54 protein-coding genes (2 of these 54 only partly in view) are annotated in these 55,028 nt (G+C 67.1%); 20 read left to right on the top strand and 34 right to left on the bottom strand.

Annotated elements, in window-relative coordinates:
• The 3 genes in view from J2W23_RS24045 to J2W23_RS24035 are tightly spaced (at most 4 nt apart) and all read right to left on the bottom strand, a layout consistent with a single transcriptional unit that may run on beyond the window.
• Positions 1-440 carry the beginning of a branched-chain amino acid ABC transporter permease gene (locus J2W23_RS24045; protein ID WP_307650524.1) on the bottom strand. The gene continues 496 nt to the left of window position 1, outside the view, so only the first 440 of its 936 coding nucleotides appear in the window; its start codon is at positions 438-440; its stop codon lies beyond the left edge, outside the window.
• A complete protein-coding gene (locus tag J2W23_RS24040) occupies positions 437-1,315 on the bottom strand; it encodes a branched-chain amino acid ABC transporter permease (RefSeq protein ID WP_176660447.1) in 879 nt (292 codons plus the stop codon). The genes J2W23_RS24045 and J2W23_RS24040 overlap by 4 nt, the downstream gene beginning before the upstream one ends.
• A gap of 4 nt (positions 1,316-1,319) precedes the next feature.
• On the bottom strand, positions 1,320-2,510 hold the full coding sequence (locus J2W23_RS24035; protein WP_307650523.1) for an amino acid ABC transporter substrate-binding protein: 1,191 nt from the start codon (positions 2,508-2,510) through the stop codon (positions 1,320-1,322).
• Between the two features lie 185 nt (positions 2,511-2,695).
• Here J2W23_RS24035 and J2W23_RS24030 point away from each other — a divergent pair, with 185 nt between their 5' ends.
• Positions 2,696-3,652: an AraC-like ligand-binding domain-containing protein gene (locus tag J2W23_RS24030; protein ID WP_307650522.1), complete on the top strand. Its 957-nt coding sequence runs from the start codon at positions 2,696-2,698 to the stop codon at positions 3,650-3,652.
• Here the strand turns inward: J2W23_RS24030 and J2W23_RS24025 are convergent.
• Positions 3,627-4,556, bottom strand: coding sequence for a class I SAM-dependent methyltransferase (locus tag J2W23_RS24025; protein ID WP_307650521.1), 930 nt, complete (start codon positions 4,554-4,556; stop codon positions 3,627-3,629). The two genes, J2W23_RS24030 and J2W23_RS24025, sit on opposite strands and share 26 nt — an antisense overlap.
• Before the next feature lie 97 nt (positions 4,557-4,653).
• Here J2W23_RS24025 and J2W23_RS24020 point away from each other — a divergent pair, with 97 nt between their 5' ends.
• Positions 4,654-5,280 carry a flavin reductase family protein gene (locus J2W23_RS24020; RefSeq protein WP_307650520.1) on the top strand — a complete coding sequence of 209 codons (627 nt, stop codon included), beginning with the start codon at positions 4,654-4,656 and terminating at the stop codon, positions 5,278-5,280.
• Here the strand turns inward: J2W23_RS24020 and J2W23_RS24015 are convergent.
• The 15 genes from J2W23_RS24015 to J2W23_RS23945 form a co-directional block, all read right to left on the bottom strand.
• Complete coding sequence (locus tag J2W23_RS24015; protein WP_307650519.1) at positions 5,261-5,821, bottom strand: methyltransferase family protein; 561 nt, start codon at positions 5,819-5,821, stop codon at positions 5,261-5,263. The genes J2W23_RS24020 and J2W23_RS24015 overlap by 20 nt on opposite strands.
• A 30-nt stretch (positions 5,822-5,851) precedes the next feature.
• Positions 5,852-6,610, bottom strand: coding sequence for an SDR family NAD(P)-dependent oxidoreductase (locus J2W23_RS24010; RefSeq protein ID WP_307650518.1), 759 nt, complete (start codon positions 6,608-6,610; stop codon positions 5,852-5,854).
• Positions 6,610-8,661 (bottom strand): phenylacetic acid degradation bifunctional protein PaaZ, encoded by a 2,052-nt coding sequence (gene paaZ / locus J2W23_RS24005; RefSeq protein WP_307650517.1) that lies wholly within the window; start codon positions 8,659-8,661, stop codon positions 6,610-6,612. Before paaZ ends, J2W23_RS24010 begins: the two co-directional genes overlap by 1 nt.
• Positions 8,662-8,684: 23 nt before the next feature.
• Positions 8,685-9,434: an ABC transporter ATP-binding protein gene (locus tag J2W23_RS24000; RefSeq protein ID WP_307650516.1), complete on the bottom strand. Its 750-nt coding sequence runs from the start codon at positions 9,432-9,434 to the stop codon at positions 8,685-8,687.
• Positions 9,431-11,341, bottom strand: a complete 1,911-nt coding sequence (locus J2W23_RS23995) for a branched-chain amino acid ABC transporter ATP-binding protein/permease (RefSeq protein WP_176660455.1) — start codon at positions 11,339-11,341, stop codon at positions 9,431-9,433. The genes J2W23_RS24000 and J2W23_RS23995 overlap by 4 nt, the downstream gene beginning before the upstream one ends.
• The gene (locus J2W23_RS23990; RefSeq protein ID WP_307650515.1) at positions 11,338-12,366 is read right to left on the bottom strand and encodes a branched-chain amino acid ABC transporter permease; all 1,029 of its coding nucleotides are present in this window, start codon (positions 12,364-12,366) and stop codon (positions 11,338-11,340) included. The genes J2W23_RS23995 and J2W23_RS23990 overlap by 4 nt, the downstream gene beginning before the upstream one ends.
• A 227-nt stretch (positions 12,367-12,593) precedes the next feature.
• A complete protein-coding gene (locus tag J2W23_RS23985) occupies positions 12,594-13,742 on the bottom strand; it encodes an ABC transporter substrate-binding protein (RefSeq protein WP_176660457.1) in 1,149 nt (382 codons plus the stop codon).
• Positions 13,743-13,785: 43 nt separating this feature from the next.
• The gene (paaE, locus tag J2W23_RS23980; protein ID WP_176660458.1) at positions 13,786-14,871 is read right to left on the bottom strand and encodes a 1,2-phenylacetyl-CoA epoxidase subunit PaaE; all 1,086 of its coding nucleotides are present in this window, start codon (positions 14,869-14,871) and stop codon (positions 13,786-13,788) included.
• Positions 14,872-14,879: 8 nt separating this feature from the next.
• Complete coding sequence (gene paaD / locus J2W23_RS23975; protein ID WP_307650514.1) at positions 14,880-15,407, bottom strand: 1,2-phenylacetyl-CoA epoxidase subunit PaaD; 528 nt, start codon at positions 15,405-15,407, stop codon at positions 14,880-14,882.
• Entirely contained in the window at positions 15,404-16,183 is a 780-nt protein-coding gene (gene paaC, locus J2W23_RS23970) for a 1,2-phenylacetyl-CoA epoxidase subunit PaaC (protein ID WP_307650513.1), read from the bottom strand. The genes paaD and paaC overlap by 4 nt, the downstream gene beginning before the upstream one ends.
• A 14-nt stretch (positions 16,184-16,197) precedes the next feature.
• Entirely contained in the window at positions 16,198-16,497 is a 300-nt protein-coding gene (gene paaB / locus J2W23_RS23965; protein ID WP_013539788.1) for a 1,2-phenylacetyl-CoA epoxidase subunit PaaB, read from the bottom strand.
• Positions 16,494-17,507, bottom strand: a complete 1,014-nt coding sequence (gene paaA, locus J2W23_RS23960) for a 1,2-phenylacetyl-CoA epoxidase subunit PaaA (protein WP_307650512.1) — start codon at positions 17,505-17,507, stop codon at positions 16,494-16,496. The genes paaB and paaA overlap by 4 nt, the downstream gene beginning before the upstream one ends.
• Before the next feature lie 35 nt (positions 17,508-17,542).
• Positions 17,543-18,853: a phenylacetate--CoA ligase PaaK gene (gene paaK / locus J2W23_RS23955; protein ID WP_307650511.1), complete on the bottom strand. Its 1,311-nt coding sequence runs from the start codon at positions 18,851-18,853 to the stop codon at positions 17,543-17,545.
• A gap of 19 nt (positions 18,854-18,872) precedes the next feature.
• Positions 18,873-19,316: a hydroxyphenylacetyl-CoA thioesterase PaaI gene (gene paaI, locus J2W23_RS23950; RefSeq protein ID WP_307650510.1), complete on the bottom strand. Its 444-nt coding sequence runs from the start codon at positions 19,314-19,316 to the stop codon at positions 18,873-18,875.
• A gap of 3 nt (positions 19,317-19,319) precedes the next feature.
• Entirely contained in the window at positions 19,320-20,123 is an 804-nt protein-coding gene (locus J2W23_RS23945) for an enoyl-CoA hydratase-related protein (RefSeq protein WP_307650509.1), read from the bottom strand.
• A gap of 148 nt (positions 20,124-20,271) precedes the next feature.
• Here J2W23_RS23945 and J2W23_RS23940 point away from each other — a divergent pair, with 148 nt between their 5' ends.
• Both J2W23_RS23940 and J2W23_RS23935 read left to right on the top strand, forming a co-directional pair.
• Positions 20,272-20,874, top strand: coding sequence for a phenylacetic acid degradation protein PaaY (locus J2W23_RS23940; RefSeq protein WP_176660464.1), 603 nt, complete (start codon positions 20,272-20,274; stop codon positions 20,872-20,874).
• 83 nt (positions 20,875-20,957) lie between these two features.
• Positions 20,958-21,608 carry a TetR/AcrR family transcriptional regulator gene (locus J2W23_RS23935; protein ID WP_176660465.1) on the top strand — a complete coding sequence of 217 codons (651 nt, stop codon included), beginning with the start codon at positions 20,958-20,960 and terminating at the stop codon, positions 21,606-21,608.
• Here J2W23_RS23935 and J2W23_RS23930 read toward each other — a convergent pair.
• The 4 genes from J2W23_RS23930 to J2W23_RS23915 are packed head-to-tail and all read right to left on the bottom strand — an operon-like array spanning position 21,592 to position 25,662.
• A complete protein-coding gene (locus tag J2W23_RS23930; RefSeq protein ID WP_013539797.1) occupies positions 21,592-22,629 on the bottom strand; it encodes a VWA domain-containing protein in 1,038 nt (345 codons plus the stop codon). The two genes, J2W23_RS23935 and J2W23_RS23930, sit on opposite strands and share 17 nt — an antisense overlap.
• Positions 22,626-23,624 carry a DUF58 domain-containing protein gene (locus J2W23_RS23925; RefSeq protein ID WP_176660467.1) on the bottom strand — a complete coding sequence of 333 codons (999 nt, stop codon included), beginning with the start codon at positions 23,622-23,624 and terminating at the stop codon, positions 22,626-22,628. The genes J2W23_RS23930 and J2W23_RS23925 overlap by 4 nt, the downstream gene beginning before the upstream one ends.
• A complete protein-coding gene (locus J2W23_RS23920; protein WP_176660468.1) occupies positions 23,605-24,630 on the bottom strand; it encodes an AAA family ATPase in 1,026 nt (341 codons plus the stop codon). The genes J2W23_RS23925 and J2W23_RS23920 overlap by 20 nt, the downstream gene beginning before the upstream one ends.
• A gap of 24 nt (positions 24,631-24,654) precedes the next feature.
• Positions 24,655-25,662, bottom strand: a complete 1,008-nt coding sequence (locus J2W23_RS23915) for a S1C family serine protease (RefSeq protein WP_307650508.1) — start codon at positions 25,660-25,662, stop codon at positions 24,655-24,657.
• 88 nt (positions 25,663-25,750) lie between these two features.
• Here J2W23_RS23915 and J2W23_RS23910 point away from each other — a divergent pair, with 88 nt between their 5' ends.
• From J2W23_RS23910 to J2W23_RS23880, 7 genes are all read left to right on the top strand, one after another.
• Positions 25,751-26,611, top strand: a complete 861-nt coding sequence (locus J2W23_RS23910; protein WP_307650507.1) for a TatD family hydrolase — start codon at positions 25,751-25,753, stop codon at positions 26,609-26,611.
• A gap of 130 nt (positions 26,612-26,741) precedes the next feature.
• Positions 26,742-27,203 carry a hypothetical protein gene (locus tag J2W23_RS23905; protein WP_176660471.1) on the top strand — a complete coding sequence of 154 codons (462 nt, stop codon included), beginning with the start codon at positions 26,742-26,744 and terminating at the stop codon, positions 27,201-27,203.
• Between the two features lie 82 nt (positions 27,204-27,285).
• A complete protein-coding gene (locus J2W23_RS23900; RefSeq protein ID WP_307650506.1) occupies positions 27,286-27,813 on the top strand; it encodes a DNA-deoxyinosine glycosylase in 528 nt (175 codons plus the stop codon).
• Positions 27,814-27,817: 4 nt separating this feature from the next.
• Positions 27,818-28,600 (top strand): spermidine synthase, encoded by a 783-nt coding sequence (locus J2W23_RS23895; RefSeq protein WP_307650505.1) that lies wholly within the window; start codon positions 27,818-27,820, stop codon positions 28,598-28,600.
• Complete coding sequence (locus tag J2W23_RS23890) at positions 28,597-30,393, top strand: GspE/PulE family protein (RefSeq protein WP_176660474.1); 1,797 nt, start codon at positions 28,597-28,599, stop codon at positions 30,391-30,393. Before J2W23_RS23895 ends, J2W23_RS23890 begins: the two co-directional genes overlap by 4 nt.
• A gap of 108 nt (positions 30,394-30,501) precedes the next feature.
• The gene (locus tag J2W23_RS23885; RefSeq protein WP_042578771.1) at positions 30,502-30,990 is read left to right on the top strand and encodes a tripartite tricarboxylate transporter TctB family protein; all 489 of its coding nucleotides are present in this window, start codon (positions 30,502-30,504) and stop codon (positions 30,988-30,990) included.
• 16 nt (positions 30,991-31,006) lie between these two features.
• Positions 31,007-32,518 (top strand): tripartite tricarboxylate transporter permease, encoded by a 1,512-nt coding sequence (locus J2W23_RS23880; protein WP_176660475.1) that lies wholly within the window; start codon positions 31,007-31,009, stop codon positions 32,516-32,518.
• Positions 32,519-32,663: 145 nt separating this feature from the next.
• On the opposite strand, the gene J2W23_RS23875 is transcribed toward J2W23_RS23880, so the two are convergent.
• Positions 32,664-33,590 carry a LysR family transcriptional regulator gene (locus tag J2W23_RS23875; protein ID WP_176660476.1) on the bottom strand — a complete coding sequence of 309 codons (927 nt, stop codon included), beginning with the start codon at positions 33,588-33,590 and terminating at the stop codon, positions 32,664-32,666.
• A 98-nt stretch (positions 33,591-33,688) separates the two neighbouring features.
• Here J2W23_RS23875 and J2W23_RS23870 point away from each other — a divergent pair, with 98 nt between their 5' ends.
• The 5 genes from J2W23_RS23870 (at position 33,689) to J2W23_RS23850 (ending at position 40,001) form a co-directional block, all read left to right on the top strand.
• Positions 33,689-34,666, top strand: a complete 978-nt coding sequence (locus J2W23_RS23870; protein WP_307650504.1) for a Bug family tripartite tricarboxylate transporter substrate binding protein — start codon at positions 33,689-33,691, stop codon at positions 34,664-34,666.
• A gap of 129 nt (positions 34,667-34,795) precedes the next feature.
• Complete coding sequence (locus J2W23_RS23865; protein WP_307650503.1) at positions 34,796-36,409, top strand: gamma-glutamyltransferase family protein; 1,614 nt, start codon at positions 34,796-34,798, stop codon at positions 36,407-36,409.
• Positions 36,410-36,430: 21 nt separating this feature from the next.
• Positions 36,431-37,396: a DMT family transporter gene (locus tag J2W23_RS23860; RefSeq protein WP_176660478.1), complete on the top strand. Its 966-nt coding sequence runs from the start codon at positions 36,431-36,433 to the stop codon at positions 37,394-37,396.
• 11 nt (positions 37,397-37,407) lie between these two features.
• Positions 37,408-38,202, top strand: a complete 795-nt coding sequence (locus J2W23_RS23855) for an SDR family oxidoreductase (protein WP_176660479.1) — start codon at positions 37,408-37,410, stop codon at positions 38,200-38,202.
• A gap of 29 nt (positions 38,203-38,231) precedes the next feature.
• Entirely contained in the window at positions 38,232-40,001 is a 1,770-nt protein-coding gene (locus tag J2W23_RS23850; RefSeq protein WP_307650502.1) for a DUF5672 family protein, read from the top strand.
• On the opposite strand, the gene J2W23_RS23845 is transcribed toward J2W23_RS23850, so the two are convergent.
• The gene (locus tag J2W23_RS23845) at positions 39,998-40,900 is read right to left on the bottom strand and encodes a DMT family transporter (RefSeq protein WP_176660481.1); all 903 of its coding nucleotides are present in this window, start codon (positions 40,898-40,900) and stop codon (positions 39,998-40,000) included. The two genes, J2W23_RS23850 and J2W23_RS23845, sit on opposite strands and share 4 nt — an antisense overlap.
• Positions 40,901-40,970: 70 nt before the next feature.
• Here J2W23_RS23845 and J2W23_RS23840 point away from each other — a divergent pair, with 70 nt between their 5' ends.
• The 4 genes from J2W23_RS23840 to J2W23_RS23825 all read left to right on the top strand — a co-directional run bounded on the left by J2W23_RS23840 (position 40,971) and on the right by J2W23_RS23825 (position 44,782).
• A complete protein-coding gene (locus tag J2W23_RS23840) occupies positions 40,971-42,038 on the top strand; it encodes a hypothetical protein (RefSeq protein WP_307650501.1) in 1,068 nt (355 codons plus the stop codon).
• A gap of 58 nt (positions 42,039-42,096) precedes the next feature.
• Complete coding sequence (locus J2W23_RS23835; RefSeq protein WP_176660483.1) at positions 42,097-43,080, top strand: quinone oxidoreductase family protein; 984 nt, start codon at positions 42,097-42,099, stop codon at positions 43,078-43,080.
• 118 nt (positions 43,081-43,198) lie between these two features.
• Entirely contained in the window at positions 43,199-43,597 is a 399-nt protein-coding gene (locus J2W23_RS23830) for a response regulator (protein WP_176660484.1), read from the top strand.
• 189 nt (positions 43,598-43,786) lie between these two features.
• On the top strand, positions 43,787-44,782 hold the full coding sequence (locus J2W23_RS23825) for a bile acid:sodium symporter family protein (protein ID WP_307650500.1): 996 nt from the start codon (positions 43,787-43,789) through the stop codon (positions 44,780-44,782).
• A 483-nt stretch (positions 44,783-45,265) separates the two neighbouring features.
• Here J2W23_RS23825 and J2W23_RS23820 read toward each other — a convergent pair whose 3' ends face one another.
• The 9 genes from J2W23_RS23820 to ileS form a co-directional block, all read right to left on the bottom strand.
• On the bottom strand, positions 45,266-46,924 hold the full coding sequence (locus J2W23_RS23820; protein ID WP_176660486.1) for a Na/Pi cotransporter family protein: 1,659 nt from the start codon (positions 46,922-46,924) through the stop codon (positions 45,266-45,268).
• 63 nt (positions 46,925-46,987) lie between these two features.
• On the bottom strand, positions 46,988-47,848 hold the full coding sequence (locus J2W23_RS23815) for a phosphodiesterase (RefSeq protein WP_307650499.1): 861 nt from the start codon (positions 47,846-47,848) through the stop codon (positions 46,988-46,990).
• Positions 47,845-48,906 carry an ABC transporter ATP-binding protein gene (locus J2W23_RS23810; RefSeq protein WP_307650498.1) on the bottom strand — a complete coding sequence of 354 codons (1,062 nt, stop codon included), beginning with the start codon at positions 48,904-48,906 and terminating at the stop codon, positions 47,845-47,847. The genes J2W23_RS23815 and J2W23_RS23810 overlap by 4 nt, the downstream gene beginning before the upstream one ends.
• Positions 48,896-49,696: an ABC transporter permease gene (locus J2W23_RS23805; protein WP_307650497.1), complete on the bottom strand. Its 801-nt coding sequence runs from the start codon at positions 49,694-49,696 to the stop codon at positions 48,896-48,898. The genes J2W23_RS23810 and J2W23_RS23805 overlap by 11 nt, the downstream gene beginning before the upstream one ends.
• Positions 49,697-49,709: 13 nt before the next feature.
• Entirely contained in the window at positions 49,710-50,531 is an 822-nt protein-coding gene (locus tag J2W23_RS23800) for an ABC transporter permease (protein WP_307650496.1), read from the bottom strand.
• A 21-nt stretch (positions 50,532-50,552) separates the two neighbouring features.
• Positions 50,553-51,566 (bottom strand): ABC transporter substrate-binding protein, encoded by a 1,014-nt coding sequence (locus J2W23_RS23795; protein WP_176660491.1) that lies wholly within the window; start codon positions 51,564-51,566, stop codon positions 50,553-50,555.
• A gap of 49 nt (positions 51,567-51,615) precedes the next feature.
• Entirely contained in the window at positions 51,616-52,626 is a 1,011-nt protein-coding gene (locus J2W23_RS23790; protein ID WP_176660492.1) for a LacI family DNA-binding transcriptional regulator, read from the bottom strand.
• 159 nt (positions 52,627-52,785) lie between these two features.
• The gene (lspA, locus tag J2W23_RS23785) at positions 52,786-53,304 is read right to left on the bottom strand and encodes a signal peptidase II (RefSeq protein ID WP_307650495.1); all 519 of its coding nucleotides are present in this window, start codon (positions 53,302-53,304) and stop codon (positions 52,786-52,788) included.
• Positions 53,304-55,028 carry the 3' portion of an isoleucine--tRNA ligase gene (ileS, locus tag J2W23_RS23780; RefSeq protein WP_307650494.1) on the bottom strand. The gene runs 1,125 nt beyond the window's last position, so the window shows 1,725 of its 2,850 coding nt (coding positions 1,126-2,850); the start codon falls outside the window, past its right edge; the stop codon is at positions 53,304-53,306. Before ileS ends, lspA begins: the two co-directional genes overlap by 1 nt.

Below are 55,028 nucleotides of genomic sequence, written 5' to 3'. Positions count from 1 at the left end.
GACGGCACCACGGTGAGCACGCGGCCCACCGTGCCCGAGACCTGCTTCTCCACGAAGGTGACCGCATGGCGGATCAGCTCCGTCATGCCGAAGGTCAGCACCGCGAAGTAGGTGCCGCGCAGGTGCAGCACCGCCGCGCCCATCAGCACCGCCACCGCGCTCGCGATGGCCGCGCCGGAGAGGATGACCAGCGGCCACGGCAGCACTTCGAGCAGCGTGGCACTCGCATACGCGCCGAGCCCGAAGAAGGCCGAGGTTGCCAGCGACAGGTATCGAGTGGCGCCGCAGAACAACGACCAGCTCGTGGCCAGCGCGATGTACATCAGGCAGCCGAGCGCCACCGAGGCGATGAACTCGGACGCGATCCACGGCACCGCCGCGGCCAGCACGAGGCCCGCCGCGAGCACCCACCAGGGCTTGTTTTGAAGGAGGGAAATCATTTGCGGGAGAACAGTCCGTTGGGCCGCCAGATCAGCACGCCGATGAACACGGCATACGACAGCAGCATCTTGAGCGAGGGGCTCGTGTAGTGCATGCCCAGCGCTTCCACCACGCCCAGCAGCAGGCCGCCGACGAGGCTGCCCGCGATGCTGCCGAAGCCGCCGAGGGTGATGACGATCAGCGCCGTCACGGTGTAGGGCTCGCCCATCGAGGGCGAGATTTCGTAAGTCATCGACAGGAGCGCGCCCGCCACACCCGAGAGGCCAAGGCCGATGCCGAACATCAGCGGGTGCAGCCGCTTCGTGTTGATGCCCACGAGCTGCGCGCCGGTGGGCGACTGCATCAGCGCGCGCACCGCCTTGCCCAGCAGCGTGAGCTTGAGCAGCGCGATGAGCGCGATGCTCAACGCCAGCGCCACGCCGAACAGCACCAGCTTGTTGGCGGTGAAGCGCATCTCGCCCAACTGCACCGGTTCGGCCAGGTAGTCGTAGCCGCGCAGATCACCGCCCCAGACGAGGAGCGCCGTGTTCTGAACGAGGAACATCAGCCCGAATCCCACCATCAGGCTGCGCGCCTCGAACACGTCGACGTTCGGTGCGCGCGCCGCCACCTGCCGGAAGCACAGCCAGTGCACCGCCATGCCCAGCGCCATCAGCACCGCGAACGCCACCGGCATGAAGACCAGCGGCGAGATGCCCAGCGCCGTGTGCGCCCACCATGTCAGGAAGGCGCCGAGCATCAGGAACTCGCCGTGCGAGATGTTCATGATGCGCATCAGCCCGTACTGCAGGTTCAGCCCGATGGCGACCAGCGCATAGATGCCGCCCGTGATCAATCCGCCGGCCAGGAGCTCGGCCCATCCAGAGAACGACACGCTGTTATTTCCAGGCCGGCTTCGGCATCAGTTGCGCGGTGGCGCGGTCCTTGGGCCACACCACTTCGAAGTCGCTGCCTTGCCATTGCGAGACGGTGCCGGGGATCGACGCGTTCTCGCTGCCCTCGAAGCGGATCGGCCCGAGGATGGTCTTGAACTCGTTCTTCGCGATCTGCTCGCGCAGCGCCTTGCGGTCGAGGCCCGCTTTTTCCACCGCCTGCTGCAGGATCTGCAGGCCCGCCCACGCATGGCCGCTGGCCCAGCGGTCGGGCTCCTTGCCGAACTTCTTCGTGTGCGCGTCGAAATACGCCTTGGCCTCGGGGCTGGTCTTGCCGTTCCACGACCCCATGCCGATCACGCCCTCGGTGTTGGCGGCCATCACGTTCTTGTAGAGCTGGAAGGCGGTGCCCACCGAGGCGTAGAAGTACTTCGGGTTGAAGCCCACCTCGCGCGCCTGCCGGCTCGCGAGGATGGTGTCCGGGGGGTAGGTGATGCCGATGAAGGCGTCGGGGTTCAGGTCCTTCATCGTGCGCAGCACGGGCGCGAGGTCTTTCACGCCGAGCGGGTAGCTCTTGCGGTCGAGCACCTGGATCTGGGTCTTCTTCAGCGCGTTGTTGAGCGCGGCGAAGTTTTCCAGCCCGAACAGGTCGTCCATGTAGACGATGGCGATGGTCTTCACGTTGTTCGCCACCAGCATGTCGACCAGCGCGCCCATCATTTTGTCGGGCTGCTGCAAGAGCGAGAAGAAGAACGGCAGGCGCATGTCGATGAGCTTGCGCGAGAGCGCGGTGGGCGCGAGCAGCGGATAGCCGAAGCGGTTGGCCAGCGGCGCGACCGCGAAGTTGGCGCCCGATCCCCACGGCGGCAGCACGAGGTCGACCTTGTCGCTGCCCATCAGCTTCTCGAAGGTGCGCACGCAGGTCTCGGTTTCGCTGCGGTCGTCGTAGCCGATCAGTTCGATGGGCCGCCTGGCGCCCTTCACCGAGAGCCCGCCCGCGGCGTTGACCTGCTCGGCCCACAGCAGGTAGTTGGGCTCCTGGCTCACCTGCGCGCCGGCCGCCCATGGCCCGGTGCGTGCGATGGCATAGCCGATGCGGACGGGCCCGTTCTGCGCGAACAGGCGCGGGGCGACGGCGGCCGTTCCGAGGGCGGTGGCGGTCCCCTGGATCCAGCGGCGGCGGGTGGCGTGCAGCATGATGAAAGTCTCCTCCGGGCGTCGGTGTGCGCCCGCTGCCGGAATCGTAGGAAAGGGGGCCTCCGGGCGCTGTGCCCGCCGCGCACAAAGCACTTGACCCAGCGTGCAGCCGGCTAGTGGTTAACCCGCAAGGCCGGAGGTCCGTCCGGCGCTTCACAATGCGCTGCCATCTGTCGCCGCCGCCCATGACCGAGTCCCTGCTGCTGTCCACCGACCCGATCCCGCCGAAGGAGCGCGGGCCGCAGTGGTGCGAGTGGGTGTGGCGGCATTTCGGCGGCCTCGGCTCCGACCTGTACGGCGACAGCGATTTCGACGGCCACATCGCGGCCTCGCATGCGGGCGACGTGATCCTCACGCGGCTCGAGGCGAATCGCCACCGCGTGCTGCGCACCCCGCAGATGGCGCGCCTGAGCGATGCGCCCTACCTGAAGATCGTCGCGCCCTGGCAGGGCTCGGCCGAGGTCACGCAGCGTGGCCGCGCCGCCGCGGTGCGTTCGGGCGGATGGACGCTCTACGACACCACGCTCGACTACCACGTGGAGAACCCCGAGCGCAGCGACCACCTGATCGTGATGTTGCCGAAGGACCAGGTCGCCTCGCCCACGTTGCCGCTCGCCGACCTCGTGGCGCGCCGCATCGGCGGCGACAGCGGCATCTCGCGCGTGGCGCTGGAGACCATGCGCAACACGTACCTCGAGCTGCCCTTCATGAGCGAGGCGGCGGCGCGCGGCGCGGGCGAGTTGCTGATCCAGCTGGTGCGGCTGTCGTTGATGGAGCTCGCGGGACAGAGCACGCCGCGCACCCAGCGCGAGGCGCTGAAAGACCGCATCCAGCATTACGTGGCGCAGAACCTGCACGACCCGTCGCTTTCGATCGACGGCATGGCGCAGGCCCTGCGCTGCAGCAAGCGCCTGCTGCACAGCGCCTTCGCGGGCGACGATGACACGCTGACCGGCTACATCCTCCACCAGCGGCTCGCGGCCAGCATTCGCGGGCTGCTCGATCCGGCGAACGCGGCGCGCTCCATCACCGACATCGCGCTGGCCTCGGGCTTCAGCAACCTCTCGCACTTCAGCCGCGTGTTCCGCGACCACACGGGCGGAAGCCCGAGCGAGTTCAGGCGGCAGGCGGCGCAGCGCTGACGACGCGGGCGTGCGCCATGTAGCCTGCGTTGCCCTTCCGAAGGCCGTTCGCGTCCACAGGGTCGTAGCGGACCACGGCCTGCTCGCGGTCGAGGTTCTCGATCAGTTGAAGGCCGGTTTGCAGCAGCACCGGCGCCAGCGTCGCGGGATCGAAGCCCGAGAGAAAAGGCTCCCCGACGGAAGACACGCTGCTGCGCAGCTTGTCGAATGCCTCGTTGCCGGGATTTTCGGGGCGGAACACCGCTTCGTCGACGTACGTGAAGACCAGTTCGCTGCCGGCCGGCGCCGAGGAAGCGATGGCGCGCAGCGTCGCGAGATTGGCCTCGCGCGTCAGGTACACCGTGACGCCGAGCCACGAGAAGAAGGTGGGTTGCGCCGGCTGGAAGGGCGAACGCGCCAGGGCCGATTGCAGCGTTTCCTCGGACAGGTCCGCCGCCACGAAATGCACCCTCTCGGGCTCGGCGATGCCGCAGTGCTGCAGGCACTCGCGCTTGAGCTGCTGCGTCGCGGGATGGTCCACCTCGAAGATCTGCAGCCCTTCGGCCCAGGCGGGGCGGCGGCACAGGAAGCTGTCGAAGCCCGCGCCGACGAGCACGTACTGCGTGATGCCGCGCCCGACCGCGGCCTGGAGCATGTCCTCGGTGTAGCGGCTGCGCAGGATGACGCCGGCATAGGCCGGGTTCGCGCGCATCGCCGCGTCCAGCACCCGGCCCGGATCGGCCCCGGCGCGCAGTGCGGGGTCCAGCCGCGCCATGGCCGATGCGCGCATGTCGGCCTGCACGGACTGCGGCACGAGGCGATCGCCCCACGGGTCGTGCAGCAGCGGCGCGGGGTCGCTGCGCGTGTGGATGGCCCGCATCAGCGAGGTGGCGAGGGCGGTACGGCTGGCTTTCGAGGGGTCCATGAAGGGCTGCTCCGGGGTGGAGGATGACGAAGGGCGGGCTTTGTGCGACGCTTCTGCCGCTTCGGCCTCGGTTCCTGCTTCATTTTCCGACGACTTCATGAACGCCTCTTCGTCTTCGCATCGCCGCCCCGTCCCTCTGGCCAAGGCCTACCGCCTGCTCAACCACGGCCCCACCGTCCTCGTGAGTGCCGCGCACGGCGGGCAGCGCAACATCATGGCGGCCGCATGGGCGATGCCGCTGGACTTCGATCCGCCCAAGGTGGCCGTGGTGCTCGACAAGAGCACCTGGACGCGCGTGCTGCTCGAAGGCGCGGGCACCTTCGCGCTGCAGGTGCCGGTGCGCGCGCAGCTCGACCTGACCGAAGCGCTGGGCAACAGCTCGGGCCGCGAGATCGTCGAGACCTCGGGGCGCGACAAGTTCGCGGCCTACGGCCTCGAGACCTTCGCCGGCACCGCGACCGATGCGCCATTGCTCGAAGGCTGCGCGGCCTGGCTCGAATGCCGGCTGCTGCCCGAGCCGCCGATCCAGCAGCGCTACGACCTCTTCCTCGGCGAGGTGATTGCCGCGCAGGCCGATGCACGCGTGTTCGAGAACGGGCGCTGGAACTTCACCGGCCACGACGAACTGCGCACGCTGCACCACGTGGCGGGCGGGCATTTCATCGTCGATGGCGAGGCGGTGGATGCGCGGCCGCTAAGGCCGGCTACAGCACGAAAGGAATGAAGCGCCGCGTGCCACGCATGTAGTCGCGGTAGGTGTCGCCGAAATGCGCGATGCATTCCTTCTCGTCGCGCAGCGCCGTCAGCACCAGCAGCAGCGTGGCCGCCAGCACCAGCGCCAGCGTGAGCCAGGTGAACTGCTTGAGGAAGGCGCCCCAGGCCAGCAGCATCAGCGCGGTGTACATCGGGTGGCGGATGTAGCGGAAGGCGCCCGAGGTCACGAGGGAGGAGGTCTTTTCGAAACCGTAGAGGGCAGGGTCGTCGTTGCGCGCCTCGGTGGGCTTGCCCTGCGCCTTGAGCAGCCGCACCGCGTGGATCGGCAGCCAGATCGACAGCGCCAGGAACACGCAGGAGAGCAGTTGGGTGAACGAGAGCGGGTCGACATGCCACACCGGCAGGTTCACCACGATCAGCACCAGCATGCATTCCCACGCGAAGAAGCGGTAGAAGCCGTGCGAGCCGGGCTGGCTCAGCGGCCCGCGCGAGACATAGAGCAGCGCGGCGGTGCCGGCGACGAGAAGGAAGATCTGGAACCAGAAGAGCATGGCGGCCGAATCTACACGGGCCGCCCGTCTTCAGCCAGAGATAGAAAACCCGCCGTCGACCGGAATGGCCGTGCCCGTCACGTAGTCGGATGCGGGGCTCGCGAGAAACACCGCGGTGCCGGCGATGTCGGCCGGCTGGCCCCAGCGGCCGGCGGCGGCGCGGGCCACCACGCGGTCGTACAGGCCCGGAATCTGGCTGCGCGCGCCGTCGGTGAGTTCGGTCTCGAACCAGCCGGGCAGGATCGCGTTGACCTGGATGTTGTCGGCCGCCCACGAGAGCGCGGTCGACTTGGTGAGCTGCACGATGCCCGCCTTGCTCGCGGCATAGGCCGGCGCGTAGGGCGCACCGAAGATCGACATCATCGAGCCGATGTTGATGATCTTGCCGCCGCCCGCCTTCTTGAGGTGCGGGTGCGCGGCGCGGCTGCAGAGGAAGGCGCTCGTGAGGTTGGTGCCCAGCACCTTGTTCCACTCGTCCAGCGAGAGCTGGTCGACGGGCTTGCGCACCGTGGTGCCGGCGTTGTTCACGAGGATGTCGAGCCGGCCGCAGCGCGCGGCCGCGTCATCGAAGGCTTTCTGCACCGAGGCTTCGTCGCTCACATCGACTTCGAGCGCGAAGCTGTCGCTGCCCAATGCCTTCAGCGCCTGGACCGCGGCCGCCGACTTCTCGGCATTGCGCGCCGCGACGATGACGCGCGCGCCCGCCTTCGCGAGGCCTTGCGCCATGCCGAGGCCAATGCCGCCATTGCCGCCGGTGACGAGCGCGACTTTTCCCGTGAGATCGAACATCAGGTGGTTTCCGGTTTCTTGGAGACGAGGGTCAGGATATCGTAGCTGGCGACCACGTCGCCATCCTGGTTCGTCACCTCCACGTCCCACGCCACCACGCCCTGGCCCTGGCCGCTTGCGTCCTTCTTGTTGCGATCGATCTTGCGCTTGCAGGTCAGGCGCGCGCGGATGGTGTCGCCGATGCCCACGGGCTTGACGAAACGCAGCGTGTCCAGGCCGTAGTTGGCGAGCACCGGGCCGGGTGCGGGCGAGACGAACAGGCCCGCGGCCGCCGACAGCACGAAGTAGCCGTGCGCGATGCGCCTGCCGAAGGGCGACTCCTTCGCCGCGACCTCGTCGAAGTGCATGTAGAAATAGTCGCCCGAGATGCCGCCGAAGGCCACGATGTCGGCCTCGCCGACGGTGCGGCGGTGGGTGAGCAGCGAGTCGCCGATGCGCAGGTCCTCGAAATAGCTGCGGAAGGGATGCACCTCGCTCTCGCGCACGGCCGCGCCGCGCACGTGCTCGCCGGTGATCGCGGCCAGCATCGTGGGCGAGCCCTGCACCGCGGCGCGCTGCAGGTAGTGCTTCACGGCGCGCAGGCCGCCGAGCTCTTCGCCGCCGCCCGCGCGGCCGGGGCCGCCGTGCTTGAGTTGCGGCAGCGGCGAGCCGTGGCCGGTCGATTCTGTGGCGGCTTCGCGGTCGAGCACCAGGAGGCGCCCGTGCCATGCGGCAGCGACCGGAATGGCCTTGGCTGCGACGGCCGGATCGCGCGTGACCAGCGTGCCGACGAGGCTGCCGCGGCCGCGTGCGGCCAGGGCCAGCGCTTCGTCGATGCCGTCATAGGGCATGAGCGTGCTGACGGGGCCGAAGGCCTCGACGTCGTGCGCCGCATCGTGTTCGAGGGGCTTGCGGCTCAGGAGCAGCGTGGGCGCGAAGAAGGCGCCTTCGCTCACGCCGTCGCCCACGGGCGAGAAGCCGTCGCGCTCGCCGTAGACCAGCTCGGCGCCCTGCAGCAGCGTGGCCACGCGCTCGGCCACGTCGGCCTGTTGCGCATGCGAGGCGAGGGCGCCCATGCGCACCTCTTCGTGCGACGGATCGCCGATGACGGTCTTGGCCAGCCGCGCGCGCAGGCGCTCGGCCACCGCATCGAGGTGCTGGCGCGGCACGATCGCGCGGCGGATGGCCGTGCACTTCTGGCCGGCCTTGGTCGTCATCTCGCGTGCCACTTCCTTCACGAAGAGATCGAACTCCTCGTCGTCGGGCGTCACGTCGGGCGCGAGGATCGCGCAGTTGAGCGAGTCGGCCTCGGCGTTGAACGGGATCGACTGGCGCACGATGTTCGGATGCACGCGCAGCTTGGCGGCGGTGTCGGCCGAGCCGGTGAAGGTGACCACGTCCGGCCCTTCGAGGCGGTCGAGCAGGTCGCCCGTGCCGCCGATCACCAGTTGCAGGCTGCCCTCGGGGAGGATGCCCGACTGCACGATGAGCCGCACCGCCGCCTCGGTGAGGTAGCTGGTGGCCGAAGCCGGCTTGCCGATGCACGGCATGCCCGCGAGAAAGCTGGGCGCGAACTTCTCGAGCAGGCCCCACACCGGAAAGTTGAAGGCGTTGATGTGCACCGCCACGCCGCCGCGCGGCACCAGGATGTGCGTGCCCGCGAAGCCGCCCTTCTTGCCGAGCGGGAAGGCCGGGCCTTCGTGCACCAGGTTGCCCGAGGGCAGCTCGTTGGAGCCGATGCCGGCGTAGGCGCTCAGCGTGCCGGCGCCGCCCTCGATGTCGATCCAGCTGTCGGCGCGCGTGGCGCCCGTGTGGGCCGAGACGGCGTAGAGCGTTTCCTTGTTCGCTGCGAGGTACTTGGCCAGCGCCTTCAGGCGCTCGGCGCGCTGCTGGAAGTCGAGCTTCATGAGCGCGGGGATGCCGGTGCGGCGTGCGTACTGCAGCGCTTCGGCGAAGTCGATGGCCTCGGCGTGCGTGCTGGCCACGGGCTTGCCGTTGACGGCGCTGCGCAGTTGCTGCGCGCCCTCTTTGCCGATCCAGCGGCCGGCGATGTAGCTTTGAAGGGTGGTCATGAAAGTCCTTGAGCGTCTGGGGTTCAGGCGACGGCGGGTTCCGCGTTGCGGTTGCCGATGCCCAGGTAGGTGTCGATGATTCGTTGGTCGTGCAGCAGTTCGCGTGCGTTGCCTTCGAGCGCCACGGCGCCCATCTCCAGCACATAGGCGCGGTCGGCCACCTGCAGCGCGGCACGCGCGTTCTGCTCCACCAGCAGCACGGAGACGCCGTGGCTTCGCAGTTGCGAGACCACGCGCAGCACTTCGCGCACGACCAGCGGCGCGAGGCCCAGCGAGGGTTCGTCGAGCATCAGGAGGCGCGGCCGGGCCATCAGCGCACGGCCGATGGCGAGCATCTGGCGTTCGCCGCCCGAGAGCGTCGAGGCCATCTGGGGCTTGCGCTCGCGCAGGCGCGGGAATATCTCGAACACTTCCTCCATGCGCGCGCGCTGGTCGCGCTTGCCCTTGCGCCACTGGTAGAAGCCGCCGAGCAGCAGGTTGTCTTCGACCGACATCTCGCCGAACAGCTCGCGCCGCTCAGGCACGAGCGCCACGCCGCGCGCGACCATGGTCTCGACGCCGGGGCGCGCGATGCGTTCGCCCGCGAGCGTGAGTGCGCCGGTGGAAGGCAGCAGGCCCATCGCCGCGCACAAGAGCGTGGTCTTGCCTGCGCCGTTGGGGCCGATGACGGTGACGATCTCGCCTTCGTTCACATGCAGGCGCACGCTGTGCACCGCTTCGACGGTGCGGTAGGCGACGCAGAAGTCCTGGAGTTGGAGGAGGGGAGCGGTCATCGTGCGTCTTCCAGCAGTTCGTCGTCGGCGCCGCCCAGATAGGCTTCCAGGACGCGCGGGTTGGCCTGCACCTCGGCCGGTGTGCCGGTGGCGATGACGGTGCCGAACTCGAGCACCGTGATGCGGTCGGCGAGGTTCATCACGAATTCCATGTCGTGTTCCACCACGAGGATGCCCAGGCCCTCGGCGCGCAGCTGGCTCAGCAGGACGGAGAGGGCGCGCTTTTCCAGGTGGCGCAGGCCTGCGGCGGGTTCGTCGAGCAGCAGCACCGAAGGCTGGCCGGCGAGGGCGCGCGCGATTTCCACCACGCGCTGCTGGCCGAGCGAGAGCGATGCGGCCGGCGTGTCGGCGTGCGCGCCGAGACCGCAGCGTTCGATCTGGCGGCGGGCCTCGGCCATCAGCGCGGCTTCTTCGGCGCGGTCCAGCCGCAGCATCGCGGCGAGCCAGCCGCGCCTGGCACGCAGGTGAGCGCCGAGCGCGACGTTCTCGACCACGCTGCGCTGCCCGAGCAGGCGCACATGCTGGAAGGTGCGGCCCAGGCCGAGTGCGGCAAAGGCACGCGAGGGCTTCGTTGCCATCGACTGGCCGGAGAGCCGCACCACGCCCGAAGTCGGATCGTCCACGCCCGAGATCATGTTGAAGAAGGTGCTCTTGCCGGCCCCGTTCGGGCCGATCAGCGCGTGGATCTCGCCGGCCTTCAGCGTCATCGAGATCGCGTTGTTGGCGACGAGGCCGCCGAAACGCTTGCTCACGTCGCTGGCTTCGAGCAGCAGTTCGCCCGATGCGGGCAGCGTGCGTTGTGCGAGTTGCACGGGTTGCGCAGGCGCGGTCTTCGATGCGGCAGCCGTTTCCTTCCGCGCATCGTTGCGCACCCAGCGGCTCGCGAGCCGCGAGAGCGTGGGCCAGAGCCCGTCCGCGAAGCGCTGCAGCACGAAGAGCATCAAGAGGCCGAACACGATCACTTCGAAGTTGCCGCTCGTGCCCAGCAGCGCGGGCAGCACGTCCTGCAGCTTTTCCTTCAGCAGCGTGATGAGCGCCGCACCGACCACCGCGCCCCACAGGTGCCCCGCGCCGCCGACCACCGCCATGAACAGGAGCTCGATGCCGATGTTCAGGTTGAAGGGCGTCGGGTTCACGAAGCGCTGCAGGTGCGCATAGAGCCAACCCGACACCGCCGCGAGCAGCGCGGCCAGCACGAAGAGTTTGATGCGGTGGCGCGCCGTGTCGACGCCCATCGACTCGGCCATGAGCCGGCCGCCCTTGAGCGCGCGGATGGCGCGGCCTTCGCGCGAATCGAGCAGGTTGTGCATGGCCCACAGCGCGAGCAGCAGCACGGCCCAGATCACCACGCCGAGCGCACGCGGCGTGGCGAGCGAAACACCTGCGACCACCAGCGGCGGCACGCCCGTGATGCCGGTCTGCCCGCCCAGGAACTCCATGTTGCCGAACAGGTAGTAGAGACTCAGGCCCCAGGCGATGGTGCACAGCGGCAGGTAGTGGCCCTGCAGCTTGAGCGTGACCGCACCGAGCGCCCAGGCGAGCGCGAAGGTGAAGACGAGGCCCAGCGCGAGGCCGGCCCACGGCAGCAGCGCAGGGCTGACCGCGCCGCCCAGCCATGCGGCGGCCGTTGGCGATGTGCAGATCCACGCCGTGGCGTACGCACCCATGCCGACGAACGCGGCCTGGCCGAACGAGGTCATGCCGCCCACGCCGGTGAGCATCACGAGGCCGGCCGCGACCAGCGCATAGAGCCCGATATTGCTGAGCACGGACACGGTGAACTCGGGCAGGAAGCCCCAGGCCAGCGCGAGCGCGACGACGAAGACCAGCGTGAGCTGGCGCGGCGTGACCAGCGGCTTGCCGGCAGGCGGCGCATTCACCGCGACGGGGTTCGAAGACGGGCTCATTCCTCGTCCTCCACATGATGGCTGCGCAGCGAACGCCACCACAGCACGGGAATGATCAGGGTGAAGACCAGCACTTCCTTGAACGGGCTGGCCCAGAAAGACGCGAAGGCTTCGAGCTGCCCGACCAGCAGCGCGCCGACCAGCGCCAGCGGATAGCTTGCGAGCCCGCCGACGATGGCGGCGACGAAGCCCTTCAGGCCAATGAGGAAGCCGGTGTCGTAGTACACGGTGGTGATGGGGGCAATCAGCAAGCCCGACACCGCGCCGATGAGCGCCGCGAGCGCGAAGCTCAGGTCGCCCGACAGCTCCGTCGGAATGCCCGAGAGCCGTGCGCCGACGCGGTTGATGGCGGTCGCGCGCAATGCCTTGCCGACCATCGAGCGCCCGAAGAACAGGAACATCGCGATCACCAGCAGCAGCGTGACCCCGACGACCACCAGCGATTGCCCGCTGACCGGGATGCCGCCGATGTCGAAGCGCGCATCGGAGAACGGCGTGGTGCGAGAACCCTCGGCGCCGAAGAACAGCAGGCCCAGGCCGACCAGCACGCCATGCAGCGCGACCGAGACGATCAGGAGCATCAGCACGTTGGCATCCGCCAGCGGGCGGTAGGCCAGGCGGTAGAGCAGCGGGCCGAGCGGCATGATGAGGATGAGCGTGGCGAACGTCTGCCCCGCCATCGAGGTCGGCTTGAGCAGCAGCACCAGCGCGGCAGCGGCCAGCGGCAGTACCACGCACCAGGCGAGCGCCGAGGCCCAGTCGACCACCGCGCCGCGCTTCCAGCGCCAGAGCTCGACCACGAGCACCATCACCGCGAGCGCGATCAAGAGCCACAGCGTGGCCGGCACGCGGCCGGCCTGCAGCATCGCCATCGAGAGGGCCCCGAAGGCGACGAACTCACCCTGGGGAATGAAGATGACGCGCGTGACCGAGAACACCAGCACGAGGGCGAGCGCCATCAATCCATAGACGGCACCGTTGACGATGCCGTCCTGCCCCAGCAACAGGGCGATCTGCAAATCCATACGAGAACTTTCAATCGAGGCTGAATGCCCCCGGACCGTTCGGGCTGAGCTTGTCGAAGCCTGCGCGCTCAGAGCTGCCCTTCGACAAGCTCAGGGCGAACGGGTTGGCAGCTCGAAGCGAAGGGTGGCTCAAAGTGCTCCAGCCGTTCGGGCCGAGCCTGTCGAAGCCTTGCGCGTTCGGAGCGGCCCTTCGACAAGCTCAGGGTGACCGGGCCGGGGTTCGTTCCTTAAGGCTGGTACTTCCAGGCGCCGTTTTCGATCTTCACCATCACGCGCGCGCGTTGGTCGAGGCCCAGGTGGTCCTTCTCGGTCATGCTGAACACGCCGTGCGCGCCCGACACTTCCTTGACCTGCTCCAGCGCATCGCGCAGGGCCGCGCGGAACTCGGGCGTGCCCGGTTGTGCCTTCTTCAGCGCGACCGGAACCGCGGAGGTCATCAGCAGGCCCGCGTCCCATGCGTGCGCGCCGAAGGTCGACACGGTGCCCTTGCCGTTGGCTGCTTCGTATGCCGACACATAGGCCAGCGCGGACTTCTTCACCGGGTTGCTGGCCGGCAATTGGTCGGCCACGAGCACCGGGCCCGCGGGCAGGAAAGTGCCTTCCACGTCCTTGCCGCCCACGCGCAGGAAGTCGGCGTTCGCCACGCCGTGCGTCTGGTACATCTTGCCGGTGTAGCCGCGCTCCTTGAGCGTCTTCTGCGGCAGCGCGGCCGGCGTGCCCGAGCCCGCGACCAGCACGGCGTCTGCCTTGGCGGCCATGATCTTCAGCGCCTGGCCGGTCACCGAGGTGTCGGTGCGTGAGTAACGCTCGTTGGCGACGATGGTGATCTTCTTGAGCGCCGCGGCCTTGGCGAATTCTTCCGACCAGCCTTCGCCGTACGCATCGGAGAAGCCGATGAAGGCGACCGTCTTCACGCCGTTGGCGGCCATGTGCTCGGCGATGGCGAGCGACATCATGATGTCGTTCTGCGGCGTCTTGAAGACCCACTTCTTCTTCGCGTCCATCGGCTCGATGATGCGGGCCGAGGCGGCGATGGAGATCATCGGCGTCTTGGCCTCGCTCACCACGTCGATCATCGCGAGCGAGTTGGGCGTGGTGGTGGAGCCCAGCACGATGTCGACCTTGTTCTCGGCGATCAGCTTGCGGGTGTTGGCCACGGCCGCGGTGGTGTCGGAGGCATCGTCCAGCACGATGTAGTTGATCTTCTGGCCGCCGATGGTCTTGGGCATCAGCGCGATGGTGTTCTTCTCGGGAATGCCGAGCGAGGCGGCGGGGCCGGTGGCCGACACCGTCACGCCGACATTGACGTCGGCCCACGCCGCGGCGGCGGTGGCGCACAGCGCGGCGATCAGAAGGGGCTGGAAGAAGAATTTCATTTGGGCTTGTCTCCGGGTTGAAAAATCGTTGGGGCCTTGCGTGTCAGCGCTCGTCGAAGGACAAGGTGACACGTTCGGTGAGGGGGTGGGCCTGGCAGGTCAGCACGAACCCGGCGGCCACTTCATTCTTGTCGAGCGCGAAGTTTCTTTCCATGCGGACTTCCCCGTCCACGCACTTGGCGCGGCAGGTGCCGCACACGCCGGAGGTGCACGAGAACGGCACTTCGAGGCCGGCGGCAGAGGCCGCATCGAGGATGCTGGGCTGGCCTTCGGTGAAGGTGATCTCGCGCTGCAGGCCGTCGCGCACGATGGTGATGCGGGCCTGCTTGGCGTCGCCCGGCTGCGGCTCGTGCACCACGGCGCCGACCTGCGTGGCCGAGGGAAGAGCGACGCCGAAGCGCTCGATGTGGATGCGGTCCTCGGGCACGCCGGCCGCGAGCAGCGCGGCCTCGGCCTCGTCGTTCATCTGGAACGGGCCGCAAACGTACACATGGTCGATCTTCTTCGCGGGCACCACCGACGCGAGGAACTCGCCGATCTTCTCGCGGTTCATCACCCCGAAGCCCAGCGGCGAATCGGTGTGCTCGTCGGAGAACACATGCAGCAGCACCAGGCGCGTCATGTAGCGGTTCTTCAGGTCCTCGATTTCTTCCTTGAACATCGTGGACTGCAGCTGGCGGTTGCCGTAGATCAGCGTGAAGCGGCTCGCGGGCTCGCGCGCCAGCACGGTCTTCATGATCGAGAGGATCGGCGTGATGCCGCTGCCGCCCGCGATGCCGACGTGGTGCCGGGCCGAAGCCGGCTCGATCGGCACGAAGAAGCGGCCCTGCGGCGCCATCACCTGCAGGGTGTCGCCGGGCTGCAGGTTCGCGTTGATCCAGTTGGAGAACACGCCGCCGCGCACCTTGCGCACGCCGACGCGCAGCTCGCCGTCGTCCAGGCCCGCGCAGATCGAATAGGAACGGCGCAGGTCCTGGCCGTCGATGTCGTGGCGCAAGGTGAGGTACTGGCCCTGCGTGAAGCCGAAGACTTCCTGCAGGTCGGCCGGCACCTCGAACGAGACGATGACGGCCTCGTGCGTGTCGGGCTCGATGGCCTTCACGCGCAGGGGGTGGAAAAGGGTACTCATCGGGGGCCTTAGATCGGCTTGAAATGTTCGAAGGGCTCGCGGCAGGCCATGCAGCGATAGAGGGCCTTGCAGGCGGTCGAGCCGAAGGCCGAAAGGCGTTCGGTGCGCTCGCTCGCGCAGCGCGGGCAGGCGATGCGTTCGCCGGCGATGCGCCCGAAGAGCTTGATCGGCATCGCGGTGTTGGCGGCGACCTCGGGCGTGAGATGCGCGGGCGGCGCAATGCCGTAGGCCTTGAGCTTGGCGCGGCCCTCGTCGCTGATCCAGTCGCTGCTCCATGCGGGCGCGCGGCGCAGCGTGGCGCGTGCGCGGCCGAGGCCCGCCTGCTCGATGGCGGCCAGCACGTCGTGCTCGATCGCTTCGGTCGCGGGGCAGCCGGAGTAGGTGGGCGTGAGCACGATCTCCAGGCCGTCGTCGTGTTCGATCACCTCGCGCACGATGCCCAGGTCGCAGACCGACACGGCCGGCACCTCGGGGTCGAGCACCGTGTGCAGCACGGCCCACGCCGCATCGACGCGCGACGCAACCACGCTCGTCACCACACGCCCCCGGGGAAGCTGCGCTGCAGGTGCTGCATCTCGGTGAGGATGTAGCCCATGTGCTCGCTGTGCACGCCTTGCTTGCCGGTGCTGCGGAAGGCGGCTTCCTTCGGCATCGCGAGGCCGGCCGCGTCGAGCACCTGCTGCATCTCGGCGTGCCAGGGTTCGCGCAGTTCGCTCCATGCGGGGCCGAGGCCGCTTGCGCTGGCTTCGGCGTCCACCGCATCGCTCTCGAACAGCTCGGGCACGTAGAGCCAGAGCTGCTTCAACGCCTTCTCGGTGCGGCGGCGCGATTCTTCGGTGCCGTCGCCCAGGCGCACCACCCAGTCGCCCGAGTGCTGCTGGTGGTAGCGCGCTTCCTTCACCGCCTTGCCGGCGATGGCGGCCACCTCGGCATCGCTCGATGCCGCGAGGCGCTGCCACAGCAGCTTGAGCAGCGTGGCGACCATGGTGTTGCGCACCACGGCAAAGGCGAAGTCGCCGCGCGGCAACTCGACCAGCGTGAGGTTGAAGTAGTCGCGCTCTTCGCGCAGGTACGCGAGCTGGTCTTCGTCGTGCGCGCGGCCTTCGCCTTCGAGCTTGCCGGCGTGCGTGAGCAGGCCGCGCGCCTGGCCGACGAGGTCGAGCGCGATGTTGGCCATCGCGATGTCTTCTTCCAGCACGGGCGCGTGGCCGCACCACTCGCCCAGGCGCTGCGCGAGCACGAGACATGTGTCGCCGATGCGCAGCAGGTATTGCACGGCGGGCGTGCGGTTCAGTTCGATCGATGCTTGCATGGCGTGCCGCTCGCTCACATGTGGTCCACGGACTTGGGCAGCGCGTAGAAGGTCGGGTGGCGGTAGACCTTGTCTTCGGCCGGATCGAAGTACATGTCCTTCTCGCCCGGGTCGCTCGCCACGATCTGCTCGGAGCGCACCACCCAGATGCTGCTGCCTTCCTGGCGGCGCGTGTACACGTCGCGCGCCATCTGGATCGCCATCTTCGAATCGGCCGCGTGCAGGCTGCCGCAGTGCTTGTGGTCCAGGCCCGCCTTGCTGCGAACGAACACTTCCCACAGGGGCCACTCTTGTTTGGTCGTATCGGCGCTCATGCGGCCTCCTTGACTGGTTGCTGTTTGTTGGCGTGGGCCATCGCGGCTTCGCGGACCCACTCGCCGTCTTCCCACGCGTCGACGCGGGCCTGCAGGCGCTCGCGGTTGCAGGGGCCGTCGCCGCCGATCACGCGCCAGAACTCGCTCCAGTCGATGGCGCCGAAGTCGTGCGCCTGGCGCTCTTCGTTCCACTTGAGATCTGGGTCGGGCAGGGTCACGCCGAGGATGGCGGCCTGCTCGACGGCGGCGTCGATGAATTTCTGGCGCAGCTCGTCGTTGCTGAAGCGCTTGATGCCCCAGCGCATCGACTGCGCCGAGTTGGGCGACTGGTCGTCGGGCGGGCCGAACATCATGATCGAGGGCCACCACCAGCGGTTGACCGCGTCCTGCACCATCGCTTTCTGCGCGTCGTTGCCATGGGTCATCATGGTGAGCAGGGCCTCGTAGCCCTGGCGCTGGTGAAAGCTCTCCTCGCGGCAGATGCGGATCATGGCGCGCGCATACGGTGCGTACGAGCAGCGGCAGATCGGCACCTGGTTCATGATCGCCGCGCCATCGACCAGCCAGCCGATGGTGCCCATGTCGGCCCAGGTGAGCGTGGGGTAGTTGAAGATCGAGCTGTACTTGGCCTTGCCGCTGTGCAGCGCGTCGAACATCTGGTCGCGCGAAGTGCCCAGCGTCTCGGCGGCCGCATACAGGTAGAGGCCGTGGCCGCCTTCGTCCTGCACCTTGGCCAGCAGGATGGCCTTGCGCTTCAACGTGGGCGCGCGGCTGATCCAGTTGCCCTCGGGCAGCATGCCGACGATTTCGGAATGCGCGTGCTGGCTGATCTGGCGCACCAGCGTCTTGCGGTAGTGCTCGGGCATCCAGTCCTTCGCCTCGATGAATTCGCCAGCGTCGATCTGCGCGTCGAAGCGCTCCTCGAGCCGCATCTCATCGGCGGAGCGCACGGCCTTCTGCTTGCCGTCGCCCGGGTCCTTGCCCATGGTGTCCATTGCCTGGGTGTACATGTGCGTGTCCTTTCAGTGTGGGGGGGCCTTGCGCGTCAGCGCGGGCGGGTGTCGATCACGCGGCGGGCCTTGCCGGTCTGCGTGCGTTCCATCTCGTTGGGGGCGTGCACCACCACGCGGCTGGAGATACCCACCAGCGTCTTCACGCGGTGCTGCACCCAGTCGGCGATGGCGGCGCGGTCGGCCGCGGCCGCATCGGCAGGCGCGAGCTCGCAGTGCACCTCGACCTGGTCGAGCAGGCCTTCGCGGCTCACGTGCACCTGGTAGAGGCCGGTGAGCGCGCCGTGCGCCAGCACGATCTCTTCGACCTGCGTGGGGAAGACGTTCACGCCGCGGATGATCATCATGTCGTCGCTGCGTCCGACGATCTTGCCCATGCGGCGGAACGAACGCGAGGTGGGCGGCAGGAGGCGCGTGAGGTCGCGCGTGCGGTAGCGAATGATGGGCATCGCCTCTTTGCTGAGCGACGTGAAGACCAGTTCGCCTTCTTCGCCGTCGGCCTTCAGCTCGCCCGTTTCGGGATCGATGATCTCGGGATAGAAATGGTCTTCCCAGATCACCGGGCCGTCCTTGCTCTCGACGCATTCGCTCGCGACGCCGGGGCCCATCACTTCGGAGAGGCCGTAGATGTCGACCGCATCGATGCCGGCCTTGGCCTCGATGTCGCGGCGCATCGCCTCGGTCCACGGCTCGGCGCCGAAGATGCCGATCTTGAGCGAGCTGTCTTTCGCGTCGAGGCCCTGCCGCTCGAACTGCTCGATGATCACCTGCATGTAGCTGGGCGTGACCATGATGATGTCCGGCTTGAAGTCCTGGATGATCTGCACCTGCTTCTCGGTCTGGCCGCCCGACATCGGGATGACGGTGCAGCCCGCGCGCTCGGCGCCGTAGTGCGCGCCGAGGCCGCCGGTGAAGAGGCCGTAGCCGTACGACACGTGCACCATGTCGCCGGGCCGCCCGCCCGCCGCGCGGATGGAGCGGGCGACGAGGCCGGCCCAGGTGTCGATGTCTTTCAGCGTATAGCCGACGACGGTCGGCTTGCCGGTGGTGCCCGACGACGCATGGATGCGCGCGACCTGTTCGCGCGGCACGGCGAACATGCCGAAGGGGTAGTTGTCGCGCAGGTCGCTCTTCACCGTGAACGGGAACTTCGACAGGTCGGCGAGCGACTTCAGGTCGTCAGGGTGCACGCCCTTCGCTTCGAAGGCACGGCGGTAGTGCGGCACGTGGTCGTAGGCACGCTGCAGCGTGGCGCGCAGGCGGGTGAGCTGCAGCGCGGCGATCTCGTCGCGGCTCGCGGTTTCGATGGGATCGAGTTCGCCGGGGGCGGGGTGTCGGGCGGTCATGGTGGTCTTGTCTCTTCGTTCAGGCAGCGACGGCGGGGCGGCCCTTGGCGGTGTACGAGCGGCCACGGAACATCGCGATGCGCTCGCCGCGCTGGTTGGTGATTTCGGTGTCGTACACGCCGGTGCGGCCGGCCTTGGAGACCTCGTGGCAGCGCGCGGTGAGCACATCGCCTTCGCGCGCGGGAGCGATGAAGTCGATCGAGAAACCCGAGGCCACGGTCAGCTCGTTGTACGAGTTGCAGGCGAAGGCGAAGGTCGAATCGGCCAGCGTGGCCATGAAGCCGCCGTGGCAGGTGGCGTGGCCGTTGAGCATGTCGGGGCGCACCTGCATCTGGATGGTGGCCTGGCCGGGGCCGACCTCGACGATGCGCATGCCAAGGCCCTGGGTGGCGTTGTCGTTGGCGAGCATGCCGTCGCGGACGTACTCGGCCGTCTGCTGGGGCGTGCGGGTGGGTTCGGTCATGGCTCAGCGGTCCTTGAACACGGGCGCGCGCTTGGCGCGGAAGGCTTCGACGCCTTCGCGGTAGTCGTTGGCGTTGCCCATTTCGCGTTGGATGCGGGCTTCTTCGGCCAAGGCTGCATCGAGGCTCATGTCCTGCGCCGCGGTCAGCGCCTGGCGGGTGGCGACGAGGGCGCGGGTCGGCATGGTTGCGAGCTTCGAGGCGAGTGCGGCGGCCGTATCGGCCAGCGCCGCGTCGTCCACGCACTGCCAGATGAGGCCGATGCGCGCGGCTTCTTCGGCGGGGAGCTTGTCGCCGAGCAGCGCGATGCCCAGCGCACGTGCCGAGCCGACGAGGCGTGGCAGCAGCCAGGTGCCGCCGGTGTCGGGCACGAGGCCGATCCTGGTGAAGGCCTGGATGAAGCTGGCCGAGCGGCCGGCCACGACGAGGTCGCAGCACAGCGCGAGGTTGGCACCCGCGCCGGCCGCGACGCCGTTGACGGCCGCGACCACCGGCACCGGCATCGAGCGAAGGCGTGCGACGAGCGGGGCGTAGTAAGTGGAGATGACGCGGCCCAGGTCCTTGGGCGCGGCGCCAGGCGTGGGGTCGGGGGCGACCGAGGGATCGGCGAGGTCCTGGCCGGCGCAGAAGGCGCGGCCGGCGCCGGTGAGCACGACGCAGCGCACGCTGTCGTCCCTGGCTGCCGATTCCAGCGCTGCCATCAACTCGGCATGCAGCTCGGTCGTGAAGCTGTTGAGCGCCGCAGGGCGGTTGAGGCTCAGCGTGCGGACGGCATCGGCGTTGCTGACGAGAACTAAAGGTTCCGACATGGCGTGTCTTTCATCCTTGTGTGGGTACGAATCGGCTAGTAAACACTATTGACCGACCGTTCGGTTGATTTTAGGATTGACCGCAATCCCGGCACAAGCGGGTTGATTCAGGGCAAACCCTGAGACCGCAAAAAAGGAGCCCCATCGAATGCCCAGCTATTCCATCGACGGCGTGATTCCCGTCGTCGACCCGAGCGCCTATGTGCACCCCAGTGCCGTGCTGATCGGTGACGTGATCGTCGGCCCGAACTGCTATGTCGGCCCGTGCGCGAGCCTGAGGGGCGACTTCGGCCGCATCGTGCTGGAGGAGGGCTCCAACGTGCAGGACCACTGCTGCATCCACGGCTTTCCCGACAACGACACGGTGGTGGAGGTCAACGGGCACATCGGCCATGGCGCGATCCTGCACAGCTGCATCGTGCGGCGCGATGCGCTGGTGGGCATGAACGCGGTGGTGATGGACGAGGCTGAGATCGGCGAGAAGGCCATCGTTGCGGCCTGTGCTTTCGTTCCGGCCGGCATGAAGGTGCCGGCGCGGTCGCTGGTGTCGGGCATTCCGGCAAAAGTGAAGCGCGAGCTCAGCGACGACGAGATCGCCTGGAAGCTCGAAGGCACGCACGTCTACCAGGCGCTGACGGTGCGCAGCCTCGCGAGCCTGCGCGAAGTGGCGCCGCTCGCCGAGAAGGAGGCGGACCGCCCGCGCCTGCCGGCCATCGACGTGCGTTCGCTCATTGCCACGCGGCGCGGCTGAGAGGCTCAACCTCTGACCCGCCGCCCGCTTCATGCAAGATCGCGCGCTGTCCCCAACCGCTTGAATCCAAGGAACCCGACCCGATGCCGCGTGGAAGATCCGCCACCTACGACGACCAGCGCGAACTGATCCTCGCGCAGGCCGCCCAGCTGTTCGCGCGCCGGGGTTACCCCGCCACGTCGATGAACCAGGTGGCCGAGGCGTGCAACCTCTCCAAGGCCACGCTCTATCACTACTACAAGGACAAGAGCAGCCTGCTCATCAGCATTGCCGAGACGCATGTGTCGAAGCTCGCGGCGCTGGTGGCCGAGGAAGAGGCGTCGACGCAGACCGATGAAGAGCGCCTTCGCCGCTTCATCTACCGCATCGTCGAGGAATACGCCGGCGCGCAGGACGCGCACCGCGTGCTGACCGACGACGTGCGCTTTCTCGAAGAGGAAGACCGCGAGCGCGTGCTCGACAAGGAGCGCGAGGTGGTCGCGGGCTTTGCGCGCGCGGTGTCGGCGCTGCGGCCCGGCGCGCCGAGCGACGACCTGGCCAAGCCCCTGACCATGCTGCTGTTCGGCATGATCAACTGGATGTTCACTTGGATGAAGCCTGGCGGAAAGCTCGACCACGCGGCGATCGCGCCGATCGTGGCCGATCTTTTCCTTGGGGGCATCGGGGCTGTGAAGTCGCCGGATTGCGCGGATGCGCAGCCCGCAACCGCAACGAGCGCTAAAGAATCCGGTTGAACCAGAGCAGCGACAACCCGGCCGACAGCAGCGTGAGCACCGCCGCGCCGAGCGCGAACAGCGCCGAGATTTCCGTTTCCTTCTTCTCCACGGTGAGCTTGGAGCTCAGCGTTTCGTAGACCTTCTTCAGGTCGTTCGCGGTGCCTGCGTAGAAGTACTCGGCATTGGTCTTGTTGGCGACGGCCTTGAGCGTTTCCTCGTCGAGCCGCACGCGCATCGACCAGCCTTCGAAGCCGATTGTTTCGCCATCGACCGTGCCCACGCCCACCGTGTAGATGCGCACGCCGCGGTCGGCCGCGGCCTTGGCCGCATCGAGCGGATCGACGCCCGTTGTGCGCTGGCCGTCGGTCAGCATGATGATCGCGGCCGAGGTGAAGGAGCCGGGCGCCACGGGCGTGAAATCCTTGAGCTTCTTCTCGGTCTGGTCGATCGGCGTGCCGCGCTGGCGGCTCGGTGCGCTGAACTGCTCGACGTCGATGCCGGCATCGGGAAACAGCGTGGCGAGCGACACCACGATGGCGTTGCCGGTGGCGGTCGCGCGCTGCAGCTGGAAGCTGTCGATGGCGGTCACCAGGTCGTCGTGGTTTGTGGTTGGCAGCTGCGCCACCTGCGCGCTGCCCGCGAAGGCGACGATGCCCACCTTCACGGTGCGCGGCAGGTCCTTGATGAAGCTCTTGGCCGCTTCCTGCGCCGCCACCAGCCGGTTGGGCAGCACGTCGGCCGCGCGCATGCTGCCCGAGACGTCCATCGCAAGGATGATGGTCTGCTGGTTCGAGGGCAGCATCACCACCGCCATCGGCCGCGCCGCGGCCACCAGCATCGCGGCCATGGCCAGGAGGAACAACAAGGGCGGAAGGTGCCTTCTGAAGCTCTGGCCTGCACCCATCGCCTCGCGCACGATCGACAGGCTCGCATAGCGCACCGCCATCTTCTTCTTGCGGCGGATCAGCCAAACATAGAGCAACACCAGCAGCGGCAACGCCGCCAGCAACCAGAGGAATTGAGGCCAGAGAAAAGTCATGCTGCCACCGCCTTCACGCTGCCCGAGACCGACCCTGCGCCCACGCGCGTGCGGCGCTTGCGCAGGTCGGCAAAACGAACGATGGCTTCCACCAGGTCGTCGCTGGTCGAAAGCTCCAGGGCATCGACGCCGGCCTTGGCGAGCGAGGCGCGCAGCGTCGCCTCGCGCTCGGTGGCCAGGCGCGCAAAGCGCTTGCGAAATCCGGCATCGTGGGTGTCGACCCACAGCTGCTCGCCGGTCTCGGCATCGCGCAGCGGCACGAGGCCCAGGTCGGGCAGTTCGAGTTCGAGCGGGTCGAAGAGGCGCACGGCGATCACTTCATGCCGCTGTACCAGTTGGCCCAGCGGGCGCTCCCAGCCGGGCTCGCTCAGGAAGTCGGACACCACGAAGACGGTGGAGCGGCGCGGCATCAGCGTGGCGGCGGACTTCAGCAGATCGTCCAGGCGGGTCATGCCTTTTTGCGCGGGGCCGTCCGCCTTGTCGGCACGGCGCTCCATCGCGTGCAGCAGATGCAGCACATGGCGCCGGCCGCTGCGCGGCGGGATCACCGCCTCGAGGTCGTTGCCGTAGACCAGCGCACCGACCCGGTTGCCGTGCCGCGTGAGCAGCCGCGCGAGCACGCCGACGAAGCCGGCCGAGATCTCGCGCTTGGCCTTCAGGCCCGAGCCGAAATCGACCGAGCGGCTCAGGTCGAGCACGAACCAGGCGGCCATCTCGCGGTCTTCGGTGAAGACGCGCACATGCGGCGTCTGCAGCCGAGCGGTGACGTTCCAGTCGATGTGGCGCACGTCGTCGTGGTGCTGGTACTCGCGCAGGTCCGCCAGGTCCAGGCCGCTGCCGCGCATCAGCGTGCGGTAGTCGCCCTGCAGCAGGCCGTCGAGGCGGCGGATGACCGTCCATTCGAGGCGGCGCAGCGCGCGTTCGGCCCCGCCGGCTTCCGCTGCGAGCCGTTCGTCGTTCGCGGCCGCGGGGGCCTTACGCCACCAGCTTTTCATGTTCCAAGGGTTTGGGTGGTGCGGGGATGGCCCGCATGATTTTCTCGATCAGGCTGTCGGGCGTCAGGCCTTCGGACAGCCCTTCATAGGAAAGCGTCACGCGGTGGCGCAGCACGTCGGCCACGAGCGCGGTCATGTCCTCGGGCAGCGCGTAGCTGCGGCCGCGCAGCAGCGCGAGCGCACGCGCGCCCTCGGTGAGGCTGATGCTCGCGCGTGGGCTCGCGCCGAAGGTGATGAAGCGGCGCATGTCCTTCAGGCCGTGCTTCTCGGGCGTGCGGGTGGCAGAGACGAGCTTCACCGCGTACTGGATGAGGGACGGGTCGACGTACACGCGCCGGGCCTCCGCCTGCAGCGCCGCGAGCTGCTCGGTGGTGGCGACCGGGCTGGCCTCCACCGCCGGGCCGATCACGCGCTGGACGATGACAAACTCTTCCTCGTCGCTCGGGTAATCGACCAGCACCTTCATCATGAAGCGGTCGACCTGCGCCTCGGGCAGCGGGTAGGTGCCTTCGGTCTCGATGGGGTTCTGCGTTGCCATCACGAGGAAGGGGCGCGGCACCTTGTGTGTTTCGCCGGCGATGGTGACCTGGCGCTCCTGCATCACTTCGAGCAGCGCGCTCTGCACCTTGGCCGGCGCACGGTTGATTTCGTCGGCCAGCAGCAGGTTGGCGAACACCGGGCCCAGCGAGGTGCTGAACTCGCCCGTCTTCTGGTTGTAGATGCGCGTGCCCACCAGGTCGGCCGGCACCAGGTCGGGCGTGAACTGGATGCGCTTGAAATGGCCGCGCACGGTGTCGGCCAGCGTCTTGATGGTGAGCGTCTTCGCGAGCCCGGGAACGCCTTCGACCAGCAGGTGGCCGCCCGCGAGCATCGCGACCATCACGCGCTCGAGAAAGCGGTCCTGGCCCACGACCACGCGCTTGACCTCGTAGAGGATCTGCTCCATCAGCTCGGCGGTGGCGGGCGCGGTGGCGAAGGTTGAAGGGATCGGGTTCTCGGTGCTCATGCGAAGGGCTTTCTTTCGAAGAAATCAGAAAGGCGGCGAACCTGCCGCAGAGGCCGCGTTCTCGATCGGCACCGCGAAGCCGATGCCGATGAAGGTGCGCTGCTGCGTCGGGTTGAGGATGGCGGTGACGATGCCCAGCACCTCGCCGTCCATGTTGATGAGCGGGCCGCCCGAGTTGCCGGGGTTGGCGGCCGCGTCGAACTGGATCAGGTTGCCCAGCTCCTGCTTGCCCTCGGGCGAGCGGAACGAGCGCTTCAGGCCCGACACCACGCCGGCCGACACCGACGGCCCGATGCCGAAGGGAAAGCCCACGGCCGCCACCTGGTCGCCGGGGCGCAGGTCGGCGGTGGAGCGCATTGCGGCGGGGATCAGGTCGTCGGGGATCTTCTGCGCCTGCAGCACCGCGAGATCGTTCTCGGGCTGCACGCCGGTGATCACGGCCACCGCTTCGAGCCCGTCGGCGAAGGTGACCTTGATCTTCTCGGAGCCTGCGACGACGTGCAGGTTGGTCAGGATCACGCCCTTGTCGACGATCACCACGCCGGTGCCCACGCCGCGCTCGACTTCGCCGGGTGCCGCGCCGTCGAGCGGCGCCTCGGGTGGCTTGCCCTTGGCCATGTTGCGGCCGCGCTTCTGGGTCTTGGCTTCGGGCGTGGCCTTCTCGGGGCCGTAGCCCACCACGCGAACGACCGAGGGCCGGATGATGTCGGCCGCTCTGGCGGCGGGCGAGGGGAGGGAGGCGGTCTGCATCGTGCGCAGCACGGCCGCGTCGATGTCTTTCTGCGTGATTGCCTTGCCCTGGCGCGGCCACCACACGGTGCCGCCGGTGACCAACGCCGCGCAGAGCACGAGGAGGAGGGCGAAGCTCTTGCGTCCCGGTTGCCAGCCGGTGCGGGTGGGCGGCTGCTGCACGGTGCCCCCTGCGCCTGCCGTATCCGGGGCTGCCGCGGCATCCGCCGCCTGATCGGCCGCTCGTTCTGCGGCTGGCGGCAGCGTGCGGGGCGAACGGCTGTAGAAAGCGGGCCTGCGCATCGGAGAACCTCCGGCAAAAAAGACGCGTGAAGGAGTTCACAGTAGCACGCTTTCCGCGCCTGTGCATCCCTTCGGGCATCATGGCGCGATGGCTTCGTTTGTCGATACCCACTGTCACCTGGACGCGCCCGAATTCGGCGCGGAGATGCCGCGGATTCGCGCCCGCGCGGCGGCACAAGGGGTTTCCCTGTGCGTGATTCCGGCGGTGGCCGCCTTCAACTTCGACACCGTGCGCGAACTGGCCCACAGGCAAGGCGATGCCTACGCACTGGGTATCCACCCACTTTGCACGGGCGAGGCGCAGGACGCGGACCTCGACAGGCTCGATGCCGAGCTGACCGCGCGACAGGGCGATCCACGGCTCGTGGCGGTCGGCGAGATCGGGCTCGACTACTTCGTCGAGGGCCTGGACGGTCCGAAGCAGGAGCGTTTTTTTCACACTCAGTTGCAACTGGCACGCAAGCACGGGTTACCCGTGCTCATCCATGTGCGGCGTTCGGTCGACAAAGTGCTCAAGCATCTGCGGCAAACCGCGGGCGGGCGGCCATGGCAAGGGATTGCGCACGCGTTCAATGGAAGCGAACAGCAGGCCAACGCCTGCATCGAGCTCGGGCTCAAGCTCGGCTTCGGCGGCGCGGTGACCTTCGAACGCGCGCTGCAATTGCGGCGGCTCGCGACCACGTTGCCGCTTGCTTCGATCGTGATGGAGACGGACGCGCCCGACATCCAGCCGCACTGGCTCTACCGCACGCAGGCGCAGCGCGATGCGGGCGAAGCGCAGGGCCGCAACGACCCCGGCGAACTGCCGCGCATCGCTGCAGTGGTGGCTGGATTGCGCGGCATCGGCATCGATGCGCTGGCCGAAGCCACCACCCGGAACGCGGTCGAAACGCTGCCGAAGCTCGAAAGTCTGATGGCCTTGTCGGAACGTGCGCCGCGCCCCGCGTAGGCCAATGTCCCGAGTTGCGCGCACGGGGGTGGAGCCCGACTTTTTGCTGTCATCCTTGAGGTTCGAAGCGACGTTGCTTGCACAGTGGCAAGTCCGTCACTCCAACACTTCACTCAAAAAGGAGTCTTCCATGACCACATCTTTTGTTCGCACCATGCCTGTCGTGCTCGCCCTGGCGCTCGCTTCCATCGGCGTGTCCGCCGTGGCACAGACCAGCGCTCCGGCAACGGCCGAGCCGACCACCACCGAGAAGGTGAAGGAAGCCGGCAAGGACGCTTACGACGCGACCAAGAACACCACCAAGAAGGCTGTGAACGCCACCGAAGCCGGCGCCGAGAAGGCCTGGGATGCCACCAAGAGCACTACCAAGAAGGCCGTGAATGCGACCGAGCGCGGCACCAAGAAGGCCTGGAACGCGACCAAGAACACCACCAAGAAGGCCACCAACGCCACCAAGAAGGCCGCCGTGAAGACCGGCGACGCTGTTGAAACCGCTGGCCACAAGACGGCCGACGGCATGCGCAGCACCGGTGCTGCCATCGGCGAGAAGATCCCCGGCACCGCGGAGAACGAAGCCGCCAAGAAGAAGTAAGCCTGGGCTTCGGTCCTTGCTCTCGAAAGAACCCGCTTCGGCGGGTTTTTTTGTGGGCGGCGACAGTGCCAAGATGCAGTCCATGAACCGATCCGCCGCACCCGACCCCGACACCCTGGTGCTCACAGGCCTCGCGCCCATCGTCTCGCCGGCCACCGTCGTGCTGATCCTCGGCAGCTTTCCGGGCGTTCGCTCGCTCGAACAGCAGCAGTACTATGCGCATCCCCAAAACCAGTTCTGGAAGATCTTGCAAGCCGTCTGGCCCGACCACCCGCTGCCGACCGGCGCAGACAGCTACGCGAAAAAGAAGACGTGGCTGCTCGACCGTGGTTTGGGCGTGTGGGACGTGTACGCGGCCTGCGAACGCGAAGGCAGCCTCGATTCGGCGATTCGCGCGCCGGTCGCGAACGACATCGCCGGTCTGCAGTTGCCTCGGCTCGCCGCCATTGCGCACAACGGCGGCGAAAGCTTCAAGCACGCGCGCCATACGCGCGCGCTCGGCGTGCCGGTCTACCCGTTGCCTTCCACCAGTCCCGCCAATGCGTCGTGGAGCTTCGAGCGAAAGCTTGCGGCCTGGCGCGAGGTCTTCGACGCCCACCAACTCACCTGATCCGATGGCCACGCGCACCACCCCCGTCCTCCCCGAAGTCAATTTTTCCGATTGGGGCGACATCCGTTATCTGCACCTGGGCACCGAATGGGTCCAGGGCTCGATGAAGCTCGATGCACCGTTCGAGATCGAACTCGAATACGTGCAGCGCATGATGGCCTGGCTGCTTTTCGTCGACGGCAAGACCGTCGCCAGCCGCCATGCGATGCAGCTGGGCCTCGGCGCAGCCACGCTCACCAAGTTCTGCCGCAAGACGCTGCGCATGCGCACCACGGCGGTCGAGCTCAATCCGCAGGTGGTGTCGGCCTGCCGTGGCTGGTTCAAGCTGCCGGCCGACGATCCGAAGCTGCGCGTAGTCATCGCCGATGCGGCCGTGGAGATCCGCAAGCCCGAGTGGCACGGCACGGTCGATGCGCTGCAGGTCGACCTCTACGACCATGAAGCAGCAGCGCCCGTGCTCGACAGCGAAGACTTCTACGCCGACTGCCGCGCGCTGCTCACCGAAGACGGCTGCATGACGGTCAACCTCTTCGGCCGTTCGTCGAGCTACGAGCGCAGCCTCGAGAAGATCGCTGGCGCCTTCGGCGCGGACGCCGTCTGGGCCTTCAAGCCGACGCGCGAAGGCAACACGGTGGTGCTGGCGCAGCGCACGCCGAGCCGCCCGAAGCGCGAGACGCTTGCCGAGCGCGCGCAAACGATCCAGACTCGCTGGAGTCTGCCCGCGCCGAAGTGGCTGCGGGTGTTCAAGCCCCTGAATACTTCCATCACCCGAACGTCCGGCCCATGAGCGCTGTTCCCGCAGTTTCCGCCCCCGCCCCCCTGGCCGCCCGCCACGAAGGCCCGCTCGACCTGCGCCGCCTGATCGAATGGCTGGCCACCGACGGCGTCATTTCTCCCATGGAGGCCAAGCGCACCATCGCACGCTGCGCGCAGGCCGAGAGCCGCCAGGCGCCGCTGGTTCGCCTGGCCAACGTGGCGATGACGCGCGAGAGCGACAGCAAGCCGCTCGACCTCGAGGCGCTCACCCAATGGCTCGCCGGCCGCGCCGGCCTTACGTACTTGCGCATCGATCCGTTGAAGGTCGACGTGGGCAAGGTCGCCGACACCATGAGCGCGGCCTACGCCGAGCGCCACAAGGTGCTGCCCGTGCAGGTGCTGCCCAACGAGGTGGTGGTGGCCACGGCCGAGCCGTTTCTCACCGACTGGATCGCCGAGGTCGAACGCCAGTCCAAGCGCACGGTGCGGCGCGTGGTGGCCAACCCGGTCGACATCCAGCGCTACACGGCCGAATTCTTCGCGCTCGCGAAATCGGTGCGCGCCGCGCAGAAGGCCGGCGGCAACACCGGCGGCGCGAGCTTCGAGCAGCTGGTCGAACTCGGCAAGAGCACCAAGCAGCTCGACGCCAACGACCAGAGCGTGGTGCAGGTGGTCGACTGGCTCTGGCAGTACGCCTTCGACCAGCGCGCGAGCGACATCCACCTGGAGCCGCGGCGCGAACAGGGCGTGATCCGCTTTCGCATCGACGGCATCCTGCATCCGGCCTACCAGATGCCGATGGGCGTGATGAACGCGATGGTCGCGCGCATCAAGCTGCTGGGCCGCATGGACGTGGTGGAAAAGCGCCGTCCGCTCGACGGCCGCATCAAGACCCGCAACATGCGCGGCGACGAAATCGAAATGCGCCTCTCGACCTTGCCGACCGCCTTCGGCGAGAAGATGGTGATGCGGATCTTCGACCCCGACACCGCGGTGAAGGACCTCGATGCGCTCGGTTTCGCGCAGCACGATGCGCAGCGCTGGGAGCAACTGGTCACGCGTCCGAACGGCATCATCCTGGTGACCGGCCCGACGGGCTCGGGCAAGACCACCACGCTGTACTCCACGTTGAAGCGCGTGGCGACCGAAGAAGTGAACGTGAGCACGGTGGAAGACCCGATCGAAATGATCGAGCCCTCGTTCAACCAGACGCAGGTGCAGCCGCAACTGGACTTCGGCTTCACCGAGGGCCTGCGCGCGCTGATGCGGCAGGACCCGGACATCATCATGGTCGGCGAAATCCGCGACCTCGCCACCGCCGAGATGGCGGTGCAGGCGGCGCTCACCGGCCACCTCGTGTTCAGCACGCTGCACACCAACGATGCGCCCAGCGCCATCACGCGGATGATGGAGCTGGGCGTGCCGTCATACCTCATCACCGCCGTGATGCTCGGCGTGCTCGCGCAGCGCCTCGTGCGCACGCTGTGCCCGCATTGCAAGCAGCCCGACGACACGGTCACGCGCGAGAGCCTCGAGGCCATCGTCAAGCCGTGGCAGATCACGGGCTCCGTGCGCGCCTACAAGCCGGTGGGTTGCGTCGATTGCCGCATGACCGGCTACATGGGCCGCATGGGCTTGTACGAACTGCTGAGCGTGACCGAGGCCTTCAAGGACAAGGTCACCAAGGAGCCCAACCTCACGGGCCTGCGGCGCCAGGCCGTGATCGACGGCATGCGGCCCCTGCGCCTTGCCGGCGCACTGCGCGTGGCCGAGGGCGTGACCACCATCGAAGAGGTCCTGAGCGCCACGCCGCCATTGGAGTGATGTAGTTCTTTGGGTTAACCCTAACCGTTCGGTTAGTGAAATCCACATCCGCCTGACCGCAAGCTGACCGGACAATCCCGCATCGAAACTTGTTCGAGGAGACTGTTCGTGAAAATCAAAAGTCAAAAAGACTTTTTCTCGGGACTGATGTTCACCGTAGTGGGTGTGGGATTCGCCTGGGGCGCCACCACCTACAGCGTGGGCAGCGGCGCCCGCATGGGCCCCGGTTACTTCCCGTTGATGCTCGGCATTCTGATGGCCTTGATCGGCCTGGGGATCATGTTCAGCGGCCTCACCGTTGAAACGACCGACGGCGAAAAAATCGGCAAATGGGCCTGGAAGCAGGTGGTGTTCATTCTGGGCGCCAACCTCGCATTCGGCATCCTCCTGGGCGGCCTTCCGAGCATCGGCGTGCCGGCCATGGGAATGATCATCGCGATCTACGCGCTCGTGATCATCTCCAGCCTCGCGGGCCACGAGTTCAAGCTGCCCACCGTGCTGATCCTGGCAACGGTGCTTGCCATCGGCAGCTACGTTGCATTCATCTGGGCGCTCAAGCTGCAGATCCAGGTCTGGCCGACCTTCATCACCGGTTGAGAAGAAAGCTGCTCACATGGAATTGTTTGACCACCTCTCGATGGGTTTTGGCGTTGCCTTTACCTTCACCAACCTGCTGTACTGCCTGGTCGGCTGCATTCTGGGCACGCTGATTGGCGTGCTCCCGGGCATCGGCCCGGTCGCGACCATCGCGATGCTGTTGCCCGCCACGTACGCGTTGCCGCCCGTGTCGGCGCTGATCATGCTGGCCGGTATTTATTACGGCGCGCAATACGGCGGTTCGACCACAGCCATCCTGGTGAACCTGCCGGGCGAATCGTCCTCGGTGGTGACCGTGATCGACGGCTACCAGATGGCGCGCAAGGGGCGTGCGGGTCCGGCGCTTGCGGCAGCGGGCCTGGGCTCGTTCTTCGCGGGCTGCGTCGGCACGCTGATCCTGGCCGCCTTCGCACCGCCGTTGACCGAGCTGGCCTTCAAGTTCGGTCCCGCCGAATACTTCTCGCTGATGATCCTGGGCCTGATCGGCGCGGTGGTGCTGGCCTCGGGCTCGCTGCTCAAGGCCATCGCGATGATCGTGCTGGGCCTTTTGCTGGGCCTGGTCGGTACCGACGTGAACTCGGGTGTCGCACGCTACAGCTTCGACATCCCCGAACTCACCGACGGCATCGGCTTCGTGGCCATCGCCATGGGCGTGTTCGGCTACGGCGAAATCATTGCCAACCTCTCGCGTCCCGATGACGAGCGTGAAGTGTTCACCGCCAAGGTTTCGGGCCTGTTCCCGACCAAGGAAGACTTCAAGCGCATGGTGCCTGCGGTGCTGCGCGGCACGGCGCTGGGCTCTGCGCTGGGCATCCTGCCCGGCGGCGGTGCGCTGCTGGCGGCTTTCGCGGCCTACACGATCGAGAAGAAGACCAAGCTGAAGCCGGGTGAAGTGCCCTTCGGCAAGGGCAACATCCGCGGCGTGGCGGCTCCCGAGTCGGCCAACAACGCCGGTGCGCAAACCTCCTTCATCCCGCTGCTGACGCTGGGCATTCCGCCCAACGCCGTGATGGCGCTGATGGTGGGTGCAATGACCATCCACAACATCCAGCCGGGTCCGCAGGTGATGACCAGCAACCCCGAGCTGTTCTGGGGCCTGATCGCCTCGATGTGGCTGGGCAATGCGATGCTGATCATCCTGAACCTGCCGCTGATCGGCATGTGGATCAAGCTGCTGTCGGTGCCGTACAAGTTCCTGTTCCCCGCCATCGTGCTGTTCTGCGCGATCGGCGTGTACTCGACCAACAACAACACTTTCGACATCTGGATGGTGGGCATCTTCGGTCTGGTGGGCTACACCTTCTTCAAGCTGGGTTGCGAGCCTGCGCCATTGCTGCTGGGCTTCATCCTCGGACCGATGATGGAAGAGAACCTGCGCCGTTCGTTGTTGCTCTCGCGTGGCGACTGGAGCGTGTTCGTCACGCGTCCGATCTCCGCGAGCCTGCTGGCTGCCGCAGCGCTGCTGCTGGTGATCGTGCTGCTGCCTGCGGTGAAATCGAAGCGCGAAGAGGCTTTCGTCGAAGACTGACGACTGCTTATCGCTCTCTGCAAACGGCGCCTTCGGGCGCCGTTTTTCATTTCTGTCGTGCGGATTGTTCGGGGCGGGTGCACAGGCCACGGGGTACTCCCCTCCGCGAATGTCCACCAGCGGCGTGATCGCGCCCTGAATGCCCCTACGGCTTGGCCGCACGCGGCGGTTTCATGTGCTGCCGCGCCATCGCCAGAAAGGCCAGCGCCGCCGGGCTCAGTGGATGCTTGGCCAGCCGCACCGCAACAACGGGGTATTCGAGCGTGGGCCGCGTCACCGCCACGGCGCGCAGATTGCCCGGCATCAGCACCTCCACATAGCGAGGCAGCAGCGCCACGCCCGCGCCCGCCTGGATGAGGCCGAACGCCGTCGACAGCATCGACACGTGATGCACCACCTGCGGGTACACGTTCGCCACGCTCGACAGCTGGCGGCTCACCGCGCGCCAGATGTTGGCGTCCGGGTTGACGTGGATGAAGGGCAGCGCATCGAGGTGCTTCGCATCGACCACCACGCGCTGCGCGAGCGGATGGTCGTCGCGCACGAAGAGCGCCATGCGCTCGGTGAACAGCGGCTCGGTCGCGAGTTCGGAGTGCTTCTGTCCGATGTCGGAGCCGAAGCCGAGATCAGCCTCCTGCGAGAGGATGCGCGAGATCATCTGCTCGGCCGTGCTGTCCAGCAGCGTGGTCGCCAGCGTGGGGTGCTTCTGCGAGAAGCGGCCGAGCATCGGCGGCAGCAGGGCGCCCGCCGTGAGGTGGCCCACGGCCAGCACCACGCGCCCCTCGCGCAGCTGCGACTGCGAGCGGCAGGCTCCGACAGATTCGTCGATCAGCCGCAGCGCCCGAACGGCCGTCTCGACCATCACCTGCCCCGCGCTCGTCAATTGGATCCGGCGGCCGCGCACGATGAGCGGCTGCCCGAGCTGCTCTTCCATGCGCTTGACCAGGTGGCTGATGGCTGGCTGCGTGAGCTGCAGGCTTTCTGCTGCCAATGTGAAGCTGCCCGATTCGGCGACCGCCGCCAGCGCCCGCAGCTGCTGCAGCGAGACCTCTTCCGTGGCGTTCTTTGTCATAAGCAGCGCTCATAGTTGAATAAGCTGGATTATCTGGCTTGATGCGCAGCGCCTGCATAGCATGCGAGGTTTCCCCACGGGGCCAGAATCCGAGCACCATGAAAAGAATCCAGTTCCTTCAAGGGGCCGCCGTTGCGCTGCTGTGCGTGGCCGCCTCGTCCGCCAGCCTGGCCCAGGGCTACCCGAACAAGCCGATCCGGCTCATCGTGCCGTTCCCGGCGGGCGGCGCCACCGATCTTTTCGCCCGCACGCTCGGGCAGAAGATGGGCGAGAAGCTCGGCACCCAGCTGATCATCGACAACAAGCCCGGCGCCGGGGGCGCCATCGGCTCCGACCAGGCGGCCAAGGCGCCGGCCGACGGCTACACGCTGCTGCTGGCCACCACCAGCACGCATTCGATCGGCCCGGCCGTCGTGCCCAAGTTGCCCTACGACACGGTGCGCGACTTCACGCCCATCGGCCACGTGGGCGATGCGCCCAGCATCATGCTGGTGCCGGTCACCTCGCCCGCCAAGACCGTGCGCGAGTGGATCGACTACGCGAAGAAGAACCCCGGCAAGCTCAACTACGCATCGAGCGGCAACGGCACCATCGTGCAGCTCACGGCCGAGCTCTTCAAGGCGCAGGCCGGCGTGTTCGTGACGCACATTCCCTACAAGGGCACGGCGCTGGCCATTCCCGACCTCATCAGCGGCAAGATCGACGTGCTGTTCGACTCGCTCCCCACCGGCATGCCGCATGTGCGCGATGGCCGGCTGCGCGCACTGGGCGTGACCACGCTCAAGCGCTCGCCGCTCGCGCCCGAGCTGCCGCCGATCGCCGACACGCTGCCGGGCTACGAGTCGAACACCTGGTTCGGCTTCTACGGGCCGAAGAACCTGTCGGCCGACATCGTGGCGCGCGTCAACAAGGCGGCCAACGACGCCATTGCCGATCCGGAAGTGAAGGACAAGCTCGCGCGCCTGGGCATCGAGCCCGCCGTGGCCGGCACGCCCGAGCAGTTCGCCAAGATGGTGGCCGCCGACGCCGCCAAATGGAAAAAAATCGTCGTCGACCGCAAGATCACCAACGAGTAATTGGCTCGCCCCCAGGCTTCGCGCACTTCGTGTCGCTTCGCCAACCCCTACCGGGGGCAACACCTGCGGCCCGGCGAAGCCGGTTCCGCGGCGTTCCCGGATTGTTCAAACCGTCTTTGAAGGCACAGCATGAAGTTTGACTACGCAAACCCCTACCTCTCGACCCGCATCCCGATCTTTGCGCGCAACGTGGTGTCGACCTCGCACCCACTCGCCTCGCAGGCGGGCCTGCGCATCCTGCAGCAGGGCGGCAATGCCGTCGATGCCGCCATCGCCACCGCGGCCGTGATGACGCTCGTGGAGCCGGTGAGCAATGGCCTCGGCAGCGATGCCTTCTGCATCCTGTGGGACGGCAAGGAACTGCACGGCCTGAATGCCTCGGGCCCCGCGCCCAAGGCCTGGACGCCCGAGTACTTCAAGGCCAAGTACGGCGCCGATGCCGCCGCGCCGCCGATGCGCGGCATCGACTCGGTCACCGTGCCGGGCGCGGTGCGCGGCTGGGTCGCGATGAGCGAGCGCTTCGGCAAACTGCCATTTGCCGACCTGCTGGCACCGGCCATCGACATCGCCGAGCGCGGCTACCTCGTGCCGCCGGTGGTGCAGGGCAAGTGGGCCGCGGCCACGCCGCTGCTGGGTTCGCAGCCTGGCTTCGCGCAGACCTTCCTGCCCTGGGGCCGCGCGCCCGAGGTCGGCGAGCTCTTCCGCTTCACCGCGGCGGCGCGTGCGCTCAAGGCCATTGCCCGCACCAAGGGCGAGGCCTACTACACCGGCGAGATCGCCGAGGCGCTCGCGAAGTTCTCGAAGGAGCAGGGCGGCTCGCTCACCGTGGCCGACCTCGCGGCCTACCAGCCCGAATGGGTCAAGCCGATCTCGCGCGACTATCGCGGCCACACGCTGCACGAGATTCCGCCGAACGGCCAGGGCATTGCCGCGCTGATCGCGCTCGGCATCCTGGAGAAGTTCGACATCGCGTCGCTGCCGGTCGATTCGGTCCAGTCGCAGCACCTGCAGATCGAAGCGATGAAGCTGGCCTTCGCCGACGTGTACCGCTACGTGTCGGAGCGCAAGACGATGGAAGTGACGACCGAGCAGATGCTCGACGACGCCTACCTCGCGTCCCGTGCCCGCCTCATCGATGTGAAAAAAGCGCAGGACTTCAAGGCCGGCAATCCCGTCAAGGGCGGCACCATCTACCTCACCGCGGCGGACGAGAGCGGCATGATGGTGAGCTTCATCCAGAGCAACTACATGGGCTTCGGCTCGGGCTGCGTGGAGCCGGAGTTCGGCATCAGCCTGCAGAACCGCGGCCACGGCTTCAGCCTGAAGGCCGAGAGCCCGAACGTGGTGGCACCGGGCAAGCGGCCGTTCCACACGATCATCCCGGCCTTCCTCACCAAGGATGGCCAGCCGGTCATGAGCTTCGGCGTGATGGGCGGCAACATGCAGCCGCAGGGCCACATGCAGACGCTGGTGCGCATGCTCGACTACAAGCAGAACCCGCAGGCGGCCTGCGATGCGCCGCGCTGGCGCTTCAACGCGGGCCTGGAGATCAACGTCGAGGCCGCGATGAACGCGAACACCGTGCAGGGCCTGCGCGACCTGGGCCACCACCTGGACGTGATCGATGACTCCTACCAGGACTTCGGTGCCGGCCAGTTCATCTGGCGCGCGGGCGATCCTTCGGTCGAAGGCTATGTGGCCGCGAGCGATCCGCGGCGCGACGGCGTGGCGGCAGGGTTTTGACGGGCGCGCGATGATCGGGGGATGACCAAGACCGCCGCACAGACCGGCATCCCCTCTTCTTCTCATGCCGGCGCAAAGAGCATTGCGCCCGGCCTCATCCTCGCCTCGCTGGGCGCCATTGCCTTCAGCGGCAAGGCCATCATCGTCAAGCTGGCCTACCGCTACGGCGTGGACGCCATCACGCTCATCATGCTGCGCATGCTCTTTGCGCTGCCGCTGTTCGCGGTGATGGCGTGGTGGGCGGGGCGCGGCAAGCCGGCGCTCACCTTTCGCGACTGGCTCGGCGTCATCGGCCTGGGCTTCTCAGGCTACTACCTTGCGAGCTTTCTCGACTTCGCGGGGCTCGCCTACATCTCGGCGAGCTTCGAGCGGCTGATCCTGTATCTCAACCCCACGCTGGTGCTGCTGTTCGGCTGGATCCTTTACCGGCGGCGCGCCACGCGCCCGCAGGTGCTGGGCATGATCGTGAGCTATGCCGGCGTGCTGCTGGTGTTCGGCCACGAACTCTGGACCGGTGGCGGCGGCAAGGGCGGTGGCGCCGCGGCCTGGGGCGCGTTCCTCGTGTTCCTGAGCGCGGTGAGCTACGCGGGCTACCTCGTCTACAGCGGCGAGTTCGTCAAGCGGCTCGGTTCGCTCAGGCTCGTGGGCCTGGCCACGACCGTGGCTTGTGTGCTGTGCATCCTGCAGTTCGTGCTCACGCGACCGATCAGCGTGGCGATGCAACTCGCGCCCGAGGTCATCTGGCTGTCGGTGCTCAACGCCACGGTGTGCACGGCGGTGCCTGTCCTGATGGTCATGATGGCCATCGAGCGCATCGGCCCCGCGGTGGCGGCGCAAACCGGCATGATCGGGCCCCTGTCGACCATCCTCATGGGGGTGGTCATACTCGATGAGCCGTTCACCGCGTGGATCGCGGCCGGCACGGTGCTCGTCATTGCGGGCATCTTCGTTTTCACACGCAAGGGGCGCGAAGCCCCTGCACGTTAGGAGCAACAAACATGGATCTGGGCATTGCGGGCAAGACCGCGCTGGTGTGCGGCGCGAGCAAGGGGCTGGGCTACGGCTGCGCCGAGGCGCTGGTGCGCGAGGGCGTCAACGTGGTGATCGTGGCGCGCGGTGCCGAGGCACTGGAAGCGGCTGCGAAGAAGCTCACCGAGGCGGCAGGCGCATCGGGCGCGCCGTTCGTCAAGCACGTGGCCGCCGACATCACCACCGAAGCCGGCCGCGCGGCCGTGTTCGCGCTGGGCCATGACTTCGACATCGTCGTCACCAACGCCGGCGGCCCGCCGCCCGGCGACTTCCGCAACTGGGACCGCGAGGCGTGGATCAAGGCGGTCGACGCGAACATGCTCACGCCCATCGAGCTCATCAAGGCCACGGTGGACGGCATGGCCAAGCGCGGTTTTGGCCGCATCGTGAACATCACCTCGAGTTCGGTGAAGTCGCCCATCGACATCCTGGGCCTTTCCAATGGCGCGCGCAGCGGCCTCACCGGTTTCGTGGCCGGCGTGGCGCGCACGGCCATCGCGGCGCAGGGCGTCACCATCAACAACCTCTTGCCCGGCTCCTTCGACACCGATCGCCTGAAGGGCACGATGGCCGGCACGGCCCAGAAGACCGGCCAGGACTTCGACACCGTGTGGGAAGCTCGCAAGAAGAACATCCCGGCCAAGCGCTTCGGCACGCCCGCCGAGTTCGGCGCCATCTGCGCGTTTCTCTGCAGCATGCAGGCCGGCTACATGACGGGCCAGAACGTGCTGGCCGACGGCGGCGCCTACCCCGGCACCTACTGAGTCGGCTCGCGGGCGAAGGGAGGCGCATCGTGAGCAGCAACAACAACAGCGGGTCTTTCAGGAAGATAACGCTGGTGTCGGTCACCGGGCTGCACGACGCGCGCGGCGCGGCGATGGCGCTGCAGCACAGCCAGGCACAGATGCCGGGTGCGCGTGCGCTGCTGTGCAGCCCGCAGGCGCCCCATGACCTGCCGGCGGGCATCGCGCACGTGCCGATCGCGCCACTGAACTACCACGAGTACGGCTGGTTCATGATGTTCGCGCTCTGGCGCGTGGTGCAGACCGAATTCGCGCTGGTGGTGCAGGAAGACGGCTGGGTCGTCAATGCGGACAACTGGCGCGACGAGTTCCTGGACTTCGACTACGTCGGCGCACCGATCCACCTCGCGAAGATCGACACGCCGCAAGGCACGTACTGGCGCAACCGCTTCGAGTGGGCCGATGAACTGGACAAGCCCGATCACGTCGTCACGCCGATCCAGAACGGCGGCTTCAGCCTGCGCAGCCGCCGCTTCATGCGCGCGCTGGTCGACCACCCGCACATCCGCGTCGAGATCCCGCCGCCCGATGCGGTGCAAGGCGATCCGCTGAAAATGCACTGGCAGCACAACGCGCTGCTCGAAGACGTGCAACTGAGCGGCGTGCTGCGTCCGGCGCTAGAAACTGTCGGCATGCGCTTTGCGCCGCTGGAGCTGGCACGCAGTTTTTCCATCGAGCATGCGGGGCCTCAGCTGCACCACGGCTACAACGCGATGCTGCTGTTCGGGCACCACGCGAAGGTGCGGCAACTGGCGAGTCTTTCGCCGCTCACGCTGCGGTCGCTGATTCCGCTGTCGCAGCTCGATGCCTGGTACGGCGAGCGCGACATCCTGCAGATGTTCGAGCGCAATGGCTACCGCATCGAGTTTGCGCCCGAGCCGGTGGTGCCGAATGCCGGGCCGCGCAGGGTGTACGACTGCATCACCTACAACGGCGAGGCCGACATCCTCGCGGCGCGGCTGCATGAGCTGTCGGAGGTGGTCGATTGTTTCGTCATCGTCGAGGCCGACCGCACCTTCAGCGGCGAACCGAAGGCGCTGCGCTTCGATGCCGCCGACCCGCGCATTGCCTCATTCCTGCCGCGCATCCGCTACATCGCGGTGCACGACATGCCGGTCGTCGACGAGGCGGCGGACGCGATGCCCGTGGTCGGCGACTGGCTCTCCGACACGCCGAAGTCCGGCTTCTGGATTCGCGAGAAATTCCAGCGCAACCAGATCGTGCGGGGGCTGCACGATGCGGCGCCCGACGACCTCATCCTGATTTCCGATGCCGACGAGATTCCGCGCGCGTCGGTGGTTCAGGCAATGCGCGACGACCGGCGGCACGCGGTCTTCGGGCTGTGCCTGGCGTTCTATTACTTCTACGCCAACTACCGCAACGTCGAAGGGCCGGAGGCTTCGTCGGTCTGGACTGTCGCGGCGACGCGCGCGCAACTGGATGTGCTCACGCCCGACCAGTTGCGCATGCGGGTACGCACCGGCGCCCAGCCTGCGCTGATCCTTGCGGAAGCCGGCTGGCATCTCTCGTACCTCGCGATGGACGAGGCGGCTGTGCGCGCGAAGATTCGCGGCTTCGCGCACCAGGAATACAACTCGGCTGAATTCCTGGCTGCCATCGATATCCCGGCGCTTCTGGCTTCGGGCAAGGACCTGTACGACCGCCCGGGCTACGCGTGGCGACTGGTCGGGCGCGACGAGGCGCCGCAGTGGCTGGCGGGCCAGCCTGAACTGGCGCACCTGTTTGCGTCGACGCCCTAGCGCCGCGACGACACAACGATCCCACCCACGATCAGCACGAACGCCACACCGTGATACCAGTGCGGCGCCTCGCGCAGGAACGCCGCCGAAAGCAGCGCCGCAAAGAGCGGCGTGAGGTTCATGAAGATGCTCGCCGCCTGCGGCCCCGCGCGCTGCACGCCCGTGCCCCAGCAGCGGTAGGCCACCACCGCGGGGCCGATGCCGATGAACGCCATCGCGGCGAGGAGTGGCCAACCCAGGTCGATGTGTGCATCGGTCAGCGTCCACTCGCCGGCAGCCAGCGCCCCTGACCAGGCGAGGCCAAACACCAGCTGTGCCATCAGGAAGGCCGCCCAGTCCTGTCGCACCTGCTTCGGCTCGTGCGTGCGCGCCAGCAGCCAGCTGTAGAAGGCCCAGGCGATGGTGCCGGCGATCATGTACAGATCGCCCGGCACCAGCCGCAGCCCGAGCAGCTGGCGCCACTCGCCGCGGCTCAGCACCAGCAGCACGCCGAGCATCGAAAGCAGCGCACCTGCGATCTCGCGCCCGTTGACGCGCGCGCCGAAGAAGAGGGTGCCCGTGGCGAGCATCCACAGCGGCAGGCTGGAGCCCACCAGCGTGACGTTGATCGGCGTGGAGGTCTGCAGCGCCAGGTACTGGAAGGCGTTGTACAGGCCGATGCCCAGCAGTCCGAGCAGCGCATAGCGCTTCCAGTGCGCCCAGAGCGTGCTGTCGCGGCGCAGCACCGCCGCCGCGAAAGGCAAGAGCAGCACGAACGCGATCACCCAGCGCACGAAGTTCAGCGTGAGCGGCGACACCAGCTCGCGCACCAGCCGGCCGACGACGGCATTGCCGGCCCAAAGCAGCGGTGGCGTGGTCAGCAGGAGAACGGTGAGGGGCGTGAGGCGCTGTGTCTGCATGGACGTCGACTCTAACGGGCGGGCATCGCAGGTGTGCTTCGGCGGGCACCAAACGTGGCACGATCACCGAATGATTTTCGACGCGCTGACCATCCTGGTGCCCACCTACCGCAACGACGCCAAGGCCCGCCGCGTCCTGGCCGGGCTTGCCGCCCTCGTGGCCGGCAGCGAAGGGCGAATGCGCCTCGTCGTCGGCGACAACAGCCAGAACCCGCAGAAGCACGAATTCCTCTGGCGCCTGGCGGAATGGAGCCCCGAGTGGATCGACATCCATTGCCGGCCGCAGCGGATTTCCGGGCAGATGAACCTGCTGGACCTGTTCGGGAAATCGGTTTCCGGAATCCTGATGTTCCATGCGGACGACGACTACATCTCGGACGACTACATGGTGCGCGCGCACGAGATCCTGCAACAGGACGCGAGCGTCTCCGCCGCCTACACCTCGTACATCGTGAGCAAGGGCGGGTCCATCCTGACCGTGCCCCAGGCGGTGCCGCAGCTCGATCAGGCCTCGCCCGTCGAGCGGCTGATCGAGAACCACAACTGCTGGGGCGGCTACAACCTGTTGTTCTATTCGGTCTTCAGGAAGCGCAGCCTCGAAGGCACGGTCGCCTTCCTGAATGCCTGTCCGATCGAGGCGCCTTTTCACGACTGGTGGTTCAGCTACGCGATGGTCTGCGGCGGCCGCGTGCGCAACGCCGCGGCGGGCCAGATCCTGTATGCGGCCGAAGGGACCCACGAAATGGGAGGCAACGACTCCATCGCCCACTACGCGGCGCTGGGTTTGCCGCCGCTCGTGAGCCACCTGCAGTTGGTGTTCACCGCAACCGAGGGGGCCTGCTTCTTTCTCGGCAGGTATTCGCCGCTGGCGGACGCCGATGGGCGGCGAGCCTGCGCCCAGTTCATGTTCGAGACCAACATCAAGATCGCCATCGCGCGGCTTCAGCAAAGCGACCTGCCGGCGCTCGGCTTGGGGGGCGAAGTCTTGCAGCAGCTGAACACGGTCATCCTGAACAACGACTGGCTCACGCTCGAAAGCACCATCGATTTTCTCCACCTCGTTCTTGCGCAAACGAACGCCGATCTCGCCGACCGGTACCGCGGTTTCCTGAGCGACGCGCTGAAAATCCCTGCCTGAGACCCGAGCCGGGTTTTTCGGTACTGTCCCTTCCTTCCCTCACCCCGAGAACCTTCCTATGAGCAAAGCTGTCCGTATCGACCGCCATGGCGGCCCCGAAGAACTGAAGATCGTCGACGTGGAAGTCGGTGACCCCGGTCCCGGCGAGATCCGCATCCGCCACAAGGCCGTGGGCCTGAACTTCATCGACACCTACCAGCGCAGCGGGCTCTACCCGTTCCAGATGCCGTTGCAGCTCGGCATGGAAGCCTCGGGCGTGGTCGAGGCGGTGGGCGAGGGCGTCGTGCACCTGGCGCCCGGCGACCGTGCCGCCTATGCAAGCAACCCGCCCGGTGCCTACAGCGAGCTGCGCGTGATGCCGGCCAAGAACGTCTGCAAGCTGCCCGATGCCATCTCCTTCGAGACCGGTGCGGCCATGATGCTCAAGGGCCTGACCACGCAGTACCTGCTCAAGAAGACGCTGCCCGCCGAAGGCCTGCAGCCCGGCGACTTCATCCTGTTCCATGCGGCGGCCGGCGGTGTCGGCCTCATCGCCTGCCAGTGGGCCAAGGCGCTGGGCCTGCAGCTGATCGGCACCGCGGGCAGCGACGCCAAGTGCAAGCTGGCACTCGACCACGGCGCGGCGCACGCCATCAACTACAGCACCGAGAACTTCGCGGCCCGTGTGAAGGAGATCACCGGCGGCAAGGGCGTGAAGGTGGTGTACGACTCGGTGGGCAAGGACACCTACGAGGGCTCCATCGAGTGCCTGCGCCCCTTCGGGCTGCTCGCGATCTTCGGCAACGGCTCGGGTCCGGTGCCGCCGATCAACCTGGGGACGCTGGCTTCCAAGGGCTCGCTCTATGTGACGCGGCCCACGCTCTTTACCCACATCGCCACGCGCGAAGCCACGCAGGCCATGGCCGACGACCTGTTCGCGGTGGTCGCGAGCGGCGCGGTGAAGATCCCGATCGACCAGCGCTACGCCCTGGCCGACGTGCAGCAGGCGCACCGCGACCTGGAAGCGCGCAAGACCACGGGCTGCACGATCCTCACGCTCTGAGGCGAAGCGGGGCAGACAGGCACAGCCAGTCCTGTCCTACCCGCGGTGGGGTGTCATGCCTTCGACTTGTGGCGGGCGCACTTTGTAGGCTGTGTCCATCGCAACGAGGCAAGCCGTCATGAACATTCGCACCTTCATCGTCGAGGACAACCCCACCATCCGCGAAAGCCTCGTGGGCACTTTGCGCGAGGTGGCGCGGGTCGATCCGGTCGGCGAGGCCGAGACGGAGGCCGAGGGTTCGCGCTGGCTCACGCGCAACCTGGCGCTGTGGGACCTGGCCATCGTCGACCTGTTCCTGAAGGACGGCACCGGTTTCCGGGTGCTCGAGGCCTGCCGCCAGCGCGACCCGGCGCAAAAGATCGTGGTGCTCAGCAACTACGCCACACCCGAGATCCGGCGCAAGTGCGTGCACCTGGGCGCCGACGCCGTGTTCGACAAGGCCACGGAGATCGACGACCTGATCGACTACTGCCAGCGCCGCCGTCAGGAGCGGTTCAGTTCGCCAACTGCACACTGAGGTCGGACATTCGGCGGCCGGCCTGCAAGCGATGCGGGCCTTCGCCGAAAATCACCTCACAGGGCGCGAGGAGCACGCGCCGGGCTCCGCAAATTGGCGACGAGATTCATGCGCGGAAATCACTTATCCATCTGCTGAATCTTTTTTCTGCCTGCCGCACGGGTCGCGTCGTGGGGCGCTCTTCCCGTCATGTCCCGCTCCCGCTTTCTTCCCGACAACTTCACCTTTGCGCTTCTTTCGGTCGTCACCCTGGCCAGCCTGCTGCCCGCGAGCGGCGATGCGGCGCATTTGTTCGAACGGCTGACGACGGTGGCCATCGGCCTCCTGTTCTTCCTGCACGGCGCCAAGCTGTCGCGCGAGGCGATCATGAACGGCATCACGCACTGGCGGCTGCACCTGCTGGTGTTCGGCAGCACCTTCGTGCTGTTTCCGCTGCTGGGATTGGCGCTCAAGCCGCTGCTCCTGCCGCTGATGACGCCCGAGCTCTACACAGGGGTGCTGTATCTCTGCGTGCTGCCGGCCACGGTGCAGTCGGCGATTGCGTTCACGGCGATGGCGCGGGGGAACCTGCCGGCTGCCATCTGCAGCGCCTCAGCGTCCACCTTGCTGGGGGTGTTCATCACGCCTTTGCTGGTCAATCTGGTGGTGCTGCCGAACGGGGGGCATGCGAGTTCTTCGCTGGGGTCGATCGGGCGGATTCTGCTGCAGTTGATGGTGCCGTTTCTTGTCGGGCATCTCTTGCGGCCCTGGATCGGCAAATGGATTCAGCGTCGTGCGGCGGTGTTGAAGTTCGTGGACCAGGGGTCGATTCTGTTGGTGGTCTATACGGCGTTCAGCGCGGCTGTGATCGAGGGGCTTTGGAGGCAAGTGCCTGCGCATGCGCTGGTCGGGTTGCTTGTGGCCTGTGCGGTGGTGCTGGCACTTGCTCTGACCCTGACTACGCTGTTGGCGCGCAAGCTGGGGTTCGATATGGAGGACGAGATCACGATCGTCTTCTGTGGGTCCAAGAAGAGCCTGGCGAGTGGGATTCCTATGGCGAAGGTGCTGTTTCCTTCGCATGCAGTGGGGGCCATCGTGTTGCCTTTGATGTTGTTTCATCAGATGCAGTTGATGGTTTGTGCTGTGTTGGCTCAGAGGTATGCGCGGAGAGGGCGTGTTGCCTCTGTTTTGAAAACGGCTGAGTAGTTTTTTCCGAGGCCGGGACTCGCCCCGGCGGGCGAGCTACTTTCTTTTGCTTCGCCAAAAGAAAGTAGCCAAAGAAAAGGCGACCCCGCTGTCTGCGACCCCTTCGCGTTGCTACGGGGCAACCTGCGGTGCTCGCGTTTCGCGGGGTCTCGCAGAACTCGCTTCGCTCAAACAGCTGCGAGCCCTGATCCGCGAAACGCTGCGCTCCTCGGCGCAGCCAGAGGGGAGGGGAAACCAAACGTGCCATTGCTTCGCTGGGCCCGAAGGGCGGACACGCGGAGCGTGTCCGCCTTGAATCGGCGGCTACGGTTTCTTGAACGCGGTTGATCTGGTCTGGGCGGGCCGAGCGAAGCGAAGGGACGCAGACAGCAGGGTCGCCTTTTCTTTGGCTACTTTCTTTTGGCGAAGCAAAAGAAAGTAGCTCGCCTGCCGGGGCGAGACCCGGCCTCCGCCCTAAAAAAGAAAAACCAGCCCTCTAAAAAACTAGCTCTCAATCTTCCCAAGCCGAGACTCCCGCAACCGGCTAGGCGCCAACGCCCCAGCCGATTCCAGAATCGGATAAGCAATAGAGCAAATATGCGAATTGATCCGCTTCAAATCGCTGATCAAGTCGATATGCAGCGAACTCGTCTCAATGCTGAGAGTAGTCCGATCCGACAACCGATCCAGATGAGTCGTCGCATAGGCTCTTTCCAGATCCCTGAACCGAGCCTTCTCCTCCAAAAGCTTCTGCGCATCCCGAACATTCCCGTTCAGGAACACGCTCATGCTCAACCGCAGGTTGGCCACAAGCCTCCCGTGCAGCTCGACGATCTCCGCCATCCCGGCTTCCGAGAAATTGCGCTGCGGTTTGATCTTCTTGTCTTCCACATCGATGATCACCCGCTCGATGATGTCGCCGATCTGCTCCATGTTGATCGTGAAGCTGATGATGTCCGTCCAGCGCCGGCTTTCCTCTTCGCCCAGCGCCTCGCGCGAGATGCGCGTCATGTAGTACTTGATGGCCGAGTACAGCTCGTCCACCGTGTCGTCCAGCTGGCGCAGCTCCTGCGACAGCCGCGTGTCGTTGTTGCGGATCACGTCGAGCACGCCGATCAGCATGGTCTCCACGATGTCGGCCTGGTGCAGTGCCTCGCGGGCGGCATTCGAGATCGCGAGCGAGGGCGTCGAGAGCGCCGAGGGGTCCAGGTGGTGTGGCCGGCTGGTGCCCGAGGCTTGCGGCGTCGGCAGCATGCGCGTCACCAGCTTGGCAACCCACTGCGTGAGCCCGATGAAGCCCACGCTGATGATGATGTTGAAGGCCAGGTGGAACAGCACCACGCCGTGCGTCTGGTTCGGCAGCTCCGGCTGCACGTAACGGATCCACAAGCCCACGAAAGGCGCGACGATCGCCACGCCCAGTGCCTTGAAGAGCAGGTTGCCCACCGTCACCTGCCGCACCGACACCACCGACTTCGCCGTGGTCAGCACCGCGAGCAAACCGCTGCCGAGGTTGGCGCCCAGCACGAGCCCGAGCGCCACGTCCAGCGGCACCACGTTCGACGTCGCCATGGCCGCCACCAGCAGCACCACCGCCAGGCTCGAATAGGCCACGATGGCCAGCACCGCGCCGATGGTGATCTCCAGCAACACGTCGCTGTTGATCGATGCGAGCAGCGCGCGCACGGCGGGCGACGAGAACAGGGGCTCGGTCGCTTCCACCACCAGCTGCAGCGCCAGCAACATGAGCCCCAGGCCGATCAGCACCCGTCCCACGCGGCCCGCCACGGTGGCCGAGCGCGTGATGAACAGCACCACCCCCACGAAGATGAACATCGGCGAGAGCCATGACAAGTCCGCCGAGAACAGCACCGAGATCAGCGCCGTGCCCACGTCGGCCCCCCGCATCACCGCCAGCGCCGCCGGCAATGTGACCAGGCCCTGCCCGACGAAGGACGAGGTCATGAGCGAGGTGGCGGTGCTCGATTGCACCAGCGCCGTCACGCCGATGCCCGAGAGGGCGGCGGTGAAGCGGTTGCGCATGCTCTGCACGAGGATCTTGCGCAGGTTGGCGCCGAACACGCGCAGCACGCCGGTGCGAACCAGATGGGTGCCCCACACCAGCAGTGCCACTGCCGCGAGCAGATTCAGGAGATGCTTCATGGGTGTCGGGTTCTGTCCTTTTCGTTTTGGTTCGTTTCGACCCCATTTTCCACAAGTGGCGGCTCAGTCGATCAGCGCCCCGTTGTCATGGAACGGAAAAGGGCCGTCGAAGCGGCCCGAAGCCGCCAGATGGGTGACCAGGCGGCCGCTGCGCGGCGACCAGGCATGCACCCGGAAACCGGGCGGCTCCAGCGTCCAGGCGGAAGCGGCACCCGGCGCCAGGTCGAGGCAAACCTGGTGCGCAGGCGCTGGCGAGGTCGAGGCGATCGTGCCGCCGAAGCGCACGTCGATGGCGCGGTGCAGGTGTCCGCAGATCACGCGCTCGACATTGGGATGCCGGGCGATCAGCGCCTCGAGCGCATCGGCGCCTTCCAGCAGGCCGATCTCGTCCATGTGGCCGATCAGCGTCGCGAAGGGCGGATGGTGCATCGCGACCACCACCGGCTCATCGCGGCAGGCGTCCAGCTGGGCTTCGAGCCAGCCCAGGCGCTTCTCGCACAGCGTGCCGTGGCTTGCGCCGGGTACGCAGGTGTCGAGCGTGAGGAGCCGCAGCCCGCCCACGCGCACCGAATACTGGATGAAGCCCGCCGTGTCGTCGCCTGTGTCGAGGTATGCATGGCCGGGAAAGCTCTTGCGCAGCTGGTCGCGGTCGTCGTGGTTGCCGGGCAGCAGGTAGACCGGCATGGTGAGCGGGGCGAGCAGGCGTGCGAGGTGCTCGTACTCGGCGGCGCGGCCGAAGTCGGTCAGGTCGCCGGTGATCACGACGGCATCGGGCTGCTGCGGCAGGGCGAGCACAGACTGCACCGCCTGTTGAAGGTAGGGTGCAGTGTCGATGCGGCCGTAGGCCAGCCGGCCCGGCTCGCGGATGTGAAGGTCGGTCAGCTGGACCAGAAAAGTATCTTGCATCGTTGCTGTTGTCGTCATGCCCTGGGCTCCTGCGACGTCATCAGGCGGTCGGGGTGGACGCGAAGGCCGACCGGGTCGCCCGGACCGAAGGGGTTGTCGCGTCCCACGTCGGCCACGAGCAAGGGCTGGTCCTGCACGCGCAGTTGCAGTTGCACACGGTCGCCGAGGAAGGTGCGGCGCTCGACGGTGGCGCTGCCCCAGTCGGGCCGGGGCGCGCTCACTTCGACGTCTTCAGGTCGCACCAATAGCATCGCATGGCCCTGCCAGGCGGGCGGGCAAGGCAGGGTGCTTCCGCCGAGTCGGACAACGCCTTGCGCGATGGCCTCGGGCGCGCGCTCCAGCCGGTTGACCCGGCCGAGGAACTCCGCGACGAAGGGATGCGAGGGCGCGCGGTACAGGTCTTCGCCGCGGCCGACCTGCACGATGCGTCCCGCGCGCATCACGGCCAGGCGGTCGGCGATGGCGAGCGCCTCCTGCTGGTCGTGCGTCACGTGGATGGCGGTGATGTGCAGGCGGCGCAGCAGTTCGGCGAGTTCGTCGCGCAGCGACTCCTTGAGCTTGGCGTCGAGCGCGGCCAGCGGCTCGTCGAGTAGCAGCACGCGGGGGCGAACGGCGACCGCGCGCGCAAGGGCCACGCGCTGGCGCTGGCCGCCGGAGAGTTCGGCGGGGCGCTTGTTCTCCAGCCCACCGAGGCGCACGAGGTCGACCAGTTCGCCGACCGCGCGCTTTTCTTCCTCGGGCGACACGCCGCGGATGCGCAGGCCATAGCCGATGTTGGCCGCCACCGTCATCTGCGGAAAAAGCGCGTAGCTCTGGAACACCATGCCCACGCCGCGGTGCTCGACGGGGCGCTCGGTCACGTCCTGGTCGCCGAAGACGATGCGGCTGCCCGCGTCGGGCGCTTCCAGCCCCGCGATCAGGCGCAGCAGCGTGGTCTTGCCGCAGCCCGAGGGGCCGAGCAGGGCGAGCACCTCGCCGGCCTCCACGTGCAGGTCGGTCGGTTGAAGACCGCGCGTACCGTCCGCATACGTCTTCGCGCAGTTCGAGATATCGATGGGGATGCGTTCAAGTTCCATGGCGTTTCTGCATCAGGTTGGCAAGGTATTGCAGGCCCCACAGCACCGGGAGGATCACTGCGAAGAAGACCAGCGTGTAGGCCGATCCGATCTCGATGCGCATCGAGGCGTAGCTGTCGGCCAGGCCCACGGGCAGCGTGCGGGTGAGCGGCGTGTGCAGCATCCAGGTGAGGTTGAATTCGCCCACCGAGAGCGTGAACACCATCAGGCTGCCGGCCACGATGGCCGGGAACACCGCCGGCACGAGGATGCCCATGAAGCGCTGGCGGAAGTTCGCGCCCAGCGAGCGGGCCGCCTCCTCGAGCGCGAGCAGGTCGTCGCGTTGGAAAGCCGAACTCACGGTGCGCACCATGAAGGGCAGCGTGAAGATGATGTGGCCCACGAGGATGAAGGCGAAGCTCGTGCGAAAGGCGGTGAGCTGGCCGTAGGCGAGGATCAGTGCGAGCGCCGTCGCGAGGCCCGGCACGGCGACGGGCAGCGTCAGCAGTTCTTCAAAAATGCGCGCGGCCCGCGAGCGGCTGCGCGCCAATGCGTAGGCGCAGGGCACGCCCAGCAGCACGGTGCCGATCACGCAGGCCAGCGCCAGCGCGAGCGACCAGCCGACGGTGCCGCCGTAGTTCTCCCAGACCTCGCCGAGCCAGCGCAGCGTGAGGCCGCTCTTGAGGCCCGTACTGTAGTTGTTGACCAGCCCCGCCATCACCGACAGCAGCATCGGCGCGATCATGAAGAGGCTCACGATCACGGTGATGGCCAGCAGGAAGGGCGCCGGGGGTTGTGTGTTCTTGCGCATGCGTGCGTCTCCTTCAGCGCGCGACCGGGTTGGCCCCGAAACGCCGCGCGACGAACAGCACCAGCCAGGTCACGAGGCCCAGCGAAATCGACAGCGACGCGGCGAGCGCGAAGTTGGCGTAGTTGGTGAACTCGTTGTAGATGGTGATCGGGATCACCTCGAATTTGCTGGCCAGCGTGAAGGCCGTGCCGAAGGCGCCCATCGAGGTCGCGAACAGGATCGCGCCGCAGGCCAGCGTGGTGGGCGCGAGTTCGGACATCCACACGTCGCGCGCGACGCGCAGGCGCGAGGCGCCGAGCGAGCGGGCGGCTTCCTCGAGCTGCACGTTCATCGCTTCGGCCGCCGCCGCGTAGGTGGCAATGGCGCGCGGCAACGAGAAATACAGGTACGCGAGAAAGAGCCCGAGCAGGCCGTAGGCGAAGGTGATGCGCTCGCCGATCAGGCTGTCGCTCACGTCGGCCACCAGCCCCTGCCGACCGCCCAGCAGGATCACGAAGAAGCCGATGATCACGCCCGGAAACGACAGCGGCAGCGTGAGCAGCGACAGCAGCACCCGCTTGCCGATGAAGGCATGGCGCGCGAGATAGATGCCCACCGCCGCGCCCAGAACGAGCGTCGCCAGCGTCACCGCCACTGACAGCACCACGGTGTTGGCCATGCTCTGCAGGTAGCGCGAATCGGTCAGCACCGCGAAGTAGGTGGCCCAGCCTTTGTCCGCCGGGAGTGCAAGCAGGCGCACCACCGGCAGCAGCCAGAAGGCCGTGAAGAAGGCGGCTGCGGGGGCTGCGCAGGCGAGCAGCCGCCAGCGTGGGTTCCAGGCGTTGGCGGACTTCATTTCAGCGTGTGCTCGAGAAAATCAGCGCACCTCTTTGAGGTACCGGTCGGAGAACGCACGCTGCGCCTCGGCCATGCGTCCGTAGTCCACGCTCTTGGCGCGCGCATATTCGCTCGCCGGCAGGAACTGCGCCTCGATCTCCTTGGGCATCGCGCTCGCGCGCACCGGGCGCAGGTACGCCTTGGCCCAGATCGCCTGACCTTCGTCGGACAGCGTGAAGTCGAGCACCTTCTTCGCATCGGCCGCATGCGGCGCCTTGGCGACCAGGCTCATCACGTAGGGCACGACCAGCGTGCCTTCGCTCGGGATGACGAAGGCGACGTTGGCCTTGTCCTTGTACTTGGCGCGGTAGGCGTTGAAGTCGTAGTCCAGCAGGATCGCGATTTCGCCCGACAGCACGCGCGCGTACGAGGTCTGCTTCGGCACGATGGGCTCGTTCTTCTGCAGCGCCTTGAAGTAGTCGATGCCCGGCGTGAAGTTGTCCAGCGTGCCGCCGCGCGCCTGGTTCACAGCCACCGCACCCACGTAGCCGACGAATGCCGAGGCAGGGTCGAGGTAACCGATGAGGCCCTTGTATTCAGGCTTGAGCAGGTCGGCCCACGACTTCGGGATCGGCTTGCCCTTGAGCGCATCGACGTTGACCATGAAGCCGAGCGTGCCCGAGTGGATGGTGAACCAGTTGCCGGCCGGGTCTTTCAGGCCGTCGGGGATGTCTTTCCACGCGGCCGGCTTGTAGGGCTCGACCACGCCGTCCTTGGCGGCCTGCACCGCGAAGGTCACGCCGAGGTAGGTGACGTCGGCCACGGGGCTGGCCTTCTCGGCGACGAGCTGCGCGAGCGACTGGCCCGAGTTCTTGTTGTCGGCCGGCACGGTGACGCCGGTCTTGGCCTTGATGGCCTTGAGCTGCGTGCCCCAGTCGGCCCATTCGGTGGGGCAGTTGTAGCAAATGGCGGTCTGGGCCATGACGCTGCCGGCGGCAACGAAGGTGGCGGCGATCAGCCCGAGGCGGGCAATGCGGGAAAAGCGGAGGGACATGAAGAAGCTCCTTGGATGGACGTAGGTTTGGGTGTGAGCGGGGCGGTGATCAATCGACGGCAACGTCGCACGCGGATGCGCACGACTCGCCATCGCGAAAGGTGTGAGGCAGCAGCAGGCTCGCGTCGGGCTGCAGCGTGGTGCCGCCGGCCATCGCCTGGACCAGCAACTCGACGCTGTGGCGGCCGATGTCGCTGTTGGGCTGGGCGATGGTGGTGAGCGCGGGGGTGAGGTCTTCGCCGAGCGCGATGCCGTCGAAGCCGATCACGCTGAGGTCGTCGGGCACCGAGAGACCGCCCAGGTGCGCGGCGCGGATGCTGCGGATGGCGAGCAGGTCGTTCGAGCAGACGAGTGCGGTGGGGCGGTTGTCGGCCTGCAGCACGCCGGCGAGCGCATCGACGGCGCTTTCGACAAAAGGCACTTCGATGAGCGGTGGCGCCTTGAGTCCCGCATCGGCCATGCCCTTCCGGTAGCCGCGCAGGCGTTGCTGCGCACGGTCGGATGCAGCGAGCGTGCCGCTGACCATCGCAATGCGGCGATGGCCGAGCAGAACAAGACGCGCGACCGCATCGGCCACGGCGGCTTCGCTGTCCACGGTGACGCAGGGGTGGTCCGCGTGCCGGTTGTAGGCGAGCACATAGGGCGTGCCGGTGTTGCGCAACCGCGCGAGCGCCGCCGAGGTGGAGGGGTTGGAGACCACGAGGATCAACCCGTCGACATTGCCGGCGAGCAGCAGCTGCACCGCCCGCTCTTCCTCGTCGAGCCGATAGCCCGTGGTGACCGGAAGGATCGCGTAGCCGCCGGCGATGGCCGCGCGCGCGATGCCCTGCAGGCACTCGGCGAAGGTCGGGTTCAGCAGCGTGGGCAGCACCACGCCCAGCGCGCGGCTGCGCTGGGTGCGCAAGGTGCGGGCGCTGGCATTCGGCAGGTAGTTGAGTTCGCGCGCCACGCGCTCCACCAGTTCGCGCGTGGCGGGCGTGACCTTGTCGGGGAAGTTGAAGGCCCGCGACACGGTGGCCACGGAGACCTTGGCTTTGGCGGCTACGGCTTGGATGCTCATCGTGCGGTATTCATGTAATCGATTACATTGAACCGCGGCAGTATGACTTTGTTATGACATCGCTTGAAAGCGGGGAAAAACCCTCGGCCTGCCGACGAGGGTGAAGCGGCCAAAGAAAAAGGGCCCGAAGGCCCTTGGGAAACTTGGCTTTATTTGCCCTTACTTGCCCCGGCGAACCCGCCGGATCTCGTCCACGATGAGGCAGATGGCCCCGAGCGTGATCGCGCTGTCCGCCGCATTGAACGCCGGGAAGTACCAGTTGCCCGCGTGGAAGCTCAGGAAGTCGACGACATAGCCGTGCATCATCCGGTCGACCACGTTGCCGATGGCGCCGCCCAGGATGCAGGCCATTGCGAACGAAAAGAGCTTCTGGCCCGCGTGTGACTTGAGCATCCAGACGATGAAAATCGCCGCCGCCACGCCGATCGCCGTGAAGAACCAGCGTTGCCAGCCCGAGTGGTCGGCCAGGAACGAGAACGCCGCCCCCGTGTTGTGCGCCCGCACGACGTTGAAGAAGCTCGTCACGTAGGTCGCATCGCCGAGCTTGTAGTAGCCCAGGATCAGCGTCTTGGTGAACTGGTCGATGATCACGATGATCACCGCCAGCCCGAGCCAGGGCCAGATGCCGAGGCTGCCACCGCGCGAACGCGATGCCGATGCGGAGCGTGCGGCGGCCATCAGGCAAAGCTCCGCGATTCGCCGGCGCCGAACAGGTTGCTCGTGCAACGGCCGCAGATCGTCGGGTGTGCCGGGTCGTGGCCCACGTCCTCGCGGTAGTGCCAGCAGCGCTCGCACTTCTGCGCGGTGCTCGGCGCCACGGTGGTCGCGAGCGTGTCGCCTGCCGCCAGCGCGATGGCCGAGGTGATGAAGACGAACTTCAGGTCATCGCCCAGCGTGCTCAAGAGCGCAAAGTCGTCGGCCGGTGCGCTCAGCTGCAGGTTGGCCTGCAGCGACGAACCGACCTTGCCTTCGGCGCGCACGGCTTCGATGTCCTTGTTCACCACGTCGCGGATCTCGCGGATGCGGCCCCACTTGGCGAGCAGCGCTTCGTCGGGTGCGTCGAACTTGCAGTACGTCTCCGCGAAGATCGATTCGCCGGGCTTGCCGGTGCTCACGAACTTCCATGCCTCTTCGGCGGTGAAGCTCAGGAACGGCGCCATCCAGCGCAGCATGGCTTGCGAGATGTGCCAGAGCGCCGTCTGCGCGCTGCGGCGTGCAAGCGAGCCGGGTGCGGTCGTGTAGAGGCGGTCCTTCAGGATGTCGAGGTAGAAGCCGCCCAGATCTTCCGAGCAGTAGATCTGCAGCTTGGACACCACCGGGTGGAACTCGTACACCTTGTAGTGCGCAAGGATCTCGGCCTGGAACTGCGAAGCGCGCGCGAGCGCGTAGCGGTCGATCTCGAACAGCTGGTCGAGCGGCACCGCATCCTTCTGGATGTCGAAGTCACTGGTGTTGGCCAGCAGGAAGCGCAGCGTGTTGCGGATGCGGCGGTACGAGTCGACCACGCGCGCGAGGATCTTGTCGTCGCCTGCGATGTCGCCCGAGTAGTCGCTTGCGGCCACCCAGAGGCGGATGATTTCCGCACCCAGCTTGCTGCTGATTTCCTGTGGGTCGATGCCGTTCTTGAGCGACTTGCTCATCTTGATGCCCTTGGCATCCACCGTGAAGCCGTGCGTGAGCAGGCCTCGGTACGGCGCGCGGTCTTCCAGCGCGCAGGCGATCAACAGCGACGAATGGAACCATCCGCGATGCTGGTCGTGGCCTTCGAGGTACAGGTCGGCTTCGGGACCGGTCTCGTGGTGCACGGTGGGGTGCGTGCCGCGCAGCACGTGATAGAAGGTCGAGCCCGAGTCGAACCACACCTCCAGGATGTCGGTGCTCTTGGTGTAGCTCGGTGCGTCTTCGGCGCCCAGGATCTCTTCGACCGTCACGCGGCTCCAGGCCTCGATGCCGCCCTTCTCGACGATGTCGGCGGCCTGGTCGAGGATTTCCATCGTGCGCGGATGCAGCTCGCCCGAATCCTTGTGCAGGAAGAAGGGGATCGGCACGCCCCAGCTGCGCTGGCGGCTGATGCACCAGTCGGGCCGGCCGGCGATCATGTCGTGCAGGCGGGCCTTGCCGTTCTCCGGATAGAAGCTGGTCTGCTCGATGGCATCGAGCGCGGTCTGGCGAAGCGTCTTGGGCGCCTTGTCCTTGGTGAACACGCCTTCGCCCTCGTCCATGCGGATGAACCACTGGGCCGCGGCGCGGTAGATCACCGGTGTCTTGTGGCGCCAGCAATGCGGGTAGCTGTGGGTGATGGTCTCGGTGGTCAGCAGCCGATTGGCGTCGCGCAGCGCGGCGATGATCACCGGCACGGCCTTCCAGATGTTCTGGCCGCCGAACAGGGGAAAGTCGGGCGC

The organism is Variovorax boronicumulans (assembly GCF_030812215.1).
In the GTDB taxonomy this organism is placed as follows: Bacteria; Pseudomonadota; Gammaproteobacteria; order Burkholderiales; family Burkholderiaceae_C; genus Variovorax; species Variovorax boronicumulans_C.
This window is presented reverse-complemented; position numbering and strand designations above follow the sequence as displayed.

What these genes read in the sequence shown, in the direction of transcription:
- J2W23_RS24035 (WP_307650523.1), bottom strand. Translation starts at nt 2,510, where the DNA reads ATGCTGCACGCCACCCGCCGCCGCTGGATCCAGGGGACCGCCACCGCC.
- J2W23_RS24030 (WP_307650522.1), top strand. Translation starts at nt 2,696, where the DNA reads ATGACCGAGTCCCTGCTGCTGTCCACCGACCCGATCCCGCCGAAGGAG.
- J2W23_RS24025 (WP_307650521.1), bottom strand. Translation starts at nt 4,556, where the DNA reads ATGGACCCCTCGAAAGCCAGCCGTACCGCCCTCGCCACCTCGCTGATG.
- J2W23_RS24020 (WP_307650520.1), top strand. Translation starts at nt 4,654, where the DNA reads ATGAACGCCTCTTCGTCTTCGCATCGCCGCCCCGTCCCTCTGGCCAAG.
- J2W23_RS24015 (WP_307650519.1), bottom strand. Translation starts at nt 5,821, where the DNA reads ATGCTCTTCTGGTTCCAGATCTTCCTTCTCGTCGCCGGCACCGCCGCG.
- J2W23_RS24010 (WP_307650518.1), bottom strand. Translation starts at nt 6,610, where the DNA reads ATGTTCGATCTCACGGGAAAAGTCGCGCTCGTCACCGGCGGCAATGGC.
- paaZ (WP_307650517.1), bottom strand. Translation starts at nt 8,661, where the DNA reads ATGACCACCCTTCAAAGCTACATCGCCGGCCGCTGGATCGGCAAAGAG.
- J2W23_RS24000 (WP_307650516.1), bottom strand. Translation starts at nt 9,434, where the DNA reads ATGACCGCTCCCCTCCTCCAACTCCAGGACTTCTGCGTCGCCTACCGC.
- J2W23_RS23995 (WP_176660455.1), bottom strand. Translation starts at nt 11,341, where the DNA reads ATGAGCCCGTCTTCGAACCCCGTCGCGGTGAATGCGCCGCCTGCCGGC.
- J2W23_RS23990 (WP_307650515.1), bottom strand. Translation starts at nt 12,366, where the DNA reads ATGGATTTGCAGATCGCCCTGTTGCTGGGGCAGGACGGCATCGTCAAC.
- J2W23_RS23985 (WP_176660457.1), bottom strand. Translation starts at nt 13,742, where the DNA reads ATGAAATTCTTCTTCCAGCCCCTTCTGATCGCCGCGCTGTGCGCCACC.
- paaE (WP_176660458.1), bottom strand. Translation starts at nt 14,871, where the DNA reads ATGAGTACCCTTTTCCACCCCCTGCGCGTGAAGGCCATCGAGCCCGAC.
- paaC (WP_307650513.1), bottom strand. Translation starts at nt 16,183, where the DNA reads ATGCAAGCATCGATCGAACTGAACCGCACGCCCGCCGTGCAATACCTG.
- paaB (WP_013539788.1), bottom strand. Translation starts at nt 16,497, where the DNA reads ATGAGCGCCGATACGACCAAACAAGAGTGGCCCCTGTGGGAAGTGTTC.
- paaA (WP_307650512.1), bottom strand. Translation starts at nt 17,507, where the DNA reads ATGTACACCCAGGCAATGGACACCATGGGCAAGGACCCGGGCGACGGC.
- paaK (WP_307650511.1), bottom strand. Translation starts at nt 18,853, where the DNA reads ATGACCGCCCGACACCCCGCCCCCGGCGAACTCGATCCCATCGAAACC.
- paaI (WP_307650510.1), bottom strand. Translation starts at nt 19,316, where the DNA reads ATGACCGAACCCACCCGCACGCCCCAGCAGACGGCCGAGTACGTCCGC.
- J2W23_RS23945 (WP_307650509.1), bottom strand. Translation starts at nt 20,123, where the DNA reads ATGTCGGAACCTTTAGTTCTCGTCAGCAACGCCGATGCCGTCCGCACG.
- J2W23_RS23940 (WP_176660464.1), top strand. Translation starts at nt 20,272, where the DNA reads ATGCCCAGCTATTCCATCGACGGCGTGATTCCCGTCGTCGACCCGAGC.
- J2W23_RS23935 (WP_176660465.1), top strand. Translation starts at nt 20,958, where the DNA reads ATGCCGCGTGGAAGATCCGCCACCTACGACGACCAGCGCGAACTGATC.
- J2W23_RS23930 (WP_013539797.1), bottom strand. Translation starts at nt 22,629, where the DNA reads ATGACTTTTCTCTGGCCTCAATTCCTCTGGTTGCTGGCGGCGTTGCCG.
- J2W23_RS23925 (WP_176660467.1), bottom strand. Translation starts at nt 23,624, where the DNA reads ATGAAAAGCTGGTGGCGTAAGGCCCCCGCGGCCGCGAACGACGAACGG.
- J2W23_RS23920 (WP_176660468.1), bottom strand. Translation starts at nt 24,630, where the DNA reads ATGAGCACCGAGAACCCGATCCCTTCAACCTTCGCCACCGCGCCCGCC.
- J2W23_RS23915 (WP_307650508.1), bottom strand. Translation starts at nt 25,662, where the DNA reads ATGCGCAGGCCCGCTTTCTACAGCCGTTCGCCCCGCACGCTGCCGCCA.
- J2W23_RS23910 (WP_307650507.1), top strand. Translation starts at nt 25,751, where the DNA reads ATGGCTTCGTTTGTCGATACCCACTGTCACCTGGACGCGCCCGAATTC.
- J2W23_RS23905 (WP_176660471.1), top strand. Translation starts at nt 26,742, where the DNA reads ATGACCACATCTTTTGTTCGCACCATGCCTGTCGTGCTCGCCCTGGCG.
- J2W23_RS23900 (WP_307650506.1), top strand. Translation starts at nt 27,286, where the DNA reads ATGAACCGATCCGCCGCACCCGACCCCGACACCCTGGTGCTCACAGGC.
- J2W23_RS23895 (WP_307650505.1), top strand. Translation starts at nt 27,818, where the DNA reads ATGGCCACGCGCACCACCCCCGTCCTCCCCGAAGTCAATTTTTCCGAT.
- J2W23_RS23890 (WP_176660474.1), top strand. Translation starts at nt 28,597, where the DNA reads ATGAGCGCTGTTCCCGCAGTTTCCGCCCCCGCCCCCCTGGCCGCCCGC.
- J2W23_RS23880 (WP_176660475.1), top strand. Translation starts at nt 31,007, where the DNA reads ATGGAATTGTTTGACCACCTCTCGATGGGTTTTGGCGTTGCCTTTACC.
- J2W23_RS23875 (WP_176660476.1), bottom strand. Translation starts at nt 33,590, where the DNA reads ATGACAAAGAACGCCACGGAAGAGGTCTCGCTGCAGCAGCTGCGGGCG.
- J2W23_RS23870 (WP_307650504.1), top strand. Translation starts at nt 33,689, where the DNA reads ATGAAAAGAATCCAGTTCCTTCAAGGGGCCGCCGTTGCGCTGCTGTGC.
- J2W23_RS23865 (WP_307650503.1), top strand. Translation starts at nt 34,796, where the DNA reads ATGAAGTTTGACTACGCAAACCCCTACCTCTCGACCCGCATCCCGATC.
- J2W23_RS23860 (WP_176660478.1), top strand. Translation starts at nt 36,431, where the DNA reads ATGACCAAGACCGCCGCACAGACCGGCATCCCCTCTTCTTCTCATGCC.
- J2W23_RS23855 (WP_176660479.1), top strand. Translation starts at nt 37,408, where the DNA reads ATGGATCTGGGCATTGCGGGCAAGACCGCGCTGGTGTGCGGCGCGAGC.
- J2W23_RS23845 (WP_176660481.1), bottom strand. Translation starts at nt 40,900, where the DNA reads ATGCAGACACAGCGCCTCACGCCCCTCACCGTTCTCCTGCTGACCACG.
- J2W23_RS23840 (WP_307650501.1), top strand. Translation starts at nt 40,971, where the DNA reads ATGATTTTCGACGCGCTGACCATCCTGGTGCCCACCTACCGCAACGAC.
- J2W23_RS23835 (WP_176660483.1), top strand. Translation starts at nt 42,097, where the DNA reads ATGAGCAAAGCTGTCCGTATCGACCGCCATGGCGGCCCCGAAGAACTG.
- J2W23_RS23830 (WP_176660484.1), top strand. Translation starts at nt 43,199, where the DNA reads ATGAACATTCGCACCTTCATCGTCGAGGACAACCCCACCATCCGCGAA.
- J2W23_RS23825 (WP_307650500.1), top strand. Translation starts at nt 43,787, where the DNA reads ATGTCCCGCTCCCGCTTTCTTCCCGACAACTTCACCTTTGCGCTTCTT.
- J2W23_RS23820 (WP_176660486.1), bottom strand. Translation starts at nt 46,924, where the DNA reads ATGAAGCATCTCCTGAATCTGCTCGCGGCAGTGGCACTGCTGGTGTGG.
- J2W23_RS23815 (WP_307650499.1), bottom strand. Translation starts at nt 47,848, where the DNA reads ATGACGACAACAGCAACGATGCAAGATACTTTTCTGGTCCAGCTGACC.
- J2W23_RS23810 (WP_307650498.1), bottom strand. Translation starts at nt 48,906, where the DNA reads ATGGAACTTGAACGCATCCCCATCGATATCTCGAACTGCGCGAAGACG.
- J2W23_RS23805 (WP_307650497.1), bottom strand. Translation starts at nt 49,696, where the DNA reads ATGCGCAAGAACACACAACCCCCGGCGCCCTTCCTGCTGGCCATCACC.
- J2W23_RS23800 (WP_307650496.1), bottom strand. Translation starts at nt 50,531, where the DNA reads ATGAAGTCCGCCAACGCCTGGAACCCACGCTGGCGGCTGCTCGCCTGC.
- J2W23_RS23795 (WP_176660491.1), bottom strand. Translation starts at nt 51,566, where the DNA reads ATGTCCCTCCGCTTTTCCCGCATTGCCCGCCTCGGGCTGATCGCCGCC.
- J2W23_RS23790 (WP_176660492.1), bottom strand. Translation starts at nt 52,626, where the DNA reads ATGAGCATCCAAGCCGTAGCCGCCAAAGCCAAGGTCTCCGTGGCCACC.
- lspA (WP_307650495.1), bottom strand. Translation starts at nt 53,304, where the DNA reads ATGGCCGCCGCACGCTCCGCATCGGCATCGCGTTCGCGCGGTGGCAGC.